The organism is Rhodopseudomonas sp. (assembly GCF_013377015.1).
Lineage (GTDB): Bacteria > Pseudomonadota > Alphaproteobacteria > Rhizobiales > Xanthobacteraceae > JARJEH01.
Map to the genome: position 1 here is coordinate 990,169 of NZ_JACABA010000001.1, position 57,671 is coordinate 1,047,839.

47 protein-coding genes are annotated in these 57,671 nt (G+C 64.9%); 25 read left to right on the forward strand and 22 right to left on the reverse strand.

Annotated elements, in window-relative coordinates:
• Window positions 1–169 precede the first annotated feature (169 nt).
• Together HXX15_RS04850 and HXX15_RS04855 are read right to left on the reverse strand one after the other, a co-directional pair.
• The gene (locus HXX15_RS04850) at window positions 170–1,540 is read right to left on the reverse strand and encodes a glutamate--cysteine ligase (protein WP_296513225.1); all 1,371 of its coding nucleotides are present in this window, start codon (window positions 1,538–1,540) and stop codon (window positions 170–172) included.
• Between the two features lie 96 nt (window positions 1,541–1,636).
• Complete coding sequence (locus HXX15_RS04855) at window positions 1,637–2,125, reverse strand: MarR family winged helix-turn-helix transcriptional regulator (RefSeq protein ID WP_296513227.1); 489 nt, start codon at window positions 2,123–2,125, stop codon at window positions 1,637–1,639.
• A 128-nt stretch (window positions 2,126–2,253) separates the two neighbouring features.
• On the opposite strand from HXX15_RS04855, the gene gstA reads away from it, so the two are divergent.
• On the forward strand, window positions 2,254–2,868 hold the full coding sequence (gene gstA / locus HXX15_RS04860; RefSeq protein ID WP_296513229.1) for a glutathione transferase GstA: 615 nt from the start codon (window positions 2,254–2,256) through the stop codon (window positions 2,866–2,868).
• 225 nt (window positions 2,869–3,093) lie between these two features.
• Here the strand turns inward: gstA and HXX15_RS04865 are convergent, their stop codons facing one another.
• The 4 genes from HXX15_RS04865 to HXX15_RS04880 form a co-directional block, all read right to left on the reverse strand.
• Window positions 3,094–5,310 carry a 3-hydroxyacyl-CoA dehydrogenase NAD-binding domain-containing protein gene (locus HXX15_RS04865; protein ID WP_296513230.1) on the reverse strand — a complete coding sequence of 739 codons (2,217 nt, stop codon included), beginning with the start codon at window positions 5,308–5,310 and terminating at the stop codon, window positions 3,094–3,096.
• A gap of 148 nt (window positions 5,311–5,458) precedes the next feature.
• Complete coding sequence (locus HXX15_RS04870) at window positions 5,459–6,667, reverse strand: acetyl-CoA C-acetyltransferase (protein WP_296513232.1); 1,209 nt, start codon at window positions 6,665–6,667, stop codon at window positions 5,459–5,461.
• A gap of 157 nt (window positions 6,668–6,824) precedes the next feature.
• On the reverse strand, window positions 6,825–8,615 hold the full coding sequence (locus tag HXX15_RS04875; protein ID WP_296513233.1) for an acyl-CoA dehydrogenase C-terminal domain-containing protein: 1,791 nt from the start codon (window positions 8,613–8,615) through the stop codon (window positions 6,825–6,827).
• Window positions 8,616–8,741: 126 nt separating this feature from the next.
• Window positions 8,742–9,167: a nuclear transport factor 2 family protein gene (locus tag HXX15_RS04880; protein ID WP_296513236.1), complete on the reverse strand. Its 426-nt coding sequence runs from the start codon at window positions 9,165–9,167 to the stop codon at window positions 8,742–8,744.
• 135 nt (window positions 9,168–9,302) lie between these two features.
• Between HXX15_RS04880 and HXX15_RS04885 the strand changes: the two genes are divergently transcribed.
• The 4 genes from HXX15_RS04885 to HXX15_RS04900 all read left to right on the forward strand — a co-directional run bounded on the left by HXX15_RS04885 (window position 9,303) and on the right by HXX15_RS04900 (window position 15,321).
• A complete protein-coding gene (locus HXX15_RS04885; RefSeq protein ID WP_296513238.1) occupies window positions 9,303–9,887 on the forward strand; it encodes a PadR family transcriptional regulator in 585 nt (194 codons plus the stop codon).
• Window positions 9,888–10,134: 247 nt separating this feature from the next.
• Window positions 10,135–13,434, forward strand: a complete 3,300-nt coding sequence (locus HXX15_RS04890; RefSeq protein WP_296513240.1) for a hypothetical protein — start codon at window positions 10,135–10,137, stop codon at window positions 13,432–13,434.
• Between the two features lie 172 nt (window positions 13,435–13,606).
• Entirely contained in the window at window positions 13,607–14,533 is a 927-nt protein-coding gene (locus HXX15_RS04895; protein WP_296513241.1) for a sulfite exporter TauE/SafE family protein, read from the forward strand.
• Complete coding sequence (locus HXX15_RS04900) at window positions 14,530–15,321, forward strand: TIGR02186 family protein (protein ID WP_296513243.1); 792 nt, start codon at window positions 14,530–14,532, stop codon at window positions 15,319–15,321. Before HXX15_RS04895 ends, HXX15_RS04900 begins: the two co-directional genes overlap by 4 nt.
• 33 nt (window positions 15,322–15,354) lie before the next feature.
• Here HXX15_RS04900 and HXX15_RS04905 read toward each other — a convergent pair whose 3' ends face one another.
• The 3 genes from HXX15_RS04905 to HXX15_RS04915 form a co-directional block, all read right to left on the reverse strand.
• Window positions 15,355–16,674, reverse strand: coding sequence for an NRAMP family divalent metal transporter (locus HXX15_RS04905; RefSeq protein WP_296513245.1), 1,320 nt, complete (start codon window positions 16,672–16,674; stop codon window positions 15,355–15,357).
• Window positions 16,675–16,749: 75 nt separating this feature from the next.
• The gene (gene pdeM, locus HXX15_RS04910) at window positions 16,750–17,448 is read right to left on the reverse strand and encodes a ligase-associated DNA damage response endonuclease PdeM (RefSeq protein ID WP_296513248.1); all 699 of its coding nucleotides are present in this window, start codon (window positions 17,446–17,448) and stop codon (window positions 16,750–16,752) included.
• Window positions 17,449–17,535: 87 nt separating this feature from the next.
• Window positions 17,536–20,235, reverse strand: coding sequence for a ligase-associated DNA damage response DEXH box helicase (locus tag HXX15_RS04915; protein WP_366558558.1), 2,700 nt, complete (start codon window positions 20,233–20,235; stop codon window positions 17,536–17,538).
• 161 nt (window positions 20,236–20,396) lie between these two features.
• Here HXX15_RS04915 and HXX15_RS04920 point away from each other — a divergent pair, with 161 nt between their 5' ends.
• Together HXX15_RS04920 and HXX15_RS04925 are read left to right on the forward strand one after the other, a co-directional pair.
• Complete coding sequence (locus HXX15_RS04920) at window positions 20,397–21,368, forward strand: IS1595 family transposase (RefSeq protein ID WP_296513250.1); 972 nt, start codon at window positions 20,397–20,399, stop codon at window positions 21,366–21,368.
• A 54-nt stretch (window positions 21,369–21,422) separates the two neighbouring features.
• Complete coding sequence (locus HXX15_RS04925) at window positions 21,423–21,773, forward strand: hypothetical protein (RefSeq protein WP_296513252.1); 351 nt, start codon at window positions 21,423–21,425, stop codon at window positions 21,771–21,773.
• On the opposite strand, the gene HXX15_RS04930 is transcribed toward HXX15_RS04925, so the two are convergent.
• The 3 genes from HXX15_RS04930 to HXX15_RS04940 form a co-directional block, all read right to left on the reverse strand.
• Window positions 21,766–21,930: a hypothetical protein gene (locus HXX15_RS04930; RefSeq protein WP_296513254.1), complete on the reverse strand. Its 165-nt coding sequence runs from the start codon at window positions 21,928–21,930 to the stop codon at window positions 21,766–21,768. The genes HXX15_RS04925 and HXX15_RS04930 overlap by 8 nt on opposite strands.
• A 1,533-nt stretch (window positions 21,931–23,463) precedes the next feature.
• The gene (locus tag HXX15_RS04935) at window positions 23,464–24,684 is read right to left on the reverse strand and encodes an ABC transporter substrate-binding protein (RefSeq protein ID WP_296513256.1); all 1,221 of its coding nucleotides are present in this window, start codon (window positions 24,682–24,684) and stop codon (window positions 23,464–23,466) included.
• A 136-nt stretch (window positions 24,685–24,820) separates the two neighbouring features.
• Complete coding sequence (locus tag HXX15_RS04940) at window positions 24,821–25,747, reverse strand: methyltransferase domain-containing protein (RefSeq protein ID WP_296513258.1); 927 nt, start codon at window positions 25,745–25,747, stop codon at window positions 24,821–24,823.
• Between the two features lie 89 nt (window positions 25,748–25,836).
• On the opposite strand from HXX15_RS04940, the gene HXX15_RS04945 reads away from it, so the two are divergent.
• The 5 genes from HXX15_RS04945 to HXX15_RS04965 all read left to right on the forward strand — a co-directional run bounded on the left by HXX15_RS04945 (window position 25,837) and on the right by HXX15_RS04965 (window position 31,194).
• Window positions 25,837–26,877, forward strand: coding sequence for a ligase-associated DNA damage response exonuclease (locus tag HXX15_RS04945; RefSeq protein ID WP_296514840.1), 1,041 nt, complete (start codon window positions 25,837–25,839; stop codon window positions 26,875–26,877).
• Window positions 26,874–28,685 carry a cisplatin damage response ATP-dependent DNA ligase gene (locus HXX15_RS04950; protein ID WP_296513259.1) on the forward strand — a complete coding sequence of 604 codons (1,812 nt, stop codon included), beginning with the start codon at window positions 26,874–26,876 and terminating at the stop codon, window positions 28,683–28,685. The genes HXX15_RS04945 and HXX15_RS04950 overlap by 4 nt, the downstream gene beginning before the upstream one ends.
• A 70-nt stretch (window positions 28,686–28,755) precedes the next feature.
• The gene (locus HXX15_RS04955; protein ID WP_296513261.1) at window positions 28,756–29,058 is read left to right on the forward strand and encodes a DUF6460 domain-containing protein; all 303 of its coding nucleotides are present in this window, start codon (window positions 28,756–28,758) and stop codon (window positions 29,056–29,058) included.
• A 78-nt stretch (window positions 29,059–29,136) separates the two neighbouring features.
• The gene (locus HXX15_RS04960; RefSeq protein WP_296514842.1) at window positions 29,137–30,405 is read left to right on the forward strand and encodes an MATE family efflux transporter; all 1,269 of its coding nucleotides are present in this window, start codon (window positions 29,137–29,139) and stop codon (window positions 30,403–30,405) included.
• A 54-nt stretch (window positions 30,406–30,459) separates the two neighbouring features.
• The gene (locus tag HXX15_RS04965; protein WP_296513264.1) at window positions 30,460–31,194 is read left to right on the forward strand and encodes an MBL fold metallo-hydrolase; all 735 of its coding nucleotides are present in this window, start codon (window positions 30,460–30,462) and stop codon (window positions 31,192–31,194) included.
• A gap of 124 nt (window positions 31,195–31,318) precedes the next feature.
• Here the strand turns inward: HXX15_RS04965 and HXX15_RS04970 are convergent, their stop codons facing one another.
• Window positions 31,319–32,413: a quinone-dependent dihydroorotate dehydrogenase gene (locus tag HXX15_RS04970; protein ID WP_296513266.1), complete on the reverse strand. Its 1,095-nt coding sequence runs from the start codon at window positions 32,411–32,413 to the stop codon at window positions 31,319–31,321.
• Entirely contained in the window at window positions 32,410–32,754 is a 345-nt protein-coding gene (locus tag HXX15_RS04975; RefSeq protein WP_296513269.1) for a DUF952 domain-containing protein, read from the reverse strand. Before HXX15_RS04975 ends, HXX15_RS04970 begins: the two co-directional genes overlap by 4 nt.
• A 257-nt stretch (window positions 32,755–33,011) precedes the next feature.
• Between HXX15_RS04975 and HXX15_RS04980 the strand changes: the two genes are divergently transcribed.
• Together HXX15_RS04980 and HXX15_RS04985 are read left to right on the forward strand one after the other, a co-directional pair.
• Window positions 33,012–33,638, forward strand: coding sequence for a helix-turn-helix transcriptional regulator (locus HXX15_RS04980; protein WP_296513271.1), 627 nt, complete (start codon window positions 33,012–33,014; stop codon window positions 33,636–33,638).
• 113 nt (window positions 33,639–33,751) lie between these two features.
• On the forward strand, window positions 33,752–34,510 hold the full coding sequence (locus HXX15_RS04985) for a carbonic anhydrase (RefSeq protein ID WP_296513273.1): 759 nt from the start codon (window positions 33,752–33,754) through the stop codon (window positions 34,508–34,510).
• Between the two features lie 88 nt (window positions 34,511–34,598).
• Here HXX15_RS04985 and HXX15_RS04990 read toward each other — a convergent pair whose 3' ends face one another.
• Window positions 34,599–35,474: a caspase family protein gene (locus HXX15_RS04990; protein WP_296513276.1), complete on the reverse strand. Its 876-nt coding sequence runs from the start codon at window positions 35,472–35,474 to the stop codon at window positions 34,599–34,601.
• 601 nt (window positions 35,475–36,075) lie between these two features.
• Here HXX15_RS04990 and HXX15_RS04995 point away from each other — a divergent pair.
• The 3 genes from HXX15_RS04995 (at window position 36,076) to HXX15_RS05005 (ending at window position 39,980) form a co-directional block, all read left to right on the forward strand.
• A complete protein-coding gene (locus HXX15_RS04995; protein WP_296513279.1) occupies window positions 36,076–37,815 on the forward strand; it encodes a hypothetical protein in 1,740 nt (579 codons plus the stop codon).
• A gap of 139 nt (window positions 37,816–37,954) precedes the next feature.
• Window positions 37,955–38,680 (forward strand): thermonuclease family protein, encoded by a 726-nt coding sequence (locus HXX15_RS05000; protein WP_296513282.1) that lies wholly within the window; start codon window positions 37,955–37,957, stop codon window positions 38,678–38,680.
• A 112-nt stretch (window positions 38,681–38,792) separates the two neighbouring features.
• A complete protein-coding gene (locus tag HXX15_RS05005) occupies window positions 38,793–39,980 on the forward strand; it encodes an aminotransferase class V-fold PLP-dependent enzyme (protein WP_296513284.1) in 1,188 nt (395 codons plus the stop codon).
• A 158-nt stretch (window positions 39,981–40,138) separates the two neighbouring features.
• Here the strand turns inward: HXX15_RS05005 and HXX15_RS05010 are convergent, their stop codons facing one another.
• From HXX15_RS05010 to HXX15_RS05025, 4 genes are read right to left on the reverse strand one after another with little or no spacing between them, the layout of a single operon-like run.
• Window positions 40,139–41,275, reverse strand: a complete 1,137-nt coding sequence (locus tag HXX15_RS05010) for an ABC transporter substrate-binding protein (RefSeq protein ID WP_296513287.1) — start codon at window positions 41,273–41,275, stop codon at window positions 40,139–40,141.
• A 46-nt stretch (window positions 41,276–41,321) separates the two neighbouring features.
• Window positions 41,322–42,047, reverse strand: a complete 726-nt coding sequence (locus tag HXX15_RS05015; protein ID WP_296513290.1) for an ABC transporter ATP-binding protein — start codon at window positions 42,045–42,047, stop codon at window positions 41,322–41,324.
• Complete coding sequence (locus tag HXX15_RS05020) at window positions 42,044–43,816, reverse strand: branched-chain amino acid ABC transporter ATP-binding protein/permease (protein WP_296513293.1); 1,773 nt, start codon at window positions 43,814–43,816, stop codon at window positions 42,044–42,046. The genes HXX15_RS05015 and HXX15_RS05020 overlap by 4 nt, the downstream gene beginning before the upstream one ends.
• Window positions 43,813–44,850, reverse strand: coding sequence for a branched-chain amino acid ABC transporter permease (locus tag HXX15_RS05025; RefSeq protein ID WP_296513295.1), 1,038 nt, complete (start codon window positions 44,848–44,850; stop codon window positions 43,813–43,815). Before HXX15_RS05025 ends, HXX15_RS05020 begins: the two co-directional genes overlap by 4 nt.
• A gap of 417 nt (window positions 44,851–45,267) precedes the next feature.
• Here HXX15_RS05025 and HXX15_RS05030 point away from each other — a divergent pair, with 417 nt between their 5' ends.
• The gene (locus HXX15_RS05030; RefSeq protein ID WP_296513298.1) at window positions 45,268–46,227 is read left to right on the forward strand and encodes an SUMF1/EgtB/PvdO family nonheme iron enzyme; all 960 of its coding nucleotides are present in this window, start codon (window positions 45,268–45,270) and stop codon (window positions 46,225–46,227) included.
• Window positions 46,228–46,405: 178 nt separating this feature from the next.
• On the opposite strand, the gene htpX is transcribed toward HXX15_RS05030, so the two are convergent.
• Window positions 46,406–47,344: a zinc metalloprotease HtpX gene (gene htpX / locus HXX15_RS05035; protein ID WP_296513300.1), complete on the reverse strand. Its 939-nt coding sequence runs from the start codon at window positions 47,342–47,344 to the stop codon at window positions 46,406–46,408.
• 183 nt (window positions 47,345–47,527) lie between these two features.
• On the opposite strand from htpX, the gene HXX15_RS05040 reads away from it, so the two are divergent.
• From HXX15_RS05040 to HXX15_RS05050, 3 genes are all read left to right on the forward strand, one after another.
• The gene (locus tag HXX15_RS05040; RefSeq protein ID WP_296513302.1) at window positions 47,528–48,763 is read left to right on the forward strand and encodes an LLM class flavin-dependent oxidoreductase; all 1,236 of its coding nucleotides are present in this window, start codon (window positions 47,528–47,530) and stop codon (window positions 48,761–48,763) included.
• A gap of 150 nt (window positions 48,764–48,913) precedes the next feature.
• Entirely contained in the window at window positions 48,914–50,155 is a 1,242-nt protein-coding gene (locus HXX15_RS05045; RefSeq protein ID WP_296513305.1) for an adenylate/guanylate cyclase domain-containing protein, read from the forward strand.
• Between the two features lie 122 nt (window positions 50,156–50,277).
• A complete protein-coding gene (locus HXX15_RS05050; RefSeq protein WP_296513307.1) occupies window positions 50,278–51,657 on the forward strand; it encodes a cytochrome P450 in 1,380 nt (459 codons plus the stop codon).
• 78 nt (window positions 51,658–51,735) lie between these two features.
• Here HXX15_RS05050 and HXX15_RS05055 read toward each other — a convergent pair whose 3' ends face one another.
• Window positions 51,736–52,578, reverse strand: coding sequence for an SDR family oxidoreductase (locus HXX15_RS05055; RefSeq protein ID WP_296513309.1), 843 nt, complete (start codon window positions 52,576–52,578; stop codon window positions 51,736–51,738).
• A 180-nt stretch (window positions 52,579–52,758) separates the two neighbouring features.
• On the opposite strand from HXX15_RS05055, the gene HXX15_RS05060 reads away from it, so the two are divergent.
• The 4 genes from HXX15_RS05060 (at window position 52,759) to HXX15_RS05075 (ending at window position 56,925) form a co-directional block, all read left to right on the forward strand.
• Window positions 52,759–54,606, forward strand: a complete 1,848-nt coding sequence (locus HXX15_RS05060) for an EAL domain-containing protein (RefSeq protein ID WP_296513312.1) — start codon at window positions 52,759–52,761, stop codon at window positions 54,604–54,606.
• A gap of 205 nt (window positions 54,607–54,811) precedes the next feature.
• On the forward strand, window positions 54,812–55,255 hold the full coding sequence (locus tag HXX15_RS05065; protein WP_296513314.1) for a hypothetical protein: 444 nt from the start codon (window positions 54,812–54,814) through the stop codon (window positions 55,253–55,255).
• Between the two features lie 57 nt (window positions 55,256–55,312).
• A complete protein-coding gene (locus HXX15_RS05070; RefSeq protein ID WP_366558570.1) occupies window positions 55,313–55,612 on the forward strand; it encodes a cytochrome c in 300 nt (99 codons plus the stop codon).
• A 47-nt stretch (window positions 55,613–55,659) separates the two neighbouring features.
• Window positions 55,660–56,925: an acyl-CoA dehydrogenase family protein gene (locus HXX15_RS05075; RefSeq protein WP_296513316.1), complete on the forward strand. Its 1,266-nt coding sequence runs from the start codon at window positions 55,660–55,662 to the stop codon at window positions 56,923–56,925.
• An 18-nt stretch (window positions 56,926–56,943) separates the two neighbouring features.
• On the opposite strand, the gene HXX15_RS05080 is transcribed toward HXX15_RS05075, so the two are convergent.
• The gene (locus tag HXX15_RS05080) at window positions 56,944–57,138 is read right to left on the reverse strand and encodes a hypothetical protein (protein WP_296513318.1); all 195 of its coding nucleotides are present in this window, start codon (window positions 57,136–57,138) and stop codon (window positions 56,944–56,946) included.
• Between the last annotated feature and the right edge of the window lie 533 nt (window positions 57,139–57,671).

The following is a 57,671-nucleotide window of genomic DNA, read 5'->3' on the forward strand; positions in this document are numbered from 1 at the left end:
GACCGAACACGCCCTGAGCAGGCCGCCTCGCCGCATCCCAATTGCTTTCGAATTTGGCTCCGAAGTCCCTGAAAAACGTCCCTTGGAACTTCCGAACCGCCGCACCGGGAGCCATCTGATGGTCCGCTACCTGTACGGCGGATGAACGGCCACCGGGTCGGCCCGGCAGCTAGAAGGCGTATTCGTCGTAGGCCGGCTCCACCGAGCCGTGCCAGTCGCCGTTGAATTTCTGCAGCATTTCCTCGGCGGGGGAGCGGCCGGCATCGAGAATCCGGTCGAGCGGCTCCAGATGCCGCGATTCATCGCGGCCGGCGTGGTCGACGCGGCCGCGCCGGCGCAGTCCGGCATGCGCCAGCACCATGCATTCCTTGGCGATCTCGAACAGGTAGCGATCGCGAATCTTGGCCTTGAAGCCGAGCCGCGGCACGTCGTCGCGCAGCGCCTGGCGCTCCTGCGCGGTCCACAGCCGCACGATCTCCCAGGCGGCGTCGAGACTGGTGTCGTCGTACAGCAATCCGACCCAGAACGCCGGCAGCGCCGGCAGCCGGCCCCACGGCACGCCGTCGGCGCCGCGCATCTCCAGATAACGCTTGAGCCGGACCTCGGGAAAGATCGTCGAGAGGTGATTGGCCCAATCCGACAGCGTCGGCCGTTCGCCCGGCATCATCTTGTTGTTGCCGGCGAAGAAATCGCGAAACGACGAGCCGGCGACGTCGATATATTGGTCGCCGCGCTTGACGAAATACATCGGCACGTCGAGCGCGTAATCGACCCAGCGCTCGAATCCCATGCCGTCCTCGAACGCCCAGGGGATCATGCCGGAGCGGGCGTTGTCGGTGTCGCGCCAGATCTCGGAGCGGAACGACAGCAAGCCGTTCGGCTTGCCTTCAGTAAAGGGCGAATTGGCGAACAATGCGGTGGCGATCGGCTGCAGCGCCACCGACACCCGCAGCTTCTTGACCATGTCGGCTTCCGACGAGAAGTCGAGATTGGTCTGCACCGTGCAGGTCCGGTACATCATGTCGAGGCCGTATTGACCGACCTTCGGCATGTAGTTGGTCATGATCTTGTAGCGACCTTTCGGCATCGTCGGAATTTGCGCGCGCGACCATGACGGCGTCATGCCGAGCCCGAGGAAGCCGATGCCGAGCGGCGTCGCCACCTCGCGCACCTGGGCCAGATGCGCCATCAGTTCGGACTGGGTCTGGTGCACGGTCTCGACCGGCGCACCCGACAGTTCGAACTGGCCGCCCGGCTCCAGCGAGATCGCGCCACCGCCGGTGACGTCGTAGAGCCCGATGATGTTGCCGGCTTCCATGATCGGCTCCCAGCCGAGCAGCAATTTCATCCCCTCCAGCAGCGCACCGATGCCGTGCGCGCCGTCATACGGCACCGGATGGTGACCCACCAGCGTGAACGGGGTCTTTTCGTGCTCGGTTCCGATCCGGAATTCCGACGGCGGTTTCACGCCGTCTTCCAGCCACGCCACGAGCTCGTCGCGCGAGTGCAGTGGCGTCATATCGATCTGGTCACGCGCCATGAGGATTCCGGAGGATAGGCGCGGTGGTCAGCTGCGCGCGGTGTCGGGGCCCGCGGCGGGCGAGATCGCCCGCGGCGGCGGAGGGTGAAAGCTGTATCATCGCGCCGGGGCGCTGTCTTTGGCGGCAAGCGACGCGGCGGCATCGCAGGAGCAGCCCAGCCGGTCGAGCAGGCTGCATAGCTTCGCCGCATCAGCGTCCGACAATTTCGATCCGACGTGTTTCTCGATCGCGGCCGAATAGGCGCTCCACATCTTCTTCTGCAATTCGCGCCCCGCCTCGGTGATCTCGACGAACTGGCCGCGCTTGTCCATCTTGCATTCGCGGCGTGCCGCCAGTCCCTCGTCGACCAGCCGGTCGATCAGCCGCGAGGTCGAATATTGCGGGATCAGCATCTGCTTTTCGAGCTCGACCGGACGCAGCTCGCCCGACGGCGCGCGCGACAATTCCAACAGCGCGTCGTACCAGGCCAACGGCGGGAAGCCGGCTTTCTTCAATTCCTGTTCGACCGCGTCCAGCACCCGGCTCTGGAGTCGCATCAGCCGAATCCAGGCCGCGGTCGCTTCGGTCGACGGTTTGCGTTTCATGGCGGAGCTCATAATTCGGGTGCACCCTACCGCACTAAATGCAGTTGCATCAATCTTGACTCTTTCATGCAAGTGCATTTAATTCCACGGTCCGGCAACACCAATAGTCCACCAGGAGGAAATTTCCCATGAAGCTGTATTATTCACCCGGCGCCTGCTCGCTGTCGCCGCATATCGCGCTGATGGAATCCGGCCTGCCCTACGAGCTGGTGAAGGTCGATATCCGCGCCAAGAAGCTCGAAAACGGCGACGATTACCTCAAAATCAACCCCAAGGGCCAAGTTCCGGCGCTCGGGCTCGACAATGGCGAGGTGATGACCGAAGGCCCGGTGATCGTGCAGATGATCGCCGACCAGGCCGCGGCGTCCAAGCTCGCCCCCGCCAATGGCAGCCAGGAGCGGTATCGCTTGCAGGAGTGGCTGAATTTCATCACCACCGAACTGCACAAGAGTTTCGGGCCGCTGTTCAGCCCGGCGCTGGCCGACGACGCCAAGGCGTTCTTCCGCGACCGCATCGCGAGCAAGTTCAAGTACATCGACGAAGCGCTGGCCGGCCATGACTACCTGATGGGCCCGCAATTCACCGTCGCCGACGGCTATCTGTTCACGATCCTGCGCTGGGCCGACGCGATGAAGATCGACATCTCGGCGCTGCCCAACCTCGTCGCCTACAAGGCCCGCGTCGCTGCGCGGCCGAAGGTGCAGGAAGCGCTCGCCAAGGAAGGCCTGCTGAAAGCGGCGTGAGCTTCTGATTTCTGACAAATGACGAAGGGCCGGATCGCCGATCCGGCCCTTTTTTATGTACGCAACACAATCCTGCGCCTGCGTTCGTCATTGCGAGGAGCACTTGCGACGAAGCAATCCAGGCCTGCGCTTGCCGCCCCTGGGTTGCTTCGCGTTCGGACGGCGCTTCGCGCCGCCCTCGGCTCGCAATGACGAATGGCGTCTCCGGTTTCGCCAGGCCGGATCCTACGCCGCCGCCAGCTTCTTCGGCGGGAACCGGCCGTAGAAGGTCTCGCCGTTCTTCGCCATATCTTCCAGCAGTTTCGGCGGGGTGAAGCGGGAGCCGTATTTGGCCTCGAGCTTGTGGCACAGCGCCACGAACTCTTTCGTCCCCATGAAGTCGATATAGCTCAGCGTGCCGCCGGTGAAGGGGGCGAAGCCGAAGCCGAGGATCGAACCGACATCGGCCTCGCGCGGATCGGTGATGACGTGATCCTCGACGGTGCGCGCGGCTTCCACCGCCTGCACCACCAGGAAGCGCTGCTTCATCTCCTCGATGTCGAGCGTATCGGGATCGAGGTGCTTGGGCTGCAGCGCGCCGATGCCGGCCCACAGGCTCTTCTGGCCCTTGCCCTTTTCCGGATAGTCGTAGAACCCCTTGGCATTCTTGCGGCCGAACCGGCCCTGCTTCTCGACCATCTCGACCATCAGCTTCTTCTGCTGCTGATCGACCGCCTGGGCGCCGAGATCGGCCTCGGTCGCCTTCATGATCTTCAGCACCAGGTCGAGCGCGACCTCGTCGGCCAGCGACAGCGGTCCGACCGGCATACCGGCCATCTTGGCGACGTTCTCGATCATCGCCGGCGGCACGCCTTCCATCAGCATTTCCAGCCCTTCGGCGGTGAAGCGCAGCACGCAGCGATTGGCGAAGAAGCCGCGGCTGTCGTTGACCACGATCGGGGTCTTGCTGATCTGGCGGACGTAGTCGAGCGCTGTGGCGAGCGCGACGTCGCCAGTGTTCTTGCCGACGATGATTTCCACCAGCATCATCTTCTCGACCGGCGAGAAGAAGTGGATGCCTATGAACTTCGACTGGTCGGTAAATTCTTCGGCCAGCGAATTGATCGGCAGCGTCGAGGTATTCGACGCCATGATGGCGCCCTGCTTCAGCAGCGGCTGCACCTTCTTGTAGATCTCGGCCTTGACCGCGCGATCCTCGAACACGGCTTCGATCACCAGATCGCAATCCTTGATGGCGTCGAAATCCGCGGTCGCGGTGATCCGCGCCATCAGCGCGTCGCGGTCGGCCTCCTTGGCGCGGCCCTTGGCGATCAACCCGTCGATCACCGATTTGCAATGCGCCTTGCCCTTGTCGGCGCTTTCCTGATCGCGGTCGATCAGCACTACCTCGATGCCGCCCTTGGCCGAGACGTAGCCGACGCTGGCGCCCATGAAGCCGGCGCCGATGATGGCGAGCTTCTTGACCTTGGTCGGCGGCACGTTCTGCGGCCGCCGCGCCCCCTTGTTCAGTTCCTGCATCGACAGGAACAGGCTGCGGATCATCGCCGCGGCTTCCTTGGTCTGCACGACGTGGGCGAAATAGCGCGATTCCACGCGCAGCGCCGCGTCCATCGGCAGCTGCAGGCCCTCATAGACGCAGCTCATGACGGCGCGCGCCGCCGGATAGTTGTCGTAGGTCTCGCGGCGGTAAATGGCGTTGCCCGCAGGAAACATCATCATGCCCTGCTTGGAGAACACCTGGCCGCCGGGCAGCTTGAAGCCCTTCTCGTCCCACGGCGCCACCGCCTTGCCGCCACCCTTGATCCAGTCCTTGGCGGCCGTGATCAGGTCGGCCGGCGGCACCACCGCATCGACCAGCTTCCAGGCCTTGGCCTTGGCCAGATTGACCTGGTCGCCCTTCAGCAGGATCGTCAGCGAGTCCTGCGGCTGCACGATGCGCGGAATCCGCTGGGTGCCGCCGCCGCCCGGGAACAGGCCGACCTTGATTTCCGGCAGGCCGAGCCTGGTCTTCGGATTGTCGGCGGCGACGCGGTAGTGGCAGGCCAGCGTCACTTCGAAACCGCCGCCGAGCGCGAGGCCGTTGATCGCGGCGACCCACGGCTTGCCCGAGGTCTCGATCCTGCGCAGGATCTGCGACAATTTGCGGCTCTCGTCGAACAGCATCTGCTGCGCGGCTTCCTCGCCCTTGTCCTTGCGGATCTGGGCGAAGGTCTTGTTCATGCCTTCCAGCATCGACAGGTCGGCCCCGGCGCAGAACGCTTCCTTGGCCGAGGTGATCACCACGCCCTTGACGGCGGCATCCGCGGTGGTCTGCGCGACGATGGCGTCGAGCTCCTCGATCGTGGTGGCGTCCAGCACATTCATCGAACGGCCGGGAAGATCCCAGGTGACGAGCGCAATGCCGTCGGCGTCGGTCTCGAGTTTGAAAATCTTGAAGGTCATCCGATTAGCTCCTTCGATGCCTGCGGCCGTTGCGGCGCGGCGGTTGTCTGTCTGTGTAGGGTGGGCAAAGGCGCACTTCGCGCCGTGCCCACCTTCGAGCGGTGAGGCGGGGAATGGTGGGCACGCTTCGCTTTGCCCACCCTACTGATTAGACCCGCTCGATGATGGTGGCGGTGCCCATGCCACCACCGATGCAAAGTGTCACTAGTGCGGTCGACTTGCCGGTGCGTTCAAGTTCGTCGAGCACGGTGCCGAGGATCATCGCACCGGTCGCACCGAGCGGATGGCCGAGCGCGATCGCGCCGCCATTGACGTTGATCTTGTCGTTGTCGATCTCGAACGCCTGCATGTAGCGCAGCACCACCGAGGCGAAGGCCTCGTTGAGCTCGAACAGGTCGATGTCGCCCTTCTTCATGCCGGAGCGCTCGAACAGTTTCTTGGTGACGTCGACCGGACCGGTCAGCATCATCGCCGGCTCCGAGCCGATATTGACGAAGGCGCGGATCTTCGCCCGCGGCTTCAGGTCATATTTCTTGCCGGCGTCCTTGCTGCCGAGCAGCACCGCGCCGGCGCCGTCGACGATGCCGGAGGAATTGCCGGCGTGGTGGACGTAGTTGATCTTCTCGATTTCCGGATGCGACTGGATCGCCACCGCGTCGAAGCCACCCATCACGCCCATCTGGACGAAGGACGGCTGCAATTGGCCGAGCGACTGCATCGTCGTGGTCGGACGCATGTGCTCGTCCTTGGCCAGGATCGTCAGACCGTTGATGTCCTTGACCGGCACCACCGACTTGTCGAAGCGGCCTTCGTCCCACGACTTCGCGGAGCGCTGCTGGCTCTGCACCGCATAGGCGTCGACGTCGTCGCGCGAGAAACCGTATTTGGTGGCGATCAGATCGGCCGAGATGCCCTGCGGCATGAAATAGGCCGGCACCGCCATCGACGGGTCCATCGGCCAGGCGCCGCCGGAGGCGCCGATCCCGATCCGGCTCATCGATTCGGCGCCGCCGCCGATCACCAGCTCGTGCTGTCCGCTCATGATCTGCGCCGCGGCGAAATTCACCGCGTCGAGGCCGGAGGCGCAGAACCGGCTGATCTGGATGCCCGGCACGGCTTCGCCGAGGCCGGCATTCAACGCCGCGAAACGGGCGATGTCGGAGCCTGCTTCGCCGACCGGATCGACGCAGCCGAGGATCACGTCGTCGACGGTGTCCTTCTTGAGGTTGTTGCGCTCCTTCAGCGCCTTCAGCGGTGCGGTGGCGAGCGCCAGCGCGGTCACTTCATGCAGCGCGCCGTCCGGCTTGCCGCGGCCGCGGGGGGTGCGAACGTGATCGTAGATAAAAGCGTCGGGCATGGGATCTCCCTTAAAATGAAAGCTGTGACGCGATGGTCTTCGCCATGTCATCGCCCGGCTTGACCGGGCGACCCAGTATTCAAGGCGCTCAGTTCAAAACTCTGGCGTTCGGTTTACTGGATCCCCGCTTTCGCGGGGATGACAGCCGTGATTGTGATCAGAACGCCTCCGCCGGCAATTCCATCGTGGTGGCGCTGCCGCTCTGGATCCGTGCCAGATGCAGCGCGGTCTCGGGAAGCATCCGTTCCATAAAAAACCGGCCGGTCACGAGTTTCGTCGTCAGATAGGGTGTTGCGCCATCGCTGGCAATCTTGTCCTGCGCGACCTTCGCCATCTTGGCCCACATATAGCCGCAGGCGACCAGGCCGAACAGCTGCATGTAATCGGTGGCACCGGCGCCGGCATTGTCGGGCGCCGCCATCGCGTTCAGCATCAGCCAGGTGGTGGCCTGCTGCAGATGGCCGAGCGCCGCCGAGACCGGCGCCACATAGGGCTTCATCGCCTCGTCGCCGCCGTGCTCCTTGGCGAAGGCGCCGACCTCGGCGAAGAACGCCATCACGGCGCGGCCGCCGTCGCGCGGCAGCTTGCGGCCGACCAGGTCGAGCGCCTGGATGCCGTTGGCGCCCTCGTAGATCATCGCGATCCGAGCGTCGCGGACGAACTGCTCCATGCCGTTGTCGGCAATGTAGCCGTGGCCGCCATAGACCTGCTGCGCCAGCACGGTGTTGGAGAAGCCGACATCGGTCAGCACGCCCTTCAGCACCGGCGTCATCAGGCCCATGTGGTCGTCGGCGGCCTGACGTTCTTTGGCATCGCTGGAGCGATGCGCGACGTCGCTCTTCAGCGCGGTCCATACCACCATCGCGCGGGCCGCTTCGTTGAAGGCGCGGATCGTCAGCAGCACGCGGCGGATATCGGGATGCACGATGATCGGATCGGCCGGCTTGTCGGTCGCCTTCGGCCCCGACAGCGCGCGGCCCTGCAGCCGCTCGCGGGCATAATTGACGGCGTTCTGATAGGCGACTTCGGATTGCGCCAGGCCCTGCACGGCGACGCCGAGCCGGGCCTCGTTCATCATCACGAACATGCCCTGCATGCCCTTGTTCTCTTCGCCGATCAGCCAGCCGGTGGCGCCGTCGTAATTCATCACGCAGGTGGCGTTGCCGTGGATGCCCATCTTGTGCTCGATCGCGCCGCAGGTCACGCCGTTGCGCTCGCCGAGCGAACCGTCGGCATTGACCTTGATCTTCGGCACCACGAACAGCGAGACGCCCTTGATCCCGGCCGGCGCGCCCTCGATTCGAGCCAGCACCAGATGGATGATGTTGTCGGAGAGGTCGTGCTCGCCGGCGGAGATGAAGATCTTGGTGCCGGTGATCTTGTAGCTACCGTCGGCCTGCTTCACCGCCTTGGTGCGCAGCAGCCCGAGATCGGTGCCGCATTGCGGCTCGGTCAGGTTCATGGTGCCGGTCCATTCGCCCGACACCATCTTGGGCAGGAAGATCGCCTTCTGCTCCGGCTTGCCGTGCACCAGCAGCGCCGCGGCCGCCCCCATGGTCAAGCCGTGATACATCGAGAACGCCATATTGGCGGAGATCTGGAATTCGGCGACGACCTGGGTCAGCGTCACCGGCAGGCCCTGCCCGCCGAATTCCGCCGGCGCCGACAGGCCGAGCCAGCCGCCCTCGGCGACCTGCTTGTAGGCTTCCTTAAAACCCTTCGGCGTCGTCACGCTGCCGTCATCGTGCCGAGTGCAGCCCTCGCGGTCGCCGACGCGGTTCAGCGGCTGCAGCACCTGCTCGCTGAGCCGGGCGGCCTCGTTCAGGATCGCATCGCGCACATCGGCGGAGGCGTCGCTGAAACCCGGCAGATTGCCGTAGCGGTCGAACTGGAACACGTCGTTGAGCAAGAATCCGACGTCTTCGAGGGGGGCCTTGTAGGTCGGCATGGTGTTCTCCCGGCTGGCTGGCAACTCCTCTACAGGGAGTTCGTGCAGCTCAGCAATCTTTCCGTTCCAACAATGGACCTTAGCCGTTTCCGGCGGTCCGCGGTAACCAGTCTGCGGTAACGAGTATCAAGTCTGCGGTGGTCGCTTGGCAACGCCGGCTTCGCTTCCCGCGCGGATCAATTGCTCGCCCATCAGCCGGTGCAACAAATTGATCGCCTTGAGCGGACGCACCATCACCTTGAAGTGCGTGATCATGCCATCGTTGTCGAAGGTGATGATGTCGACGCCGTTAATCGTGATCCCGTCGACCTGATTTTCGAACTCAAGCACCACGCCGTTCTTATTGCGCCACTCGCCACGATAGGCGAAGCCCGGACCGCCCAGCACCTGTTCGGCACCCAACAGGTATTTGAAGGTGATGTCGCGGCCGCGCTGCGGCGTGTGCACGACCGGGCTTTCGAACACCGCATCGGGGTGCAGCAGGTCCCAGAGCGCCGCCTGGTCGTGGGACTTCACATAGGCGTACCATTTCTCCAGGCCGCTCATGGACATCGGACGTCTCCTCTGGGCGTAACGTCAAGATCCGCGCGGAAAGGCGCAATTCCCGCGTGTTCATATGCATATTGACGCATATGCACTATTATGCATAAAGTCAAGACAACCGGATTGAAAAATGAGGGTGGGCGAATGGCGCTTGGCGACGCAATTCTCGCATGCCTGACTGAATGTCCGATGACGGGCTACGAGCTCGCCAAGACGTTCGACGCCTCGATCGGCTTCTTCTGGAAGGCCGACCATCAGCAGATCTATCGCGAATTGTCGCGGCTGCGCGACCGCGGCCACGTCCAGGGCCGCGAGGTGGTGCAGTCCGGCAAGCCCAACAAGCTAGTCTATACCCTGACGCCGGAGGGCCGAGCCGCGCTGCGGCACTGGGCCGCCCGGCCGAGCAGCCCCGCCTCGATGAAGGACGACCTGCTGGTCCGGCTCTACGCGCTCGACAGCATCGACATCGATCCGCTGCGCGACGACCTGATGGCACGCATGGAACATCACCGCGACCGCGCCGCACGTTACGAACGCATTCTCAACAAACGATTCCCGCAGGGAACCGCTGCACCAGCCGACACCGGCAAACTGCTGCTGCTCCGCATGGGGCTTCGCCATGAGCGGATGGTGACGGAGTGGTGCGAAGAGGCGCTCGAAGCGCTGTCCGCGGTATCCGGTCGGACCAATGTGCTTCCGATCAAGGACCAGCGCGAAGCCACCGAGTAGCCGGTCGTATTTCGACGGTGCGATAGGACGCCGCAACTGCCGTCGCGCCGGTTGCGCTCGGCCGCGAACGGGTCGCGGCTTAACTTTATGGCCGCGCAACCCGAGTCCTTAACTCGGAATTTACCCTAACACGAAAAAGTCGATGCCAGAGGCAAACCGCCCACGTCCACGTCGATTGTATCTCGACGGGATGCGCGGGGAGGCTTGCAGGCGCAGTGGGCGCAGGTGTTCGGAAGCGGACCAGAGCATGAATAGCGTATCGTGGAGCGTCGAGGGAATCGAACCGTCAGTGCGCGAAAGGGCGGAGGCTGCCGCGAAACGCGCCGGCATGTCCCTCGGCGACTGGATCAGTTCACAAGTCGGTGACGCTCCGCCGCAGTTTCGCACCCACGACGCCGCGCCGAGCCCGGCACGGGCGCCGATGGCCGACAAGGACGCGGTCGAGGTCGCGGAAATCCATCAGCGGCTGGATTCCATCACCCGTCAGATCGAACAGATTTCCCGCCCCGCGGCTCGCAGCGAGCCGGCGGTGGCGCGACAGCTCAACGACGCGATTTCGCGGCTCGACGCCCGGCTGTCCCGGATTAGCGAGCCGGCCACTCCGCAGCCGCCCGAATGGCCCGAGCCTCAGCCCGACCGGGTCGAACGCGCTGCCGCCCAGGTCTATCGCGCATCGCCGCCGCTGAAACCCGGTTCGCTGGATTTCGCGATCGCTGAGATCGCCGCGCGCCAGAGTGAACTCGACGCCCCCGCGCCCCGGATGGCGCCGCGTTATGCCCCGCCGATCGCACCGGCAATGCCGCCGATGGCGCCGCCGGTCCCGGCCGGTCCGGATTTCTCCAGCCTGGAACGCCAGCTTCTCAAGATCACCAGCCAGATCGACGCGCTGCAACGTCCCGACGCCGGCATCGAGCAGTCGATCGCGGCATTTCGCAGCGAGCTGGCCGAAATCCGCCAGACCATCACCGAGGCGATGCCGCGCCAAGCGATCGAATCGATCGAAAACGAAATCCGCTCATTGTCGCGCCGGATCGACGACAGCCGCCAGAACGGCATCGACGCCAGCGCACTCGCGGGCGTCGAACGCGCGCTCGCCGAAATCCAGGAAGCGCTGCGCTCGCTGACCCCCGCGGAACAACTGGCCGGGTTCGACGACGCGATCCGCAATCTCGGCGGCAAGATCGACCTGATCGTTCGCGCCAGCGACGATCCCGGCACGCTGCAGCAGCTCGAAGGCGCGATCGCTGCGTTACGCGCGATCGTGTCCAATGTCGCGTCCAACGAGGCACTGGCCCAGCTCAGCGACAACGTCCAAACGCTGTCGTCCAAGGTCGATCAGCTGGCCCGCTCCGAGAACAACAGCGATTCGTCTTTCGCGGCGCTGGAACAACGAATTTCGGCGCTGACCCTGGCGCTGGAAAGCCGCGAACGGCCGGCCCCCAGCGAATCCTCCGATCAGCTCGAAGGCGCGCTGCGCGCACTGTCCGACCGCCTCGACCATCTCCAGGTCGGCAATGACAGCGCCTCCGCCTTCGCGCATCTCGAACAGCGCGTCTCCTATCTGCTCGAGCGCATGGAACAGGCGACCGACCCCCGCTCCGGCAATCTCGGGCGAGTTGAAGAGGGGCTGCACGACGTCCTGCGCCATCTTGAACGCCAGCAGGCCACCTTTGCGGCTCTGGCCGATCGCGGCCCTGCGCCCGCGCCTGTGGCGCAGATGGATCCGGGGCTGGTCGATACCATCAAGCGCGAACTTTCCGACATGCGCTTCAGCCAGTCGGAAACCGACCGCCACACCCAGGATTCGCTGGAGGCAGTTCACAATACGCTCGGCCACGTGGTCGACCGCTTGGCGATGATCGAAGGCGACCTGCGCAACGCCCGTACCGCCCCGCCGGCGCCCGCGCCGGAGCCCGTCAGGCCCCCGGTTGCCGTCGCGGCGGTCGCACCCGAGCCGGTGGCGCTGCCGCCACGGCCGGAAATGCCAAATCCCGCCGCGATCCCGTTCGCCGCGGCGCCGCGCCAGTTCGCGCCGGCGCAGCCGTCGCCCGAACCGGCGACGGCCCAGGCGATGCCGCGCGCCATCCACGATATTCTCGACCCGCCGCGCTCGCGCGAGACTGGGTTCGCATCGCCACAAGGTTTCGAGCCGCAGCAGGCGCCGGGCCGCGCCGCGATCGATCCCGATCTTCCGCCCGACCACCCGCTCGAGCCGGGCACAAGGCCGGTCGGACGGATGGCATCGCCATCCGAGCGGATCGCCGCGTCGGAGAACGTGCTGAGCGAAATCGCGCCAGCGGCCGCCGAGCTGGCCAGCACCTCGAGTTTCATCGCCGCAGCACGACGCGCCGCCCAGGCCGCCGCCGCCGCGTCGCCTGCCGCCGAGAAGCCGAAACGCGGCGCGGCGAAGGATACCGACGCCGCCGCGGTCAAGGGCGGCTCCACCATCGGCTCCAAGATCCGCTCGCTGCTGGTCGGCGCCAGCGTGGTGGTGATCGTGCTCGGCACCTTCAAGATGGCGATGAACCTGCTTGACAGCGACGGGCCGCCGCCGGTCGCCAGCGTCACCGCGCCGTCGACGCCGGCAACGCCGCCGGCCGAGACCGAAGCCGCGCCCACAACACCAACGCCGCAAGCGCCCTCGATGACGTCGCCGACCCCGATCGGCCGGCAGTCGCTGTTTGCGCCCGGCCCCGCTCCCGCCACCGCCCCCGCCGCTATCGCCCCGGCGCCGGCCGTCGGCCCGGTCGCCGCGGTGGCTTCCGCCGATATCACCGGCACGATCCCGACGCCGCAACCCGTGATCACGCCGAGCGCGCCGCAGCCGCTGGCTCAGGTCGCGATTCCGGCTTCGGAAAAACTCCCCAGCGAAATCGGCGGCCCGGCGCTGCACACCGCCGCTTTGAAGGGCGATGCCTCCGCGGCCTATGAAATCGGCCTGCGTTACGCCGAAGGCAAAGGCGTGCCGGTGAATTTGGACGAGGCCGCGAAATGGTACGGTCGCGCCGCAAAGGCCGGCGTCGTGCCGGCGATCTTTCGGCTTGGCACGTTTTACGAGAAGGGTCTCGGCGTGACCAAGGATCTGGAGGTCGCGCGCCGCTATTACTTGCAGGCGGCCGAGCGCGGCAACGCCAAGGCGATGCACAATATGGCCGTGCTCGACGCCGACGGCGGCTCCAAGGGGGCGAACTACAAGAGCGCGGTGCTGTGGTTCCGCAAGGCCGCCGAGCGCGGCGTCGCCGACAGCCAGTTCAATCTCGGCATCCTTTATGCGCGCGGCATCGGCGTCGAACAGAACCTCGCGGAGTCCTACAAGTGGTTCACGCTCGCCGCCGCCCAGGGCGACGTCGATTCCGGCCGCAAGCGCGACGATATTGCCAAGCGGCTCGACCCGCAGTCGCTGTCGGCCGCCAAGCTTGCGATCCAGACCTTCACGCCGGAGCCGCAACCGAGCGATGCAGTCCAGGTCGCCAGCCCCGCCGGCGGCTGGGACGCGGCGCCGCCCACCGCTGCAAAACCCGCGACCACCAAGCGCGCCGCGCGTTAATCTTTCTCGTTCACCAAGTTGAAAGTTGCGCGACGGCCGCGGGCAAAAAATCCCGGCCGTCGCGGATTCTTTAATCCCCGCCACCGTTGATTTCGGTTATGCAAAGACGCGGTACATCCATCCGCGTCAGGGCGTGATCCAGCCTCAGCGCAGAACTCCGAAGCGAACGCGCGTGCAGCTTTATCTTCCGATCGCCGATATTCCGGTCAACGTCCTGCTGATCCTGGCGATGGGCGCCGCGGTCGGATTCATCTCCGGCATGTTCGGAATCGGCGGCGGATTCCTGATGACACCGCTGTTGATCTTCATCGGCATCGCGCCCGCCGTCGCGGTCGCCTCGGTGACCAGCCACATGGCGGCCTCATCGTTTTCCGGCGCGCTGTCCTACTGGCACCGCCGCGGCATCGATCCGGCGCTGGCCGCGGTGCTGCTCAGCGGCGGCATCGTCGGCACCGCACTCGGGGTCTGGTTCTTCACCCTGATGCGCGCGGTCGGGCAACTCGATCTGATGATCGCGCTGTCCTATGTGATGCTGCTGACGATCGTCGGCGGCCTGATGGTGTCGGAAGGCGTTCGCGCCATTCTGCGGACGCGCCGCGGCGAGGTCGCGCTGGCGCGCCGCTCCGGCAACCGCAACTGGATCGACGCGCTGCCGCTGAAGATGCGGTTCAAGCGCTCCAAGATCTACCTTTCGGTGATTCCGATCGTCGTGGTCGGCGTGCTGATCGGCTTCATCGGCGCCGTGATGGGCGTCGGCGGCGGTTTCATCCTGATTCCGATCATGATCTACCTGCTGCGGATCCCGACCGGCATGGTGGTCGGCACCTCGATGGTGCTGACGCTGGTGACCATGCTGATCGCGACCGTGCTGCACGCCGTCACCAACCATCTGGTCGATGCGGTGCTGGCCTTGATCCTGATGGTCGGCGGCGTCACCGGCGCGCAATTCGGCGCTCGCGCCGGGCAGCGGATTCGCGGCGAGCAGTTGCGGCTGCTGTTGGGATTGCTGATCCTGTCGGTCGGGATCCGATTCGCGGTCGAACTCGGCATCAAGCCCAACGAGCTGTTCACCATCCGCGAATCGGGGGGCGCCGGATGAGGTCGCCGGCGCGAGCGATCCTGATCTGGCTCGCCGTAGCGCTGGCCTCGACGCTCGCCGGTGGCGCGGCGCGCGCCGAGAAGCTGATCGTCTCGGTTTCCAACGCCCGCATCACCGTGACGCCGAATTATTCCGGCGGCGAACTGGTGCTGTTCGGGTCGGTGGAGCGCGACAACCCGGCGCCTGCCGACCCGACCGGCTACGATCTCGTTGTCACCGTGATCGGCCCCCGCGCCGACATGGTGACGCGGCGCAAGGAGCGCAAATTCGGGATCTGGGTCAACACCGATTCCCGACAGTTTCTGATGGTGCCGGGCTATCTCGCGGTGTTCGCCAACCGGCCGCTCGAGCAGATCGCGCCGCCAGAAGTGCGTCGGCTGCAACAGATCGGCACCACCCATGTGCTGCTGACCCAGCGGGTCGGACCCGACTATGCCGACGTGGTGGCCGACGACGCATTCCGCAGCGCGTTCGTGCGGCTGCGCTCCGAGCACGGGCTCTATCGCGAGGAACCCTCGGCGGTGAAATTCCTGACGCCGACGCTGTTCCGCACCGGCATTCCGCTGCCGGCCGCGGTGCCGATCGGCAGCTACGAGGTCGAGATCAAGCTGTTCGCGAACGGCGCGCTGGTGACGCAGACCACCACCTCGTTCGAGATCGTCAAGGTCGGGTTCGAGCAGTTCGTCGCCACCACCGCACGCCAGGACGGCCTGATCTACGGGCTGATGACGGCGCTGATGGCGCTGATGACCGGGTGGATGGCGTCGATCGTGTTCAAGAAGGAGTAGGCGGCAACGCCCGGAGGTAGGCCCCGGTCCGGCTCACACAAAGATCCCCACCACCATCGCGACCACGCTGAGCGCCATCGCGGCGGTCGCGAGCCAGCCGAGCCAGAGCAAGGGACCGCCGATCACGAAGCGCTGCATCACCTCTTTGCGCCTCGCCATGATCATCAGCAGCACCATCACCGGCACCGCCAGCACGCCGTTGATCACCGCGCTCCAATACAACGCCGAGATCGGATTGATCGGGGTGAAGTTCAGCGCGATGCCGATCACAGCCGACAGCGCCAGCACGGCGTAGAACGCCGCGGCTTCCTTCGGCTTGCGCGCCAGCCCGACCGGCCAGCGCCGGCCCTCGCCGACCGCGTAGGCGGCGGAGCCGGCCAGCACCGGAATCGCCAGCAGCCCGGTGCCGACGATGCCGAGCGCGAAGATCACTTCGGCGAACGCGCCGGCGATCGGCTTCAGCGCCTCCGCGGCCTGCGCGGAGGTCTGGATATCGGTCTTGCCGGCGGCGTGCAGCGTCGCCGCCGCGGTGACGATGATCGACAGCGCAATCAGATTGGAAAATGCCATGCCGACGATGGTATCGGCGCGGATTCGCTGGAATTCACCTTTGGAGTCTTGCGGGGCTTTGGTCAGTGGCTGCTTGTCCGGATCGACGCGCTGGTCCTCGGCCTCCTGCGACGCCTGCCAGAAGAACAGATACGGCGAGATCGTGGTGCCGAGAATCGCCACGATGGTGGTGAGGGTATCGCCGCTGAAGGTCAGTTTCGGCACCAAGACGCCAATCAGCGCCTCGCCCCACGACACGTTCGCGACCGCGAGTGCGCCGACATAGGCGAACAGGCACAGCGTCAGCCATTTCAGCACCGCGACGTAGCGCTTGTAGTCAAAGAAGATCTGCGCCACGATCGAGATCACGCCGAAACCGACCACATAGAACATGCCGGGCCCCCCGATCAGCAGCTTGGTGGCGTCCGCCATCGCGCCGAGATCGGCGGCGATGTTGATAGTGTTGGCGATGAACAGCAGCGCCACCACCACGCCGAGCAGCTTGCCGGAATAATGCCGGCAGACATTGCCGGCAATGCCGCGGCCGGTGACGCGGCCGACCCGGCCGGATATTTCCTGGATCGCCGCCATCAGCGGAAACGTCAGCAGCATGGTCCAGCCGATGCCGTAGCCGAGCTGCGCGCCGGCCTGGCTGTAGGTGCCGATTCCGGAGGGATCGTCGTCCGAGGCGCCGGTGATCAGGCCGGGTCCGAGCGTGTCGAGAAAGCCGCGGAAACGAGATGTCTCCGGCGGCTGGATTTTCAGGTCGGCCTTGTCCAGCTCGGCTTTGGCTTGAACGGTCATAGCAATCCCGGCAGTTTCCGCGGGGCCAACGTGTTGCAGGCGCGATGGTTCCGGGCCCGGAACCGCGGGCGCTATTCAGCAACAGCGCGATGCGGCGATGGCGTGCAGCCGATGGTCGCCGAGCACATGGGCGATAAAATCGAGCGAATGAAACAGCCGCGCGAAAGCGGAATCGCGGATGTTGAGGCCGCCCGCATAGGCGCCGAACGCCGGCATCACCACGCGCTCGCCGTCGCTGGCAAAGCAGCGTCGCTCGATGCCGCGGCCGCGGGTCAAGACCCGCGCTTTCGGATGCAGATGGCCGGCGATTTCACCGGCCGCGCCGGTCGGCTCGTGGCGAAGCACGATTGTGCCGATCGCGACTTCGCTCGCCACCACACCGCCGAGATCGGACGGCAATGCGGGGTCGTGATTGCCGGAAATCCAGATCCAGTCGCGGCGGGCCTGCAGCGCGGCGATGATGTCGCGATTGCCGTCGGACAGCCGCCCATGCGCGTCGCGATCGTGAAAACTGTCGCCCAGCGCGATCACCGTGCGCGGATCGTAGCGCGCGATCACCGCGCCGAGCCGGCCGAGCGTCGCCACCGTGTCGTAGGGCGGCAGCAGCACGCCGCGCATCGCGAAGCTGGAGCCTTTTTCCAGATGCAGATCGGAGACGATCAGCAGCCGCTCGGCTTCCCAATACAGCGCGCCGGACAGATCGGCGAGCATCTCGACGCCATTGAGCTGCAGCGACAACGATTCGATCGGACGATGGCTCGCTGTTTCCGTCATGGCCGGGCTTGTCCCGGCCATCCACGTCTCGCGCGGCCAACGCAGAAAATCGTGGATGCCCGGGACGAGCCCGGGCATGACGATGTCCTAGTTGTCCGGCAGCCGTTCGTCATGTTCACCCACCGCCTCGCGCACCAGATCCTCGGCGGCTTCGGCCAGCAATGCGTCGGAGGCCTCGCCGTACACCGCTTCGCGGCCGATTTCCAGCATCACCGGCACCGCCAGCGGCGACACCCGATCAAGTTCCTTGTGGATGATTCGGCGCTTGATTCGCGCGAGCATATCACTGAGCCGTCGGATATCGAGCAGCCCGGTGGCGGCGTCGGCGCGGGCGGCGCGCAGCAGCACGTGGTCGGGCTGGTGCCTGTTGAGCACGTCGTAGATCAGGTCGGTGGAGAACAGCACCTGCCGCCGGGTCTTTTCCTCCGAGGTCGAGCGCCGCGCGATCAGGCCGGAGATGATCGCGCAGCTGCGGAAGGTGCGCTTCATCAGCGCGGATTCCGCCAGCCAGGCTTCGAGATCGTCGCCGAGCATGTCGGGATCGAACAACGCATCGAGATCGAGCCGGCCGTGGCGGATCATCTGCGACATGTCGCCGAGCCCCCACACCGCCAGAGCGTATTCGTTGGCGACGAAGCCGAGTGGTTTCGCGCGACTGCGTTCGAGCCGGCGGGTCAGCAGCATGCCGAGGGTCTGGTGCGCGAGGCGTCCCTCGAACGGATAGCACACCAGGTAATATTTGTCGGCGCGCGGAAAGGTCTCGACCACCAGTTCGCGCACGCCCGGCACCTGCGACGCATAGGCCTGCAGCCGCAGCCAGTCGCGCACCTGCTCCGGCAGCGCCGCCCAGGCGCGCTTGTCGTCGAGCAGTTTGCGCACCCGCTCCGCCAAATAGGTCGAGAGCGGAAACTTGCCGCCCATATAGGACGGCACCCGGGCGTCCTTGTCATGGGCGCGGGAGACGTAGACCTGATCCTCCATCAGCGCCTCGTAACGCACCACCTCGCCGCCGAACACGAAGGTGTCGCCGACCACCAGGTTCTCGATGAAATATTCCTCGATCTGGCCCAGCATCCGGCCGCCGCGCGCGATCGCGCCGGTCGACCCGGAGCCGCCGCCGCGCCCGCGCACCAGCTTCACCTTCAGCATCGATTCCTCGACGATGGTGCCGACATTGAGCCGGTAGCTCTGCCGCACCCGCGGGTTGGTGACGCGCCATTTTCCTTCCTTGTCCTGCTTGATGCGGGCGAAGCGCTCATAGGTTTTCAGCGCGTAGCCGCCGGTGGCTACGAAATCGACGGTGTCGTCTAAATCGACGCGGGCAAGATCCGCATAGGGTGCGGCGCTCCGCACTTCGTCGTAAAGATCGTCGGCCCAAAACGGCGCGCCGCAGGCGCAGCCGAGCACGTGCTGCGCCAGCACGTCGAGCGCGCCGATCCGCAGCGGCGGCGTATCCTGGGCATTCTCCGCCACCGCGTCGATCGCGACCGCGCATTCCAGCACTTCGAAGCGATTGGCCGGCACCAGCACCGCGCGCGAGGCTTCGTCGAGCCGGTGATTGGCGCGGCCGATCCGCTGCATCAGACGGGACGCGCCCTTCGGCGCACCGACATTGATCACCAGATCGACGTCGCCCCAGTCGACGCCGAGATCGAGCGACGAGGTGCAGACCACGCCGCGCAGTCGGCCGGCCGCCATCGCGTCCTCGACCTTGCGGCGCTGCGCGACATCGAGCGAGCCGTGATGCAGCGCGATCGCCAGGTTGTCGTCGTTCATCCGCCACAGTTCCTGGAACAGCATCTCGGCCTGGCTGCGGGTGTTGACGAACACCAGCGTGGTTTTGTTCTGCTTGATCAGATCGTAGATCTCCGGCAGCGCGTGGCGCGCCGAATGGCCGGCCCAGGGCAGTCGCTCGCTTGTGTCGAGCATCTCGACCACCGGCTGCGCCGCGCCGCCGGCGACCACGATATCGGCGGAGGCGATGGCGCCGGCGGGCTGCGGCACCAGGAACCGCGCCAGCGATTGCGGTTCGGCCACCGTCGCCGACAGCCCGATCGCACGGACTTGCGGCGCGATGCGCCACAGCCGCGCCAGCCCCAGCGACAACAGATCGCCGCGCTTCGAGGTCACCAGTGCGTGCAATTCGTCGAGCACGATGCGCTTGAGCGATCCGAACAGGAACGGCGCGTCGTCGGACGACAGCAGCAGCGCCAACTGCTCCGGCGTGGTCAGCAAAATGTCGGGCGGATATTTGCGCTGCCGGGCACGGCGCGACACCGGGGTGTCGCCGGTGCGGGTCTCGACCCGGATCGGCAGCTGCATCTGCGCGATCGGCGTCTCCAGATTGCGCGCGATATCGACCGCCAGCGCCTTCAACGGCGAGATATAGAGCGTGTGCAAGCCCGCGCTGCGGGTGACGCTTCTTCCCTCGCCCCGCTTGCGGGGAGAGGGTGGCGCGACAAGCGCAGCTTGTTGCGCCGGGTGGGGGGGCGTCGCGTTGTGCTGAAGCGCCCCGTCACCCGGACTGCTCGCTCCGCTCACAGTCCGACCTCTCCCCGCAAGCGGGGCGAGGTGAAGAGATGCTTCGCCGAGTTCCACCAGCGTCGGCAAGAATCCGGCCAGCGTCTTGCCGGCGCCGGTCGGGGCGATCAGCAGCGCCGACCGGTTGTCGCGGGCCTTTTGCAGCAACGCCAATTGATGTTCGCGCGGTGCCCAGCCGCGCGCGGCGAACCATTGCCGGAAATGGTCAGGGAGAAGATCGACTGGGGGATCGCGGTCTGCGGGCACGATCCGAAGCTAGGCACTGGTTGTGGCTGGGTCGAGTCATCGGCCGCACAAAGCCGCCGCGACAGCCGCTTGACAATCGGTCCTTCTGATTATATTCAGCATTATAACCTTGACAAAGCATGTAATCGCACCCTATTCTCAACGGCATAGGAGCGAAAGCCATGACCGATCTTCTCAAGAACCCGATTTTCCAAGATGAAACCAAAGCCCGCGACTGGCTTGAGGCGTGCGTTTGGGCGGGTGTCCGGGTCTGTCCGCATTGCGGCAACGCCGATCAAAAGAAGATCACTCAGCTTCATGGCGAGGCGCACCGCGCTGGCCTGTACCAGTGCAACGAACCGGAATGCCGTGAGCAGTTCACTGTCACGGTCGGCACCGTATTCGAGCGCAGCAAGATTCCCCTGACAAAGTGGCTTGCGGCGCTGTTCCTGATGACTGCCAGCAAAAAGGGTATCAGCGCGCATCAGATGCACCGTATGCTTGGGATAAGCTACAAATCGGCTTGGTTCCTGATGCACCGCTTGCGTGAGGCTATGCGTACAGGTGGCCTTGAGCCGATGGGAGGCGAAGGCAAGGTTATTGAGGCGGACGAAGCGTATTTCGGCAAAGCCGACACCCTGCACGTCTCGCCGCAGCGCAAGGGCCGCGCTTATACCAAGCGCGGCAAGTTCAAGAATAACCGCCCAATCGTCTCGCTTGTCGAGCGCGGCGGGTCGGTGCGCTCTTTCCATGTTGCTGTTGCGGATCAGGTCGCCGTCACGAAAATCGTTCGCGATAATGTTGCCCGCGAAAGCCGTCTGCACACCGACGAAAGCAAACTCTATTACCGTGTCGTGTCGCACGTCGCCGCGCATGAAAGCGTCAACCATTCGGGACGCGAATACGTCCGTGGCGACGTGACCACGAACACCGTTGAAAGCTATTTCTCACTGTTCAAACGCGGGATGCGCGGGACCTACCAGCATTGCAGCGAAAAGCATCTTCACCGCTATCTCGCTGAATTTGATTTCCGCTACAATAACCGCATTGCCCTTGGCGTTGCCGATACCGAACGCGCCGAGAACTTGGCGAAAGGTATCGTTGGCAAGCGATTGACCTATCGACGGCCTCACTCAAAAGAAATTCCGTTTTAAGGCTCTGCGATTTCTACGCTGGAAGCGAAAAACAAAATCCAAACGGAAATCAACATGAGCACCCCAAAAGAATGGGTTGAGTTCGAGAATAAGGGAGAAGTTGGCGTTCGCGACGATTTAGCAATGCGTCGTTACGGTGAATTTAGGCAAGCCCATGCCGAACATTGGCTTGCTCACAAATCTGCCGAGCGGATCTCAGCCTCCAATTCCCAACAAGCAGCAGCAGCGGCACGCGCCGCAGCTGCTGCAGAACGAGCCGTAGAAGCCGCCGAGCGTGCCGCAGCCGCCGCAGAAGAACAGGCATCCCAAGCCCAAAGAGCCAATAGGATTGCCGCGACGGCACTAATCATAGCTATTTCCGGCGCCATAATGAGTCTCTTCGCACTCGCCAAGAAAATTACTTAGTCGCCTTCTTCGCTTTTCTGGCGACTTTCTTTTTCTTCTTTGCAGCACGGTGTTGTGGCGGGCTTTTCGCCACTACGCCAGCGGCGCGCTCGAAGCGATCCCATGCATCAGGCTCGAATTCCACATCTTTCGTCTTAGCTTTGGTTTTGTCCGTCACCTCACATCACCTAGTTCTTTCAGAGTCTCAGTCACTTCCCACGCAACCTGCCTCATTGTCGCATTAGCTCCTTGTAGAGCCCTGACCGCACCATTCGCGTCAGGTCCGGAAATACCAGCCCCAGCCTTCAAACTTACATATGCAGGATCAGTAAGACCGCCAACGTGTCCACCCCCATCTTGGTGACGCAAGGCGAATACTAGACGCTTACGCGTTAATTCAACGCCGGCGGTACTTCCGTAAATATCTTCCTTCGTCCACCAAGTTTCAAACTGAAGTCTACCTGGTTCTGGCTTTCTGCCCGACATTTGAAACTGCGGGATGAAATTTGTTCCAGCAGGACCCATCCGCACCCCCACAAGAGCGGGAGACGCGAAAACAGGTATGAAGTTTAGAGGAGTCTTTTCTTGACCAGTCGCGAGCATACGTAGCGAAGATCGCAAGCCTAATTGGGTGAGCAGCGACCGAATAGAGCCGCCGTCATGAAAAAGGGTGAATATAACTGTCGCTAGGCGAGCCGCCTCCCACTCATTGCCTTCATCATACCCCCTGCATGATGCGGCAAGCGCCGCCCGCTGTTCAGCGAGAAGCGTGACTAGCTCTGCCCTAGTTCTCTGTTGCGGCCTACCCACATTGCAATAAATACGTCACGAGCTAGGTCCGGCGCAATGTCTGCGCCACACACTCCGTATTCTTCCGCAATTATATATGTTCCTGCTTCTAGCATCGAAACCGTGATTTCGGGCGCGCCATCCCCTTGCGGGGCGGGGCCAGAACTAGAATTTGAAGTCTGCTTTGTCAAGGTTATAATGCTCATTATATTCCTAGTCGGTCCTGTCCAGAGGGGCGCTTCGCGAGGCGTTCAAGAAGTCGGACAGAACGCTGGGCTGGGCAACCAGTCTGGTCAATGGCTCGGCGAAGCCGGCGTCAGCCGGCGGAGTCGGGTTGGATGCGGCGTCCCGCGCCGGTGCCTCGCAAGCGCCGCCCGGGAGGCTTTGGGTCCTCGTCCGGCTCCACTACGAGAGCCTGCGACTTGTTAGTTCGCTGGACGCGGGGCGGGTGAACGGCGGGAAACCGTCGGGATCAGGCGGTGCAGCGGCATCGCGCCCGTCCCCGGAAGCACGGGTCCGAAGCCCAAAACCGCCGCGGTGGGCGCGCCGATGCGGCGACGCGACTGGCCGCGCAAGCCGGTCGCGAGACACCACCACCCCAGCGCCGCACGGCGCGCCCCCGCCCCTCGCCATCGGGGCGGACTTGCGCACAACTCGGGCTCGATCGAGCCGCGAGATCGCGGAGGCGTGCCCGAATTGGGGTGGCTGTTTGACAATTGAATCCAGCATCGCCCGGCCGCGATGCGGCGTTCGGCGCCCGCATCATATGCGGTCGTCATTGCGAGCGAAGCGAAGCAATCCAGGGCGGCAAGCCAGGACTGGATTGCTTCGTCGCAGGGCTCCTCGCAATGACGAACGTGACGGCCGGAGCTATCCGTCGCTTTCCTAATCGGACTATCCGGATGACGGTCGCTGCCTTGCGCTATTCGCTCACCGGCTTATCGGAGATATCCCAGTCCGCGCCGTTGAAGATCGAGATGTAGAGCGTCTTCATCGGCGTGTAGTCGTCCGCCGTGTAGCTGTAGGTGATGCCGTCGAGCATATAGGGCGAGTGGAAGCCGTTCAGCGACGCCGCCTGCTTCAGGACGTTGGCCCGGGTCAGATCGTCGCCGCAGCGGCGCAGGATTTCCCCCATGGTCACCGCCTGGCCGTAGCCCGCATAGGCGATGGTGTTGTCCTTGTCGACATTGGGGAGATATTTCTTGCGCAGCTCCTCGAACGCCAGCACGTCCGGGTCGTTGTCCCAGCGCGGCACGCCGACTTCCTTGGAATAGCGGATGGCCACGATGCCCTTGGCGTTGTCGAGCCCGCCGGCGTGCAGGATCGACCGGCCGGTCGAGCCGGCCGACAGCAGCTGCAGCGGCTTCCAGCCGAGTTCGGCAACCTTGCGGATCGACTGCGACGACGCCTTGCCGGTCGAGATGTTGTAGAACACGTCGGCGCCGGACTTCGACAGGTTGATCAACTGCGAATCGATGGTCGGATCGGTCAGATCGTAGGTCGCCTCAGCCACCACCTTGGCCTTGCCGCCGGCGTCTTCCAGCGCCTTCTTGAACGGCCCGAGGAAGTCGCGGCCGAAATCGTCGTTCTGGTACAGGATCGCGACCTTGGCTTCCGGCTTCACGCTGAGGACGTATTTGGCGAGAACCCGCGCCTCGGTCGGATACAGCGGCAATCCGGCCATGGTCCATTTGTTGTTCTTCGGATCGTTCCATTTCGACGCGCCGGTGTTCAGCAGCAGCTGCGGCACGCCCTTGGCATTGAGATATTTATGCACCGCGGTCTGCGGCGCGGTGCCGAGCGAGCCGTACAGCGCCAGCACCTCGTCCTGCTCGACCAGGCGGCGGGTCGCTTCCACCGCCTTCGGGGCGCTGTAGGAATCGTCCATGGTGAGGAACTTGATCTTGCGGCCGTTGATGCCGCCCTTGTCGTTCAGCATCTGGAAATAGGCCTCGCCGACGCGGCCGAGCACGCCGTAGAGCGAGCCGGGGCCGGAATGCGGCACGGTCTGGCCGATCCTGATTTCGGTGTCGCTGGCGCCGAAGTCGTATTTCTTCTCGGCGGCGAATGCGCCGGTCGCGGCGGACAGCATCGCGACGGCAATGGTCGCCCGGACGACGCGCGTCGACAGATGGTTTTTCATTTTTGCTTCTCCCTGGACCTGCATTGTTCTGAGATTCTGGAAGGGTGGCAAGAGGCTGGCAAGAGCACGGCATGATCGCGATGCGAGGTCGCCCAAATTGGCGACGCGTTTTTCCGCGTTGCGGACAAACCGGCGATCAGGCTTTCACGGCAACCGCGACCAGCCCGGGTACCGGCACACCGGTCTCGGTCCGCGACGACGCCAGTTCGAGGCGATCGAGCAGCAAACCGGCAGAGGCGACCGAGCTGCGTAGATGATCGACGCCGTGCGCGTAGCGAAGGCCCTCGACCAGCACCACGCCTTCGCCGGGATGGGTCTCGGCCGTGAACGCCAATACACCGCCCGGCGCCAGCACCCGCGCCGCTTCGCGCAGCAGTGACGCCAGATCGTGGACATAGACCATCACATCGGCCGCCAGAATGAGATCGACGCTGGCTTCGGGCCGCAGCGCGAGCCACTCGACGATTTCCGCTACCTCGACCTGGGTGTAGAGGCCGGTAGCGCGGGCGAGTTCGACCATGCGCTGCGACAGATCGATGCCGACGATTGATTCGGTTCGGGCCGCAAAGGCATGAGCGGCGAGCCCGGTGCCGCAGCCGAGATCGATCGCATCCTTGAAGAACGCGGACTTGCCCGCGGCGGCGCGGCTGGCCAGCACCGCCTGCAATAGCAAGGCCGGGGCGCAATAGCCGAGGCCCTCGACCAAAGCTTTCTCGAATTTCGGCGCGTATTGATCGAATAGCGCGCGCACATAGGTCGGCTGCATGCCGGTCAATTCCGCGGCGCCGAGCCGCATCAGCCGAAGGCCGGCGCCGTTGCGGTCGCCGGCATCGTTGCTCTGGGCGTGACCGAAGGCGACGATGGCGCCGGCGCGGTCGCCGAGCTGCTCGCGGACTTCGCCCAACGTGAACCATGCGGTGGCGAAGCCCGGCGCCAGGCTGGTGGCCTGCACGAACAGGTCCTCGGCCGCCACCAGCTCGCCGCGCAGCTGCAGGTCGCGCGCGAAATCAAACCGCCGATCGGCGATCATATCGCCCGATGACATGAACAGGCGTGATGGCATTTTGGGAACCGGTTGCCGGGGCGGGAATTCGCAAGCGCCGAAAGACTCGCAGCACTCGAATGAACCCGCCACCGCCTTATATAGGCAGGATGCGCCCGCACGACATCCTGATTCCCGCCGCCGCCGGCCTGTGCTGCAAGCCGGGTGGCTTTCATATCGATCCGGTGCGGACGGTGGAACGCGCCCTGATCACCCACGGCCATTCCGACCACGCCCGGCCCGGCCACGGCGCGGTGCTGGCCACGCAGGAAACCCTCGACCTGATGCGGCTGCGCTACGGCGACAATTTCGCGCGCAGCACACAGGCGATCGGCTATGGCGAGGAGATCCGGCTCGGCGACGTGCGGGTGAGATTCCATCCGGCCGGCCATGTGCTCGGCTCGGCGCAGGTCGCGGTGACGTGCGAAAAGACCTGCATCGTCGCCGCCGGCGACTATAAGGACGCGCCCGACCCGACCTGCACGCCGTTCGAAATCGTACCGTGTGACGTCTTCATCACGGAAGCCACCTTCGGGCTGCCGGTGTTTCGCCACGGCAATGCCAGCGCCGAGGTGAACAAACTGCTGTCCTCGGTGGCGCTGTTTCCGGAGCGGGCGCATCTGGTCGGCGCCTATTCGCTCGGCAAGGCGCAGCGCGTGATCGCGCTGATCCGGCAGGCCGGCTATGACGCACCGATCTATCTGCACGGCGCGATGGAGACCATCACCAGCTATTATCAGAGCCGCGGCGTGGAACTTGGCGAGCTGCGCCCGGTGAAGGGCGTCAGGAAGGCCGACCTCGCCGGCACCATCACGCTAGCGCCGCCGTCGGCGACCTCCGACATCTGGACGCGACGCTTCCCCGATCCGGTCACCGCGTTCGCCTCGGGCTGGATGCGGGTGCGCGCTCGCGCCCGGCAGCGCGGCGTCGAGCTGCCGCTGGTGATTTCCGATCACGCCGACTGGGACGGGCTCACCTCGACGATTGCGGCCACCGGCGCCGGCGAGATCTGGGTCACCCACGGCCAGGAAGACGCGCTGGTGCATTGGTGCACGACACAGGGCTTGGTGGCACGGCCGCTGGCGCTGGTCGGCTATGGCGACGAAGACGGCGACGAGGCGCTGTCCGCGAGCGAAAGCGCCGAGGCATGAACCGCTTCGCCGAACTGCTCGACCGCCTGGCCTATGAGCCCGGCCGCAACAACAAGCTGCGGCTGATCACGAATTACTTGCGCTCCACCAAAGATCCTGACCGCGGCTACGCGCTGGCGGCGCTGACCGCCGCGCTGTCGTTCAAGCACGCCAAGGCCGGCCTGATCCGTGAACTGATCGCCGAGCGCACCGATCCGGTGCTGTTCGCGCTGTCCTATGATTACGTCGGCGATCTGTCGGAGACGGTGGCGCTGATGTGGCCCACGCCACGAACGCACGCCAGCTCCCCTCCCCCTTGCGGGGAGGGGTCGGGGGTGGGGGGCCACAACGGAAGCCTCGCCTCGGATCACCCCCCACCCCAACCCTCCCCCGCAAGGGGGGAGGGAGCGCGCCCTGCTTGGGGCAAGGGAGCAGGCCACAACAATCCGCCGCCGACGCTGACCGACGTCGTCACCACGCTTTCCACCCTCGGCAAGGCCGAATTGCCGGCGCAGCTGGCGCGCTGGCTCGACGAATTGGACGAGACCGGGCGCTGGGCGCTGCTGAAGCTGGTCACCGGCGGATTGCGGGTCGGCGTGTCGGCGCGGCTGGCGAAGACCGCGGCGGCGGCGCTCGGCGACAAGGATGCGCACGATGTCGAGCTAATCTGGCCTGGGCTGGCGCCACCCTATCTCGAGCTGTTCGCCTGGCTGGAAGGCCGCGCGGATAAGCCGGTCAATCTCGATCCGACGCCGTTCCGCCCGGTGATGCTGGCGCATGCGATCGCGGACAACGATTTCGTCGGCCTCGATCCGACTGACTACATCGCGGAATGGAAATGGGACGGCATCCGGATTCAGGCGGTCAGCGGGCGCGATGCGGAGGACAACATCGTCGCGCGGCTCTATTCGCGCACCGGAGAAGATATCACCGGGAGCTTCCCTGACCTATTGCCGTCGCTGCGCCTGCCCGGTGCGATCGATGGCGAACTGCTGGTGCTACGCGACGGCCGGGTGCAGTCCTTCAACGTGCTGCAGCAGCGGCTCAACCGCAAGACCGTGACGCCGAAGCTGATCAAGGACTATCCGATCCATCTGCGCGCCTACGATCTGCTCGGCGACGGCGACACCGACTTGCGCATGCTGCCGTTCGCCGAACGCCGTGCGCGGCTGGAAAATTTCATCGCCAGGCTCGACGATCCGCGGATCGACCTGTCGCCGACGATCGCCTTCGCCGACTGGGACGCGCTGACCGCGGCGCGCCGCGATCCGGCCGGCGCGGGAGCGAGCCTCGACGCCGACGCGGTCGAGGGCGTGATGCTGAAGCGGCGCGACGCGCTATATCTGCCGGGGCGGCCGAAGGGCCAGTGGTGGAAATGGAAGCACGACCCGCACATCATCGACGCGGTGCTGATGTATGCCCAGCGCGGCCATGGCAAGCGCTCGTCCTATTATTCCGACTACACCTTCGGGGTCTGGACCGAAGGCGATTCCGGCGACCAGTTGGTGCCGGTCGGCAAGGCCTATTTCGGCTTCACCGACGAGGAACTGCTGCAGATCGACCGCTTCGTTCGCCGCAATACCACCGAGAAATTCGGGCCGGTCCGCCATGTCGTGCATGAACCGGATCAGGGCTTGGTGCTGGAGGTGGCGTTCGAGGGGCTGCAGCGCTCGCCGCGGCACAAATCCGGGGTGGCGATGCGGTTTCCACGGATCAGCCGGCTGCGCTGGGACAAGCCGCCGCGCGAGGCCGACCGGTTGGAGACGCTGGAACGAATGCTGACGGCGGATGCCACAATTCAGTCGACCACCTCGTCCGGCGGCCATTGACGGGATCAAACCGGTTTCCCATCTGCTTTGCAGCGACTATCATGCGCAAAATCCGCGCGAGGAACGATCGATGCCCAACGACACACGTGAATTGCCGGCGACCAATGACAGTCTGACCCGCTTCCTGGGCGGCTCGCCTTTGACGGTGGTGTTCCGGCTGTCGCTGCTGTCGATCCTGGTCGGCGTGGTGCTGGCGGCGATCGGCTTCGATCCGTGGAATATCATTGCCAGTATCCGAACCCTGTTCCAGCGGATCTGGGATCTCGGCTTCGACGCCATCAACGGACTGTGGCGCTATTTCCTGCTGGGCGCGGTGATCGTGGTGCCGATCTGGCTACTGTCGCGGTTGTTTGGAGCGCCGAACGGGCGGTAATCCGCCCGCGAGACGAAGCCGTTGTCTTCCGCTTCCGCCGTCACCAACCGGCGCGTCTTTGCGATCGCCGGCCCGGCGATGCTGGCCAATCTCACCACCCCGCTGCTCGGCATCGTCTCCACCGCTGCGATCGGTCAGCTCGGCGATCCGCATCTGCTCGGCGGCGTGGCGCTGGCCTCGGTGGCGTTCGACTGCATCTTTTGGCTGTTCGGCTTCCTGCGGATGGCGACGCTGGCCTTCACCGCGCAGGCGCTCGGCGCCGGCGACCGCATCGAAGTCCGCGCGGTGCTGGCTCGCGCTTTGCTGCTCGGGCTTGCCATCGGCCTCTTGCTGATCGCACTGCGCACGCCGCTGGCCGCGCTGACCTTCTGGGTGATGGGCGGCAGCGAAGCCGTGACCGCGGCGGCGCGGCAGTACTTCTTCATCCGGCTGTGGTCGGCGCCGCTGATGCTCGGCAACTATGTGCTGCTCGGCTGGCTGGTCGGCCAGGCCCGCACCGGGATCGCGCTGGCGATCCAGGTCGGCATCAACTGCGTCAACATGGCGCTGACGGCGGTGCTGGTGCTCGCCGCCGGCCAGGGCATCGCCGGCGCCGCGATCGCCACGGTGGCGGCCGAGACCGGCGGCTTCATCGTCGGCCTGATCGTGGCCTGGCAGTTCCTCGGTCGACGCCTGGGCGTGTCCCGCGCCGTGCTGCTGGATCGCGCCCGGCTGCTACGGCTGCTGGTGATGAACCGCGACATCATGATCCGCACCGCCGCGCTGATCGCGGCGTTCCTGATCTTCGCGTCGCAGAGCGCCCGCGCCGGCGACCTGACGCTGGCCGCCAACGCGGTGTTGAACAATTTCCTGATGATCGGCTCGTTCTTTCTCGACGGCCTCGCCAACGCCGCCGAGCAGCTGTGCGGCCAGAGTTTCGGCGCCCGCGACCGCCGCGCCTTCGCGCGCGCGGTGAGGCTGGTGCTGATCTGGAGCGCGCTGTTCGGCGCCGCGGTGACGGCGCTGTTCGCGCTGTTCGGCAACACGCTGATCGATATCATCACCGCCAGTCCCGAGATCCGGGTCGCTGCGCGCGAGGCCATGCTGCTGGCGGCACTGGCGCCGGTCTGCGGCGTCGCGGCCTATTGCTATGACGGCATCTATATCGGCGCCACCTGGGCGCGCGAGATGCGCAACCTGATGCTGGCGGCATTCGCCGCCTATCTGGCGGCCCTCTATCTGCTGGCGCCGTTCGGCAATGCCGGGCTGTGGAGCGCGCTGCTGCTGTTCCTGCTGTGCCGTGGCGCGCTGCAGGCGCTGCGCTATCCGGCGATGGTACGGGTTTCGTTTCCACGGGGAACGGCGTAGAGCAGATTTCCGGCCGCCGGTTCCCGGCGATGCGTCAGATCAACGGAGCAAGCGATGCAACTGCGGTTTGTCGGCTGCGGCGACGCGCTAGGGTCCGGCGGCAGGCTCAATACCTGCTTCCACGTCAGCGGCGAGCGGGTCAATTTCCTGATCGATTGCGGAGCCTCGTCGCTGGCCGCACTGAAGCGCTACGGGATTTCGCGCGACGACCTCGACCTGATCCTGATCACCCATTTCCACGGCGATCATTTCGGCGGGCTGCCGTTCCTGCTGCTCGACGCCCAGTTCGCCAAGCGCAAGCGACCGCTGGTGATCGCCGGCCCTTCTGGCATCGACATCCGGCTGACGCGGCTGATGGAGGCGCTGTTCGAGCACTCCTCGGCGACCAAGCCAGGATACGAGTTGTCGGTGGTGTCGCTCGAACCGGGCCAGGCGCGCGAATTCGGCGCCGTGAAGGTAACGCCGTTCCCGGTGGTCCATGGCGATTCCGGCGGGCCGTTCTTCGCCTACCGGGTCGAGGCCGAAGGCCGCACCATCGCCTATAGCGGCGACACCCAGTGGACCGATACATTGGTGAGCGCCGCGCACGACGCCGACCTGTTCATCGCCGAGGCCTATTACCACGACAAGATCGTGAAGAATCACCTCAGCCTGAAAATGCTGGAAACCCATTTGCCGGAGATCAACCCGAAGCGGCTGGTGCTGACCCATATGAGCGACGACATGCTGCGCCGGCTCGACACGCTGCCGCACATGGCGGCGAGCGACGGGCTGATCGTGGAATTGTAAGAGTTGTCATTCCGGGGCGCGAGGCCACAGGCCGAGCGAACCTGGAATCTCGCGACACGGTGATAACTGCAAGATTCCGGGTTCGCACGCAGCTATCGCTGCGCGCGCCCCGGAATGACGAACCTCAGATCGGCCAGTCTTCGGCGGTGATGGTGGGCGCATCGGCGCCGACGATTTCGGACAGCGCATCGCGGCCGGTGCGCAGCAGCGTCGAGGCGAGGTCGGTCTTGATGCTCTCCACCAGGCCGAGCCCCTTGTAGATCAGCGCCGAATAGAGCTGGATCAGGCTGGCGCCGGCGCGGATCTTGGTGAGCGCCGCCCCGCCGGAGTCGATGCCACCGACTCCGATCAGTGGAAACGCGCCCTCGGCGCGGACATAGGTCTCCGCCACCATCCGGGTCGAGAGCCGGAACAGCGGCCGGCCGCTCAATCCGCCCTGCTCCTTCGAGCGGACCCGATCGCGCAAGGTCGGCGGCCGCGCCAGCGTGGTATTGGCCACGATCATGCCGTCAACGCGCCGCGAGCGGGCGACGTGGACCACGTCGTCGAGTTCGTTCAGGGTCAGATCCGGCGCGATCTTCAGCAGCACCGGCGTATCGCCAGCGTTCTGCCGCACCCTCTCGCGGGCCTCGATCACCTTGGCCAAGAGATCGTCCAGCGCCGCTGCCTGCTGCAGATTGCGCAGGCCGGGCGTGTTCGGCGACGACACGTTGACGGTGAAGTAGCTCGCCACCGGCGCGAAAGTCTCGATCAGCTTGACGTAGTCGGCGACGCGATCGTCGCTGTCCTTGTTGGCGCCGACATTGACGCCGACGATGCCGCCGAGATGCGCGCGCGCCGCCAGCCGCCGCAGCACCGCGTCGGCGCCGTCATTGTTGAAGCCCATGCGGTTGACGATGCCCTCGTCGCGTTCCAGCCGGAACAGCCGCGGTCGCGGGTTGCCGGTTTGCGGGCGCGGCGTCACCGTGCCGATTTCGACGAAGCCGAAGCCCAGCCGCAGCAGCGCGTCCGGCGCCTCGGCATTCTTGTCGAAGCCGGCCGCGATCCCGACCGGATTGGGAAAATTCAGGCCGAAGGCGCGCACCGCCAGTTTCGGGTCGTCCGGCAGCGGCCGCACCTGCGGCAGCAGGCGCAAGCCCTGGATCGCCAGCCGGTGGGCGTCCTCCGGGTCGAACCAGCGCAGCAGCGGCAAGGAGAACGCATCGAAGGCGCGGATCATTGCGCGAGCTCCGGGACGTCGTGGCTGCCGTCGGCACGCGCGCGCAGCTCGAGGATCGCGGTGACCGCGCCGAGATCGAGGTCGCCATACAGATGCGGAAACAATTCGTCGTCGCGCGACGGCTCCCAGCGCAACGCGTCGCCGAGCGCGTCGGCATCGACCGCGATCAGGAACAGCCCGGTCTTGCCGAAATAATGTTTCCGCGCAGTGCCCGGGACCTGTGCTGCGGTGGAGAAATGGATGAAGCCGTCGCGGGCATCGTCGGCGCTGCCGCGGAACACGCCTTGCCGTTCGGCTTCGCGCCAGGCCGAAGCGTCACAAATCTTGTAAATCGTGCGCAAGGGCCCGGAATCCTGCTGCGGCTGGTTGGTTGCACGACGCCTTGCCGCGCCGGCCGACGGTCGCCCGGCACCTTCGGTTGACTGCAATCTCCGGGCCGCGGTTGACCGTATCGACGGCCCCCGCTCACTTCAAGGGCAGCGTTTTTGTTGCTGCACAGGATTGCGGAGCGCCTCGCATTAAGGTAATAATTCCTAGTCTTGTCAAGCCGCTCTCACCCCGCCCCGGCTATCCCGGAGCTCAGGATGCAGTGACGCACATGCTGACTCACGATCAGATCTGGACGGCATTGGATCGCCTCGCGGAGCGGGCCGGCCTGTCGCCTTCGGGCCTCGCCAAGCGCTCCGGCCTCGATCCCACCACCTTCAACAAATCCAAACGCATCACCAATGACGGCCGCGAGCGCTGGCCCTCCACCGAATCGGTGGCCAAGGCGCTCGCCGCCACCAACACCGCGATCGATTCTTTCGTGCAGCTAATCGACAATCGCGCCCGCACCGTGCAGTCGGTACCGCTGCTCGGCTTCGCACAGGCGGGATCTGGCGGCTATTTCGACGATGGCGGATTTCCGGTCGGCAAGGGCTGGGACGAAGTCGGCCTGCCGTCGGTCAATGACGAGCACGCCTACGCGCTGGAGATCTCCGGCGACTCCATGAAACCCGCCTACCGTGACGGTGACGTCATCGTGGTCTCGCCTGGTACCCCGATCCGGCGCGGCGATCGCGTCGTGGTCAAGACCACGGACGGCGAGGTGATGGTCAAGGAGCTGAAACGCCGGACCACCAAGATCGTCGAACTGCAGTCGCTGAATCCCAGCCACCCCGACCGAACATTGTCGCCTGCCGAGGTCGAATGGATCGCCCGAATTGTGTGGGCTAGCCAATAGCAAATAGGCTTTGCGCCAGCCCCTAATTTTGCCAGTGTAGTTGCATCGGCGCAATTGGTACGGTCGTCGACATCAAATATCAGGTCCCCCCAGAACCGAGCTGAGGAGTAGTCATGAATCGCCGTCACGCATTGAAGGCCTTGGCGGGCCTTGCGCTTTGTCCGATCTGTGTGTCCACCGGTTTTGCCGCCGACGGTGCGCATCATTGGGGCTATGAGGGCGAGGCCGGGCCGGCCAAATGGGGCGATCTTGACGCCGCCAACCAGGTTTGTTCGATCGGCGCGCAGCAATCGCCCATCGACATCAGCGCAACAATAAGATCGGACCTTTTTCCGCTCGAAATCAGCTGGGCCGACAAGGCCGAAACCATCATCAACAATGGTCACACGATTCAGCTGAATTTCGCCGAAGGCAGCTCGCTGAAGCTTGGCACCGTCAAATTCGGCCTACTGCAGCTGCACTTCCACCGTCCGAGCGAGCATATGATCGACGGCAAGAATTTCCCGATGGAAGCGCATTTCGTGCATCGCTCGGCGTCCGGCGGACTCGGCGTTGTCGGCGTCTTGATGGAGGCCGGCAAGACCAACGCAGCATTCCACCAGATCGTATCGACCATGCCGGAGAACGAAGGCCCGGCGGTCAAGGCCGACCCTGCAATCAACCCCAACGCGCTGCTGCCCGAAAAGCTGAGCTACTATCGCTATGAAGGCTCGCTGACGACGCCGCCCTGCTCGGAAATCGTCGACTGGATGGTGCTGACCAATCCGATCGAGGTGGCGAAGGAGGACATCGCCGCGTTCGCGAGGCTTTATCAGATGAATGCGCGGCCGGCACAGAAGGACAACCGCCGCTTCGTGCTGCAGTCGAACTGAGGCGACGCGCGTCGCGTAGTCTCCGCTGCGGCAACAGACCTGAATAGTCGCGGACCGAACCGGTCCGCGGATCAGATCGGCAGCGGGATTAGCCGCCGGCCTTCGGAACCGCTGAGGCGACCGGCGCGCCGAGCGCCACATCGTCGACCAGCGACGACGATACCGCCGGCACCTGACGGCCGTCGGACGCCTGCGACACGGCGCTTCGGGTCTTGGTGAATGCGGCTTCCGCACTGACCGCCGGCGACTCGATCGACTTGAGCAGTTCGGTGACCAGTAGGCTGTTCTGCCCCTCGGCGTCGTCCGCGACCTTGCCGGGGGTGGCGGAGGACAGGACCAGCGCGTTGTCCGGCGGGTTGATCGGCGCCAGTCCGTGGGAGAACGAGCGGAAGCGGCGCTCGTAGGGATTGCGTCGCGACGCATCGATGATCGCCAGTTTGACCTGGGCGCCGCGCTCTTTCATCGCACCCAGAACCGACTCGACGCTGAGCCCGTTGCGCCGCACGTCGCGTTCCTTCCAGATATTTGCGTCGACCGGAATCATATAGCTCTCGCGGCCGGACTGGATCCCGAATCCGCCGAAGAACAGCATCACAACGGAATCCGGCTTGATGCGGGCCTTCAGTCGATCCACGGCGCGCACCATGTCGTCCCGGGTGGCGTCCTCGACGACATCGACGTCAAAACCTTCCGCGCGCAACGCACCAGTCATCGACCGCGCATCATTGATCGGCTGGCTGAGCGGCTCGCCGGCATCGGGGTAGTGGCCATTTCCGATCACCAACGCCAGCCGGGATGCCTTGTGCTCGGTGCCATAAATCGCGGCGGCCTCGGTCGCCTTGGCTGCATCGAGCGCGCGCTTATTCAGCGCGGCGTGCGCTCCGAGCGCCAGCGATACCAATCCGACCAACGCTGCGGCGGTGGTGACCGAACGGCGAGAAAAGCCAAGCTGCCGCATGTTCATTTTCAGTCATTCCTTGGGACGCGAGCGTATATCGCGCCAAAGCCGGTTCGGTTTTCAGGGTTCGGGAACCCAATGCGGGGCAATTGCGCTCTATTTGCGGCATCGCACCATAAAAAAGAATTACCTTGCCGCCAGCGACTGGGCAAGCCCGGCGCCGTTATTTGCCAAAAACTGCCCTGCAGGCGGAGCCTAGACTGGCCTTTTGCTTGCGAACACAGGCGGAAATGCCATGAATGCTGGGATTCCGCTGCCGCACGGCCAGAATAGTTTGCTTGGGAAAGCCAGCGCCGACCTCCGGCACATGCATAGCTGCCCGCTGCGACAACCATAGCGAGTTCAATCAACACAACACAATCGATGCTGCTTCGGAAAAGGTCTGCTGGCGGATCGTGACGCTCTCCGTTGGGCCGCTCGTCGCCGTTGCGGCGATCTGATGTTGGCGGCGATGCTGGTCCCGGCTGCGTGCGATGGCCGTGACCTGCCGCACATTTGTATTCCTGCGCGGCTCGTGCGATTTCTCGATAGCTTGCGGGCCGGAAGACGGCGCAGCTTGGTGCTGCGTTGCTGAGGACGTGCGACCGGCCGGCACGGAAAGAGTGCCATGAATGTTCGACATATGGCCGGCGCCGCGTATCGGGCGCTGACCACCAAGAAGGAAGGTCCATCGCTGTACGATCTGTGCGACCCGGTCTTTCTGGGCCGCAAGGGCGGCGATGCGCACATCGCGAAATTCTACAAGACCGCTCTCGGCAATCCGGCGCTGCGCCCGTTGCTGCGGCGAGCCGGGCTGCCTGAATTGCGCGATGCCGTCCGCTTCCGCGCGCTGCGCGACGCGCTGACCCGCGCCCGCGACGAGCAGGCCCCGGACTGGACCGAGATCGGCAAGCCTGTCGCGGACCTGCTCGATACAATTCAGCTGCAGCATCCCCGTCCGAAGCGGATCACGACCCCGGCGCGGATGCCGAGGCCGGCCGACATCGACAGCGCGATCCGCGCCTGCGGCGACCATCTGTTACGATCCTACGACCGCAACGGCTTCGTTCCGACCTACGCCGCGTTCAATCTGATCGGCGATCCCGACCTGCGCGGCCGCGAATTCGTGGCGGCGCTGACCGGGCTCAATTCGCGCGGCTACAAGAATTCGACGCTGCTGTTCAACCTGGCGCGGGTGTTCATCGCACGCTCACCCGCCGGCGAGCTGATCAACCCGCCATGGATCGGAATCGCCGAACCGATGTGGGAGCCGATGCAGATCCGGCATCGCTCGGCCTATTATGATGCGTTCTTTGTCGAGGCGCTACTGAGCTTCATCGACACCGGGCTGGGGTCGCCCGATGACGTCGCTGCGTCACGCAAGATGATCGCCGACATGATCGATTTCTGCCTGAAGATCAGCCGCGAGGAGGTGCGCGCGCCGGACGGCAGCCCCTTCAGCGTCGTCACCGCGCTGGCGCCGCCGCCGCATCCGCGCTTCAGCCGTTTCTTCGCGCGGATCAAGCAGGATCTCGGCTTCGGCATCTACGTACCGGATTGCGACACCACCGCCTGTTCGATTTCCGCCGCGACCCAGGTCGGGTCGACCGACCCGATGCTGGATCAGCCGCTGATCGACTTCTATGCCGGCTATCAGGTCCGTGGCGGTGCCAATGAGCCGCTGGTGACGGTGCCGCTCAACGACCACATCGACTATGATGGCGCCATCGCCACCTGGATCGACAACCTTGCCGGCGAGCGGCCGTTCGGCAACGATCTAGATCCGACCCTCAATCTCGACGTGCTCGAAGTCAGCTTCCGCAATTGCGCGCGGTGGCAGATCATCGAGACTCCGAAGCGTCTGGATACCGTGCGGCGGATCGTCGGCTTTCATCGGCGACTGGTGTCGAGCGGCGCGTTTACCGATCCGAAATCGCACGTCTACTACCTGCCGGAACTGTATTGCGCCTATTTCGGCCGCTGCTATGCGGCGTTCCGCGCGCTGCCGGAGCATGCGCAACGGGCGATCGACCCCGAGGGAACCTTCGAGATCGTTCGCGGCAAGGTGCTGGACTATGTCCAGGACGAATTAGTGACCGCCGAAATGAACCCGTTCGACGCCGCCCTGGCGCTGATCGCCCTGGGCCATCTCGGCGCCGAGCAGGCGCACTTCGTCCCCGCGCTGCATTGTATCCTCAATGCGCTCGGCGAAGGCGGCCGGCATGGCCCGTTCAAGGCCTACGAGTGGAACAAGATGAAGACGCCGACCCGGATCCTGGTCGGCGGTCCCGAGGTGACCTCGGCATTCGTGCTGATGGGCCTGGCGCTGGCGCGCAAGATGATGATGCAGCGTCCCGCTGGTGCATGAATCGGCCGGACTCGCGCGAAGTTGAAGCCCGGCGCAAAGCCGGCGCTGGTGCCAAGGTCAAATTGACACCACAATCGGCAGACCTGCTGCGCAGCGCAAGCCCGCGAATGAACCGTCGGTTTGCTGAAATGGTCCATGCATGTTGAAGAACCTTGTTTTCGCGCTCGCGGTCCTGCTGCTGCCCGCCATGGCAAACGCCGCCGACGTCTCCGGCATTCCCAAGATCCACGACGGCGATCAGGTTCTGATCGGCCGCACCCGAATCCGGATGGCCGGCATCGATGCGCCGGGGCTGGATCAACTTTGCCTCGATCCGAAGGGCGAGCGCTGGACCTGCGGCGTGGCCGCGCGCGATGAATTGGCGCGCCATGTCGGAAACAAGAGCTGGAACTGTCACCTGCTGCGGATCGACCGGTTCGGCCGCTCGGTCGCCAAATGCGAAGTCGACGGCGAAGACGTCCAGCAATGGATGGTGAAGAGCGGCTGGGCGCTGGCCTATGTGCAGTTTTCACACGCCTATGACGAGGACCAGAAGGCCGCGCGCGCCGCCAAGCTGGGGATGTGGCAGGGCGCCTTCATCGCTCCGTGGGACTGGCGCGTCCGCAACAAGAAGACCGCGATTCTCGGCACCGCCAAGGTCCCGGCCAGCGCCATTGCGATCCTGCTGGCATCGGCGTCGGGCCCGGTCGCGCCCTCGCCCGAATGCACCATCAAGGGCAACGTCAACCGCTCCGGTGTCTGCATCTACCACAAGCCGACCAGCCGCTGGTATGCGAAGATCAAGATGACGATCAGCAAGGGCACCCGATGGTTCTGTTCGGTGCAGGAGGCCGAGGAGGCTGGCTGCCGCGAAACCAGACGTTAGATCCGGCCGGGACGCGGCGGACGGCGGCGAAAATCGCGCGCCGCGACTTGAATTGCAGCGCCGCAGGCTGCATCCATCGCCGACAGCAATCGCAAGCCAAGGAATCACATCAATGGTCGTTCGCGCCGGACGGGAATTTCTCGCGATTCCCGGGCCCACCACAATGCCCGACGAGGTGCTGCAGGCGATGCATCGCCCGGCGCTCGACATCTACTCCGACGCCATGGTCGAGCTGTCCGACAGCCTGCATCGCGATCTCAGCAAGCTGTTCGCGACCAAGGGCCGGTCCTATATCTACATCGCCAACGGCCATGGCGCCTGGGAGGCCGTGCTCAGCAACGTGCTGTCGCGCGGCGACAAGGTGCTGGTGCTGGAGAGTGGCCGCTTCGCGATGGGTTGGGGCAGCGCCGCCGCCGCGATGGGCGCCGAGGTCGAGATCCTGCAGGGCAGCTACCGGCGCGCGGTGCGGCCGGCCGAAGTCGAAGCCCGGCTTCGTCTCGACAAGGACCACAGCATCAAGGCGATCCTCGTGGTGCAGGTCGACACCGCGTCAGGCGTGCTCAACGACATCGCGGCAATCGGCCGGGCAATCAAGGCCGCCGGCCATCCGGCGCTGTTCATGGTCGACGCGGTGGCGTCGCTCGGCTGCATGCCATTCGAGATGGATGCCTGGGGCATCGACGTCGCAATGTCGGGCTCGCAGAAAGGCCTGATGTCGCCGCCCGGCCTCGGCTTTGTCGCGGTCGGCGATCGCGCGCGCGAGGTACACCGCAGCGCTGGCCTGCGCACGCCGTATTGGGACTGGACCCAGCGCGAAGGGCCGGAGCACTACCAGAAATATGCCGGCACCGCGCCGGTGCACCTGCTGTTCGCGCTGCGCCAGGCGCTCAACATGCTGTTCGCCGAGGGGCTCGACAATGTGTTCCTGCGCCATCGCCTGCTTGCCGCGGCGGTGCGCCGCGCGGTCGCGGTCTGGGCCGAGGGCCAGGTGCTGAGCTTCAACATCGAGGACCCGGCCGAGCGCGCCGACACCGTCACCACGGTACTGGTCGCCAACGGCACCGATCCGGTGGCGTTACAGCGTTACTGCAAGGAGAAATGCGGCGTGGTACTGGGCGTCGGCATCGGCGACCTGTCCGGCCAGGCGTTCCGGATCGCCCATATGGGCCACGTCAACGCGCCGATGATGCTGGGCACGCTCGGCGTCATCGAGATGGGACTCACTGCGCTGCGGATCCCGCACGGCGCCGGCGGCACCGCGGCAGCGATCCAATATCTCGGCGACAACGTACCGGCGTAAGCCGTTCCGACTTGCGGAACAGTACCCTCATGGTGAGGAGCGCGCCGCTATGCGGCGCGCGTCTCGAACCATGAGGCCGAGCGTCGCCCAAACCTCATCCTTCGAGACGCCGCGCAAGAGCGCGGCTCCTCAGGATGAGGTCCAGCGCAGCCGCAGCCTTACTTCACCAGACGGAACGCGCCGTTCTCGATCTTGATCAGGAACGCCGAACGCTCGTCATAGCCGTTGTGGTTGTCGGGGGTCATGTTCGACAGGCCGTCGTTGAGCGCGAGATCCTTCGACTTCTCGATCTGATCGCGGATCGCGGCACGGAATTCCGGCGTGCCGGGCTTGGCGAGTTTGAGCGCCTCGGGAATCGCATTCTCGACCAGCGTCATCGAGTCCCACAGATGGACGCCGAAGATGGTCGGCGCCGCGCCGCCATTGGCGGCCTTGTAGGCGTCGACGAAGCGCGCCTTGACCTTGCGGAACGGGCTGTCGGCCGGCATGTCCTCGGCGCCGCTGAAGGCCTCGCCGGTGAAGATCGCGCCGTCGACGTCCTTACCGCCGAGCTTGATGAATTCCTCGGTGGCGACGCCGTGGGTCTGGAAGATCGGCCCCTTGTAGCCGCGCTCGCGCAGCGCCTTCTGCGGCAGCACCGCCGGCGTGCCGGCGGCGGCGATGAACACCGCGTCGGGCTTGCTGGCGATGATCTTCAGCACCTGGCCGGTGACGCTGGCATCGCTGCGCGCATAGACCTCGTGGGTGGTCAGCGTCAGGCCGAGTTTTGGCGCCTCCGCGGCGAGCACCTTGTAGTAGCCCTCGCCATAGGCATCGGAGAAGCCGATATAGCCGATCGTCTTGGCGCCGGTCTTGGCGATGTATTTGGCGATCGCGTTGGCCATGATGTCGTCGTTCGGCACCACCTTGTAGACCCACTTGCGCTTGTCATCCATCGGCGCGACCAGGACGGCGGCGGCAGCCATCGTCATCAGCGGCGTCTTGGATTCGGCGGCGATATCGATCAGCGGCAGGCTGACCGGGGTCAGCGAGGAGCCGATCATCACGTCGACCTTTTCTTCGGAAATCAGCTTGCGGGCGTTCTGCGCCGCCTTGGTCGGGTCGGATTCGTCGTCGAGCGCGAAGTAAGTGATCTTCTGGCCGCCGATTTCCTTCGGCAATGCCGCGACGGTTTTCGATTGCGGTTGCCCCAGCGCCGCGCCCGGCCCGGACGCGCTCATGGTGATTCCCACCTTGATCTGCGCCTGCGCGCTGCCGACGCTCACCGCCGTCGCCACGGTCGCCAACACGATCATCCAACTGTTCCTGCGTAGCATGACGTCCTCCATTGCTGCTTTTGATTCAGTACTCATTTCCGCCCAGGCCGAGATAGCTTTCGACCAGTCTCGGATCCTGGGCGATGTCTGTCGGGGAGCCCTGCTTGGTAATGGCACCGAGCTCCATGACATAGGCATAGTCGGCGACCTCGAGCGCCGCCCGCGCGTTCTGCTCGACCAACAGGATCGATACCCCAGTCTGGCGCAGATCAGTGAGGATGTGGAATACGTCGCGCACGATCCGCGGCGCCAGCCCGAGGCTCGGCTCGTCCAGCATCAGCAGCGTCGGCCGCGCCATCAGCGCGCGCCCCATCGCCAGCATCTGGCGTTCGCCGCCCGACAGGGTGCCGGCCAACTGTTCGCGCCGCTCCTTCAGCCGCGGCAGTCGCGCATAGATCTGCTCGATGGTCTGGCTGCGTTCGGCGCGGGTCCGGCGAAACCCGCCGAGCAGCAGATTGTCCTCGACCGGCATGTCGGCGAACAATTCGCGCCGTTCCGGCACCAGGCAAAGCCCGGCCTTGACCCGCGACTCCAGCGCCACCGAACTGACATCGGCGCCGCGGAATTCGATCCGGCCCCGCGCCTTCAGCAGGCCCATGATGGCGTTCAGCAGCGTGGTCTTGCCGGCGCCGTTGGCGCCGATCACGGTGACCAGCGCGCCCTGCGTCACCGCGATCGAGACGTCGTGCACCACCTCGGCGCGGCCATAGGCGACGCTGAGACCGCGGACATCGAGCAGCGGCGCGGTCATGACACGCCCCCGAGATAGGCTTCCAGCACCACCGGGTCCTGGCGGATCAGGGCCGGCGCGCCCTCGGCGATCTTGGTGCCGAAATCCAGCACCACCAGCCGGTCGGCGAGACTCATGACGAAATCCATGTCGTGCTCGACCAGCAGCACACTGACGCCCTCGGCGCGGACCTCGCGCAGCAGCCGTGCCAGCGCCTTCTTCTCGCCGACCCGCAGCCCGGCGGCGGGTTCGTCGAGCAGCAGCAGCACCGGATTGAGGCACAGCGCGCGCGCCACCTCGACCAGCCGCAACTGCCCGAGCGCCAACGTACCCGCGGGCTCGAACGCCACCTCGGCAAGACCGACACGGTCGAGCTGTCGCATCGCACTGGCGAACAGCAGCGCCTCCTCGGCGCGATCGAGCCGGAAGATCGACCGCAGCACACCGGCATGCCCACGCAGATTGGCGCCGAGTGCGACATTCTCGATCACGCTCATGTCGGCGACGATCTCGACATGCTGGAAGGTGCGAGCGAGGCCGAGCGCCGCGGCGCGCTGCGGGGTCTGCGCCTGTAATGGATGGCCCTCGAATTCGATCCGGCCCGAGGTCAGCGGCAGCACCCCGGTGATCAGGTTGAAGGTGGTACTCTTGCCGGCGCCGTTCGGACCGATCAGCCCGATGATCCGGCCGCATTCGACCTCGAACGAGACGGCGTTGACGGCGACAAGCCCGCCGAACGACTTCTGCGCCTGCTCGGCCTGCAACAGCGGCGTTCCCGGCGCGGGCAATTCGCGCTCGGGCAAATGCTGTCCGGCGCGCGGTTGCGGCAATTTCGGCGCCGACGGCGGCCCGAACAGGATCGGCCACAACCCGTTCGGCGAGGTCTGCAGGATCAGCACCAGCACCGCGCCGAACGCGATGATCTCGTAGTTCCCGGTATGGCCGAGCAGCCACGGCAGCAGATCCTGCAACTGATCGCGCAGGAAGGTGATGCCGGCGGCGCCGAGGATCGCGCCGTAAACTCGTCCGGCGCCGCCCAGCACCGCCATCAGCAGATATTCGGTGCCGGCGGTGATGCCGAACGGACCCGGCGACACCGAGCGCTGGAAATGCGCATAGAGCCAGCCGGCCAGCCCCGCCAGCATTGCCGCATAGACGAACACCATCAGCTTGGCGCCGGCGGTGTTGACGCCGAACGCCTCCGCCGCGCGCGTGCTGCGCCGCAACGCCCGGATCGCGCGCCCGACCCGGCCGCCGAGCAGATTCTGCGTTGCGACTACGGCGAGGACCACCGCGATCCACACCACGACGAAATAGTCGCGCGGATGGATCAGCGCGTGGCTGCCGAGCCGCAACGGCGGAATCCCCGACATGCCGTCATGGGCGCCGAGCCAACTGATGTTGCCGAACAGGTAGAAGAACGCGATGCCCCAGGCGATGGTGCCGAGCGGCAGATAGTGGCCGCTCAATCGCACGGTGACGGCGCCGATCAGTGCCGCGGCGATCATCGTCACCACGACCGCGAGCGGCAGGGTCAGCCACGGCGACAGTCCGTACTGCACCGTCAGCACCGCGGTGGTATAGGCGCCGAAGCCGACGAACGCGGCCTGTCCGAACGAGGTCATACCGCCGACGCCGGTCAGCAGCACCAGGCCGATCGCCACCAGGCTGGAGATGCCGATATAGTTGAAAAGCGTGATCCAGTAATCCGGTATCAGCCCGGTAAACGGCAGGATCAGGATCGCGACCGCGCACGCGGCCTGAATCAGGGAGGAGCGCGGCAGCTTCATTCCGCTTCCTCGGCATGCGGCGCATAGACCGAGCGCCATGCGAGCACCGGAATGATCAAGGTGAACACCAGGACTTCCTTGAAATTGCTGGCCCAGAACGAAAACAGCGCTTCCGCGAAGCCGACGCCGAGCGCCGCCAGCACGGTCAGCGGATAACTCACCAGCCCGCCGAGGATCGCGGCGACGAACGCCTTCAGGCCGATCAGGAAGCCGCTATCGTAGGCCACCGTCATCAGCGGGCCGACCAGCACGCCGGAAACTGCGCCGAGCAGCGCCGCCAGCGCGAAAGCGATCTGGCCGGCCGCGCCGGTCGGAATCCCGACCAGCCGCGCGCCGATCCGGTTCGACGAACAGGCCCGCAGCGCCTTGCCGAGCAGCGTGCGTCCGAAGAAGATCGCGAACAGCACCAGCAGCAACCCTGTCACCGCCACCACCGCGACGCTCTGTCCGGTCACCACCAGGTCGCCCAGCGCGAAGGATTGCGACGACAGCGGCGCGGTACCTGTGCCCTCCGGTCCAAAGAACACCAGCCCCAGACCCATCAGCGAAAAATGCACGCCGAACGATGCCATCAGCAGCACCAACACGCTGGAATGGGCGATCGGCGCGAAGGCGATCCGATAGATCATCGGCCCCATCGGGGTGATCAGCGTGATCGCGAGCAGGATATTGGCGACCTGGCCCAGTTTCATCGGCGCCAGCGCGCGGGTCAGCAACAGCAGCGCGACCGGCAGCGCCAGGTCGAACAGCGCGATTCTTACAAGGCGCCGCACCGTCAGATCGCGAAAGTGGCGCACCAGTTCGGAAATAGCGGCAAGCCCGCCCAGCGCCAGCAGCAACCAAGCGGTCGGCGGTGCGTTGCCGTTCTCGAGCGCGGCGACGGTCAGCGCGGTGAACGCCACGAACTCACCCTGCGGCACCAGGATGACCCGCGTGACTCCGAACACCAGCACCAGCGCGATGGCGACGAGGGCATAGACCGCGCCATTGATAACGCCGTCCTGCAGCAGAAACAGGAAAATTGTGCCGTCCACGCATGCTCCCCGGATCGCGCGAGGCTCTTGATCGGCCCTGCTGCGCTTGCGGCGGTAAAATTAACCAACCGCTCGATTAATTCAAGGGATTCCTTTTCCGGCGCAGGCCGAACCGGATTAGTCGGCGTGCATGCGTCGGCGCGCGATCCCGGACGCGCGGCACCGCAGCATTAACCCAGCGACGGTTGCGGCGACATCCCTACGATGGGACCAACGCGGCGCGGGGCATCCCGCGCAGAGAGCCGGTGCTGGCGACAATCGATAGCGCCATCATCTGATCGGCACACGGGCCACCCGGGGCCAGGATTGCAGGCTCGGATGCCTGGATTCGGATGCGGCGCTTTCGGCCTCATGATTGAACGCAGTTCTCTTGACGCGCGACTGACAGACAGCTCCACCGGATCTCAAGGATCGAGCATGTCTCCGCTTTTCAAATGCCTGACCGCGGCGGCGACCGCAACGCTGATGCTGTCCATCGCCGGGGACGCTTCGGCGAAGTCGAAGCGCGCGCAGCCGATTCCGTCCCAGGAAACCGTTAAAGGGCCAGCCACCGTTCCGCAGCAGATCTTTGCGACCAAGGGCGTCCAGCCGCTAACGCCCGAACAGGAGCAGACCTTGAAGCCAAGGGATAGCTTCAAGGAATGCGAGACCTGCCCGGAGATGGTGGTGGTCCCAGCCGGCAGCTTCACGATGGGGACGCCGGCCGACGAGCCCTATCGCCTCAAGGGCGAAGACCCGCAGCATCGCGTCACCATCGCGCGGCCGTTCGCGGTCGGTCGCTTCACCATCAGCTTCGACGATTGGGATGCCTGTCTCGCTGACGGCGGTTGCGGCGGCGAGAAGGGCAATGAACGCGAATTCGGCCGCGGCCGGATGCCTGCGCACGGCATCAATTTCGAGGCCACGAAAGCTTATCTCGCATGGCTGTCACGCAAGGTCGGGCGCACCTACCGGCTGCCGAGCGAATCCGAGCGCGAATACTTCACCCGCGCCGGCACCACGACGCCATTCTGGTTCGGCAAGACCATCTCGGCGCAGAACGCCAATTACGACGCCACCAACAATTATCCCGGCGGCCCCTATGGCGTCGCCAGCAAGGCACCGAAGCCGGTCGATTCTTATCTGCCGAATAAATTCGGCCTCTACCAAGTCAATGGCAATGCCGAGGAATGGACCGAGGACTGCTACAACAAGCGCTACAATGAGGACACGCCCACCGACGGCTCACCTTGGCTGGAGGGCGACTGCAGCAGGCGCATGGTGCGCGGCGGTGGCTGGTTCGGCGCAGCCCTCACCCAACGCTCCGGCTATCGCAACGACATGAACGTGCTCTCCGGCGCTAGCTTCCGCGTGGTGCGAACGTTAAACGTGCCGTAGGGTGGGCTCGCCGCCAGCGCCGGCGAGCCGCGGCGATAGCAGAACAATATGAAGGTCCCGGCTCGACAGCCACATCAGGACCGGGACCTTCGCGTTCTTTTCTGGAATGCGCCGGAATGACTATCCGGATTTCGTTAAAACTTGATGGATTGTTCCGGTCGCGACGCCGGCGGCGGCCTCAGCCCCACGGGCCGCGCGCCGCACCGCTGCCGCGCGCCGGACGGCTCCACGGGCCGCGCGGCATTCCGGCCGGAGGCGACGGCGCCCGCGGCCCCAGCTCGCCCGCCAGCTGCTGCAACGCCGCGATCCGGTTTTCCGTCGACGGGTGGGTCGCGAACAGATTGTCCATGCCCTGCCCCGACAGCGGGTTGATGATGAACATGTGCGCGGTGGCGGGCGTGCGTTCGGCCTCGTAGTTCGGCACCTGATGCGCGGCGTTGTCGATCTTGGCCAGCGCCGAGGCGAGCCAGCGCGGCTGGCCGCAGATCCGCGCGCCCATCTCATCGGCGGCGTATTCGCGGGTGCGGCTGATCGCCATCTGCACCAGCGCGGCGCCGAGCGGCGCCAGGATCATCAGCGCCAGCGAGCCGATCAGGCCCGGGCCGTTATTGTTGTCGCGGTTGCCGCCGAAGAACATGCCGAACTGCGCCAGCATCGATACCGCGCCGGCGATCGTCGCGGTCACGGTCATCAGCAGCGTGTCATGATTCTTCACATGGGCGAGCTCGTGCGCGATCACGCCGGCGAGTTCCTCGCGACTGAGCGATTGCATCAGGCCGGTGGTGACCGCCACCGCGGCGTTTTCCGGATTGCGGCCGGTGGCGAACGCATTCGGCTGCGGATTGTCCATGATGAACACCCGCGGCATCGGCAGTTGCGCCCGACCGGCGAGCTCGGCAACCAGCCTGACCAGATCCGGCGCGCTACGCACATCGACCTCGTGGGCGCCGTACATCGACAGCACCATGCGGTCGGAATTCCAGTAAGTGAACAGGTTCATGGCGGCGGCGACCACCAGCGCGATGGTGGCGCCCGACGCGCCGCCGATCAGATAGCCGACGCCCATGAACAGGGCGGTCATGCCGGCCAGCAGCATCGCAGTCTTGAAGTAGCTCATTGTCCTCTCCTGCCCGCGCGAAATTGGCGCGCGGTGCACCCTTCAAGATGGGGATCGCATCGGTGGCCGCGCAAGATGTTGCTCTGCGACAGCGCGCCGCGGGCGCCCTGCCGGGCGGATTGAAACCCGCGCGCGGCTGGCCTAACAAGGTGCGCATAAACAACAACAAAATGAGGAAGCCCCATGAGCAAGCCCTCGTCGCGCCTGAAATTCGGCGCCTTTCTCGCCCCGCATCATCCGATCGGCGAGCACCCGATGCTGCAATTCCGCCGCGATCTCGACTTCGTCGAACAGCTCGACGCGCTCGGCTATGACGAGTTCTGGTGCGGCGAGCATCATTCCTCGGGCTGGGAAACCATCGCCTCGCCGGAAATGTTCCTTGCCGCGGCCGGCGAACGCACCAAACGTATCAAGCTCGGCACCGGCGTGGTGTCGCTGCCCTACCATCACCCGTTCAACGTCGCGCAGCGCATGGTGCAGCTCGACCACATGACCGGCGGCCGCGCCATCTTCGGCTCAGGCCCCGGCGCGCTGGCGTCCGACGCCTATACGCTGGGGATTGATCCGATGACCCAGCGCGATCGCCAGGACGAGGCGATCGGGGTGATCCGCCGGTTGTTCAATGGCGAGCGCGTCACCGCCAAGACCGACTGGTTCACCATGAACGACGCCGCGCTGCAGATCCTGCCGCTGCAGGAGGAGATGCCGTTCGTGGTGGCGTCGCAGATTTCGCCCTCCGGCATGACGCTGGCCGGCAAATACGGCATCGGCATCATTTCGCTGGGCTCGATGTCGACCCAGGGGTTGATGGCGCTGCCGACGCAATGGGGGTTCGCCGAGGACGCCGCGAAAAAATACGGCACCACGGTCAGCCGCGCCAATTGGCGGGTGCTGCTGAGCTGGCACATCGCAGAGAGCCGCGAACAAGCGCGGCGCGAGGCCGGCCCCGGGCTGATGCGCTGGCACAATGAATATAATGTCGGCACGCTGCAGCGGCCGGGCCTGACCCCGTTCACCTCGCCGGAAGACGCGGTGGAGAAGACCGCGGGCGGCGAAGGCGCCGCCTCCACCATCGGCACTCCCGACGATCTGGTGAAGACCATCCGCAGCCTGATCGACGTCTCCGGCGGCGTCGGCACCATCATCGGCTTCGTCCACGACTGGGCCAATCCGGAGAACACCCGACGGAGCTGGGACATGGTGGCGCGCTACGTGGTGCCGGAAATCAACGGCTATCTGGACGGGCTGCGCAAATCGCAAAAATACGTGATCGAGAACCGCGAGGTCTTTGAGCGCGCCGGGCAAGCGGTGATGGCCAAGATCATGCAGAACGACAAGGCCGCCGCGGCGCTGCCGCTCACCGGCCCTGGCCGCGTGGCGATCCCGCTGATCAATGCGCCGGATCTGCAGAAGCGGTGAACCCGCGGGCGAGCCCCTGACTTTAACGGAGGTGGCGCCTATATCGAGGTGAGCGACGATCAATCGCTTGACGGCTTGTGGGTTTCAATCCGGTTCGAATGCGTGAACAGCAGCGCTCCGCCTTCCATTCTGCGCAACTATCCTGATGGCGTGACGGTCATCAAGCGCTCGGCGCGGGGCGCAGCCTGCGCGCCCGCCGAGGCGAGCTATGCCGATATCGAGCACTGGCTGCTTCATGACGCCGGCAGCGAACCCGAATTGCTGCTGACCTACGAGGCGTTTCTCTGGCGCATGGTGGCGGCGGGATTGCCTCTCGACCGCGCCAGCCTGCACATCGGCACGCTGCATCCGCAATTGCTCGGCTTCGCCTGGAACTGGCGCCGCTCCGATTGGCTCTGCGACGAAGTCAAGGTTAGGCATTTCACCGCCGGCACCGATGCCTACAAGCTCAATCCGCTGTCGCGAATCTTCGAGAGCGGTGAACCGCTGCGGCGTCATCCGCAACGGCCGGACGCCCAGGCGGAGTTTCCGATCATGCGGGAGCTGGCCGCGAACGGCTACACCGAGTATCTGGCCCTGCCGCTCGGCGGCGACCGCTTTCGTCACGCCGTGACCTTTGCGACCATCGATCCGGACGGCTTTGCCGACGACGACGTCGAGCAGATCAAGCGCCTGCTGCGGCTGTTCATGCTGCATGTGGAGCGGCACATCGCGGTGCGGATCGCCACCAACACGCTGAACGCCTATCTGGGGCCGGTGGCGGCCGGCAAGGTGCTGAGCGGCGAGATCGGCCGCGGCGCCGGCCAATCGATCCGGGCGATGATCTGGGTGTCGGACCTGCGCGGCTTCACCGACCTGTCGGGCCGGCTGTCCGGCGCCGACATGATCGCGCTGCTCAACGCCTATTTCGAGACCTTCGCCGGCGCGGTGCTCGCCAATGGCGGTGAGGTGCTGAAATTCATGGGCGACGGGCTGCTCGCGGTGTTTCCGCTCGGCGACGGCGACGGTGCCCGGGCGGCGGCCCGCGCCGCGCTCGCCGCCGCCGAACAGGCGATCGCCGGACTCGACCAACTCAACCGCGCCGCGCCGCCGCCGCTCGACCGCATCGACGGCTGGCGGCCGTTGCGCGCCGGGATCGCGCTGCACGAGGGCGAAGTTTTTTTCGGCAATATCGGCGCCCCCGAACGGCTCGATTTCACGGTGATCGGCCCGGCCGTCAACGAGGCCAGCCGGGTGGAGGCGCTGCAGAAAATCATCGGCCGCGACATCCTGATCACCGCGGCGGCGGCGCGGCATCTCGACACACCGCTTGATCATGTCGGCGACCATGCGCTGCGCGGCGTCGCCGAGCCGATGGCGATCTACAGCCCCGGACCAACCGCCGGGCGCTGAGCCCGGTGAGCAATCCAGCCTTGCCAAAAATCCCCGAACGCGACAACCTCGCAACAAAGCCGGCGTCGGGCGGGATTTCCGCCTGAAACAAGCCGGCAAGTCAGGAACGCCAAGGAGCTCCCATGTCGATTCAGATCGCGGACTCGTCGCTCGCATCCCACATGGCGCCGCCGAAGCGCAGCGCGCTGGCCCATATTCCGGGCGACGAGGGCTGGCCGATCATCGGCCGCACCCTTGAGGTGCTGGCCGATCCCAAAGGCCAGGTCGAGAAGATGGCCGCGACCTACGGCCCGGTCTATCGCAGCCGGGTGCTGGGCGAGACCAGCATCACCCTGCTCGGCCCCGAGGCCAACGAGCTGGTGCTGTTCGACAATACCAAGCTGTTTTCCTCGACCCATGGCTGGGGCACGATTCTCGGCCTGCTGTTTCCGCGCGGGCTGATGATGCTCGACTTCGAGGAGCACCGGCTGCACCGGCGGGCGCTGTCGGTGGCGTTCAAGGCCGGGCCGATGCACTCCTATCTCGCCGAACTCGACGCCGGCATCGCCAAGCGGGTGGCGCAGTGGAAAGCCCAGCCCGGCGAGATGCTGGCCTATCCGGCGATGAAGCAGCTGACGCTCGATCTCGCCGCCACCTCCTTCCTCGGCACCGCGATCGGCGCCGAGACCGACGATATCACCCGCGCCTTCGTCGACATGGTGGCGGCCTCGGTGGCGCCGATCCGCAAGCCGTGGCCGGGCACCGCGATGGCGCGGGGCGTCCGCGGCCGCAAGCGCATCGTGGCGTATTTTTCGGAGCAGATCCCGATCCGCCGCGCCAATGGCGGCGACGATCTGTTCTCGCAACTGTGCCGCGCCACCCATGAGGACGGCGCGCTGCTGTCGACCCAGGACATCGTCGACCATATGAGCTTCCTGATGATGGCGGCGCATGACACCCTGACCTCGTCGCTGACCTCGTTCGTCGCCGCACTGGCCGCCAATCCGGAGTGGCAGCAGCGACTGCGCGACGAGATCGCCGCGCTCGGGATCGGTCCCAACGAGCCGCTGTCGTTCGAGCAGCTCGAAGCGATGCCGCTGACCGAGATGGCGTTCAAGGAAGCGATGCGGCTACGGCCGCCGGTGCCGTCGATCCCGCGCCGCGCCACGCGGGATTTCAGCTTCAAGGGGTTTGCGATCCCGGCCGGCACCATGGTGGCGATCAATCCGCTGTTCAGCCATCACATGCCGGAGGTGTGGCCCGATCCGGACAGCTTCGATCCGCTGCGCTTCACCGACGAAGCGCAGCGCGGCCGCCACCGCTTCGCCTGGGTGCCGTTCGGCGGCGGCGCCCATATGTGCATCGGGCTGCATTTCGCCTACATGCAGGCGAAATGCTTCGCACGACATCTGTTGCAAAATCTCGAAGTCAGCTTCGAACCCGGCTACAATTCCGACTGGCAGATGTGGCCAATCCCGAAGCCGAAGGACGGGTTGAAGGTAACGCTGAGGCCGTTGCGGTAGCCTTCTTCACGTCTCCCTATGGGAGAGGTTAAGCGGGCCACCTTTTATGGATGCGGTCGATATCAACGACGGCGTCTCTCATCCCTCGCCGTGATCGAATGCCTGCTTCAGCGCCGCGAGGCCCTGCTGCTGGGCGGTCCAGTTGCGCCCGCCGGTGATCCCGCCATCGACCACCAGGTCATTGCCGTTGATGAAGCTGGAATCGTCGCTGGCGAGAAACACCGCAGCGTGGGCGATGTCGTCGGGCAGGCCGGCGCGCTGGATCGGCTGCGCGGTCTTGTAGATCTCCCGCATCGTCGCCGAGGTTTTCTCGGCCGCTTCGACCGACAGGCCGAGCGCCTTGCCGAAAATCCCTGTGGCGATCGCGCCCGGCGAAATACTGTTGACCCGGATGCCGGATTCGCCGAGCTCCATCGCGACGCATTTGGTGAGGTGAATCACCGCGGCCTTGGCAGCGCCGTACACCAGCGACGAGGAGAAGCCCGCGAGCCTGCCGGCGATGCTGCCGTTGTTGATGATGCTGCCGGAGCCCTGCTTCTTCATATGGGGCGCGGCATGTTTCATGCCCAGCATCACGCTGCGGAGCAAAGTCGCCATCGCGGCGTCGAAACGGTCGACCTCGAGGCCCTCGATGCCGCCGGTCTGCGCCGGGCCGCCGGCATTGTTGAACAGGCAATCGATCCGGCCGAACGATTCGACCGCCTGGCCGATCAACGCCCGCACCTGCTGTTCATCGGTAACGTCGGTCTGCCGGAACACGCAGGCCGCTCCGAGTCTTGCGGCAAGCGCCTCACCCTCCGGCGCGCGACGCCCGGCGATCACGACCTTGGCACCTTCAGCGACAAAGATCTCGGCCGTGCGCAGACCGATGCCGCTCGTCGCGCCGGTGATCACCGCGACCTTGCCGTTCAGCCGTCCCATGCCGTCCTCCCGTTTTGCTATGGCCGGCGCGCTGTGACCGCCCGCTAAGCCTATCCGTTGATACTCTGTTAATGACAATTCGCGCGACTGCAATTCAAATCGACTTGGATGGGTTCCGCACCGGTCTTTCGCGTCGCCACTTAACCAATATTACAACAGAGCTTGCGATGCTGCGCCGCCATGTCAAGCGCAGCAAAGTCCAATCTGTCGACCACCTTGGTGGATTCGATCCCCCTCGTCGCCGACCCGCGACCGGCTCCGCCGGAAATATCCAATGACGGGCGGGGCGACCGAAGCGAGCTGCACCTCCTCAAAGAAATTCTCCGGACGCTCCCCGCCGCCGTTACTGTTCAGGACGAGCAAGGTGATTTCCTTATCGTCAATGAAGCCGCCGCCGCGCAATACGATACCCGGCCCGCCGGCGTGCTCGCAGATTGCGCGAATCCCGCGTCGCCCAGCGACGCGCTGCAGCGTCGTCGCCAGGCAGGCATCGATCTGCTGCGCGATGGTCGGCCCGCGATACGCGAGGAGCGGATCGGCGATAGCGGCGCCGGACGGGTGTTGTTGTCCGCGCACCGGCCGATCCGCGTCGAGGACAGAACCCTGCTGCTGTCCAGTTCGCTCGACATCACCGATCAGAAAGCGGTCGAAAACGAACTGTTCCGTCGGGCCTATTTCGACGAACTGACCGGCCTGCCGAACCGCAGCGTGATCGAGCGACACGCCAATGCGCTGCTGCAGAACGAGGGAGGCTCCGCCCGCTTTGCGCTGGCGTTTCTCGATATCGACAACTTCAAGCACATCAACGACTACTACGGCCACGCGGTCGGCGATGCGCTGCTGGTCGGATTCGCGAAGCGGCTCGGAATGGATTTGCGCGAATCGGACATGCTGTCGCGCATCAGTGGAGACGAATTCCTGCTGCTGCTCAACCCGATCCAGAGCCGGGACGAAGTCTCGGAGTTCATCGAATTCCTGCTGCAACGGCTGAAGGCGCCGTTCTACATCGACGGCTCGGAACTGTTCGCCTCGGCGTCGATCGGCGTCAGTATATATCCCGAGCACGGCCGCAGCTACGATGCACTCCGCCAGAACGCCGATATCGCGATGTACCAGGTCAAGGGCGCGACCAAGGGCGCCGCCGTTATCTTCGACGTCGCGATGGAGCGAGAGGCGCTGGAACGCATGGCGGTCGAGCAATCGCTGCGCCAGGCGATTCTCGACAAGCGGTTCTGCTGCGCGTTTCAGCCGAAGGTCGATATCCGGACCAGGGAAATCAAGGGCATCGAAGCGCTGGTCCGGCTCCGCAATGACGATGGCGTGATCCAGGCGCCCGGCACGTTTGTCGATCTCGCCGTCGAACTCGGCCTGATCGACGAGCTCACCCATCTGGTTCTCGCGGAGATCATGAAATCGATCGACCTGATCAACGACACCTTCGGCGCCGGTGCCAGTATCAGCATCAACGTCGCCGCCAAGCAGGCCGGCAACCCCGAATTCATGCGCTCCTTCGCCGACGCGCTCGAGGCCACCGAATGTCCGGAGCGCTTCATCGTCGAGGTGACGGAAGACGCATTCGTCGCCAAGTCGCACTTCCAGAGCGAAATTCTGCCGCTGCTGCGCAAGATCGGCGTCGGCATTTCGATAGACGATTTCGGCATCGGTTATTCGTCGCTGTCGGCGCTGGCCGACATCACCGCCGACGAGATCAAGATCGACCGCTCCTTTATTACCGACATCCACAAGCGCCCGCGCAGCCAGGGCATTCTGAAAGCCATCGAGTCGCTCAGCGAAGCGCTCGGTATGACCGTGATCGCAGAGGGGATCGAATCATTCGAGGAGCTGGCCTATTTGCAGGCTGCCACCAAGATCCGCTACGCGCAGGGTTACTACTTCTCGAAACCGATCTTCCTTGAAGAACTGAAGCCGACGCTATGCCCTGTCAGCGACGTTCGCCCGAGCGCCGCCGGTCGCCAGCCCGAAGCGGCCCGCTCGATGTCCCCGCGACGCAGCGGATCGCGGTGCTAGCAAACGCTGACTGATTCGGCGGAGGCCAGGCTGCGTTTGGCGCAACGCTGCTGGTATCTTTTTAGACCCCTGCAAGGGCTTGACTACAAAACAGAATTCGTCGACACGCGACAATTTGCGGCCGCATTGGCTTGATCTATCGCAATGTGATTGCGGTCCCGATCGGCAATTGTCGCGTCAACTTCAGGTAACCGCGGAGGGCACGATGACGGCCCATACTCATTCCTATCCGTTAGTCGACAAGTTGATCGAAATGTTCGGCGACTGGCTCAAGCACCGGCGCGAGATCACCGAGATGTGCCAGTTTGATGCCGCCGAATTCGGTCGCATCGCTCATGATCTCGGTGTCACATCGTCCGACCTCGACGAATTGGTGCGACAGGGACCGCACAAAGTCGAGGAATTACCGCAGCTGCTGAAGGTTCTCGGCATCGACGAAGATGCGCTGGCGCGCGCCCAGCCGCTGGTGATGCGCGATTTGGAACGGGTTTGCGCCTTGTGCCGGCACAAGAGCGAATGCGATCACGATATCGCCGAGGGCAGCTTGGCCGAGCATTACGAAGCCTATTGCGGCAACAAAGTCACGCTCGACGCGCTGGAACGGGAAGCACATCGCGACCACCCCGCGTCGCCAGCTCCTCGCCATTGAAGGCATAAGATGTCGCACTGGTGGGTACGGCTTGTATCGACTGCGGTTCTGATCTTGGTGGTGCTGCTGTTGGTCCGACTTCACCGGGCTAGTGGTGTTATTGTGCCCGAGACCTCGAGGGGACAGCAACTCGCGGCGGCTTGGTGCCAGGAGTGCCATGCTATCGACGCCACGGCGACGCCATCCAGTAAGATCGGCGCGCCTGAGTTTCGGAAGATCGCCAATCTGCCTTCAACGACGGAGCTGGCGTTGAAGGTGTTCTTGCGCTCAAATCACACCAACATGCCCAATGTCGTCATTCAGCCGAGCGATGCCGATGAGATCGTCCAATATATCCTCGGGCTCAGGCGCAACTGAGCGGGTTCCCGTCGCCGATCGTCGGATCGGGACGGGAAAGCCCCGGCATGGACTTTGACCACAGCGCGAAGGTCCAGCGTTTGCGGGCGCAACTGGCCGACTTCATGCGCTTTTATGTTGAGCCCGCCAATGCGGACTGGCATCGCGACGCCGGCGCCGGTCGCTATCCGCTTCCTCTGATCGAACGGCTGAAATCGCGGGCATTTTCCGAGGAGCTGTGGAATCTGTTCCTCCCCGGGCTTGGCGACAACGATCCCGGCCAGCGCCTGAGCAATATCGAATATGCGCCGCTCGCGGAAATCATGGGCCGGATTCACTGGGCCCCGGAAGTGTTCAATTGCAGCGCGCCCGACACCGGCAACATGGAATTGCTGCATCTGTCCGCGACACCCGCGCAGCGCGCGCAATGGCTGGAGCCACTTCTGATCGGCGAGATCCGCTCGTGTTTCGCGATGAGCGAGCCCGACGCCGCCTCGTCCGACGCCCGCAATATCCGAACCACGATCACGCGCGATGGCGACGACTATGTGATCAATGGCCGCAAATGGTTCATCACCGGCGCGCTGCATCCGAATTGCCGTGTCGCGATCGTCATGGGGGTCACCAGCGAGCATCTCGAGCCCAACTCGCTGCAGCGGCACTCGATGATCCTGGTACCGATGGACACACCGGGCCTCAGCATTGCCCGCAACATCCCGATTATGCACTACCATTCGCCCGAAGGGCATTGCGAGATGATATTTCGCGATGTCCGGGTGCCGGCGTCGAATCTACTCGGCGAAGAGGGCAAGGGCTTCAAGCTGGCGCAGGATCGGCTCGGACCCGGCCGTGTCCATCATTGCATGCGGACGATCGGGCAATGCGAAGTCGCGCTCGAACTGATGTGCGAGCGCGCGCTGGAGCGCAAGGCATTCGGCAAGCATCTCGCCGACTTCGCCAATATTCAGGACTGGATCGCCGAGTCGCGACTCGAAATCGATCAGGCCCGGTTGCTGGTGATGCAGGCGGCGCACCGGATGGATCGCTACGGCAATGCAGCGGCGCGGGTCGATGTCTCGGCAATCAAGCTGGTGGCGGCACGGCTGCAGACCCGGATCGTCGACCGCGCCATGCAGGTGTTCGGTGCGATGGGACTGACGCCGGATACGCCGCTATCCTATCTGTGGACCTGGGGCCGTGCGATGCGGTTTCTCGACGGTCCGGACGAGGTCCACCTGCGCGTAGTGTCGCGGGCGGAGATCGCCAAGGCGAAGACCAATGCCGGCAGAAACGCCTCTCAGTTCGTTCCGCCGTCACTGCTAATGCCGGATTGATTAGCCATTTTTATTGGCTTATTGGCCCTTGGCCTGCTTCGGAATCACGGTCACGATCCAGCGCGGCGTCTCGCTGGATTTGTCTTCCTGGACGGAGCGGACCATGCCGGTGACCATGGATCCGCCGAGTTTGAGCGTTGCACTTCGTCCGCTGAATTGAGCGATACGAGAACGCCGCGCCTCCTTCAGGTCGGTGGTTTCGAGTCGTTGCATCATACGCTTGCTCCGGTCTGCGGCAAGTATTCCCGTACGCAGTTACTCGCTGATTAAATTGAGCCCTCGTACGAATACCAAGGCGATGTCAGCCTGTAGCTGTCGCGACCGCAGTCGTGGGCGACTAAATGCCTATCGATGCTTTGCGATTTCGCTGTCGCTGTCGCGATGACGACACCCGCCTGCGAGATCGCCTTGCATTTGCCGGGTCAACGGATGCGGTGCGCAGCAAGCGATCACTATCGCAGCCTGCGACCTGCGACCGATCCGGCGTCAGGAATTGTTGCGACAACTGGCCGCGGCCGGCCTCGGAAACACCGGCGCGTCAGTCATGACCTTTGCCAGACCGTCTGTGTCAGCGATTCCCCTGACTGTCGACAGCTTGTCTTTTGATGTAACTCAAAGATCACAAAATTGGATCGTGCTCGCTTCCGCTGCGTGGAAATCGCGGAGAGCCTGCGCTTCGCGCTGCAAATCTCTAGCCGTCCGATCAACGCCACCCATCGCCAAGCGAGGGTAGCAGAACCTGAAAA

What these genes read in the sequence shown, in the direction of transcription:
- HXX15_RS04955 (WP_296513261.1), top strand. Translation starts at nt 28,756, where the DNA reads ATGCCCAACGACACACGTGAATTGCCGGCGACCAATGACAGTCTGACC.
- HXX15_RS04855 (WP_296513227.1), bottom strand. Translation starts at nt 2,125, where the DNA reads ATGAAACGCAAACCGTCGACCGAAGCGACCGCGGCCTGGATTCGGCTG.
- HXX15_RS04865 (WP_296513230.1), bottom strand. Translation starts at nt 5,310, where the DNA reads ATGACCTTCAAGATTTTCAAACTCGAGACCGACGCCGACGGCATTGCG.
- HXX15_RS04920 (WP_296513250.1), top strand. Translation starts at nt 20,397, where the DNA reads ATGACCGATCTTCTCAAGAACCCGATTTTCCAAGATGAAACCAAAGCC.
- HXX15_RS04870 (WP_296513232.1), bottom strand. Translation starts at nt 6,667, where the DNA reads ATGCCCGACGCTTTTATCTACGATCACGTTCGCACCCCCCGCGGCCGC.
- HXX15_RS05020 (WP_296513293.1), bottom strand. Translation starts at nt 43,816, where the DNA reads ATGAAGCTGCCGCGCTCCTCCCTGATTCAGGCCGCGTGCGCGGTCGCG.
- HXX15_RS04925 (WP_296513252.1), top strand. Translation starts at nt 21,423, where the DNA reads ATGAGCACCCCAAAAGAATGGGTTGAGTTCGAGAATAAGGGAGAAGTT.
- HXX15_RS05050 (WP_296513307.1), top strand. Translation starts at nt 50,278, where the DNA reads ATGTCGATTCAGATCGCGGACTCGTCGCTCGCATCCCACATGGCGCCG.
- HXX15_RS04880 (WP_296513236.1), bottom strand. Translation starts at nt 9,167, where the DNA reads ATGTCCATGAGCGGCCTGGAGAAATGGTACGCCTATGTGAAGTCCCAC.
- HXX15_RS04980 (WP_296513271.1), top strand. Translation starts at nt 33,012, where the DNA reads ATGCTGACTCACGATCAGATCTGGACGGCATTGGATCGCCTCGCGGAG.
- HXX15_RS04970 (WP_296513266.1), bottom strand. Translation starts at nt 32,413, where the DNA reads ATGATCCGCGCCTTCGATGCGTTCTCCTTGCCGCTGCTGCGCTGGTTC.
- HXX15_RS04960 (WP_296514842.1), top strand. Translation starts at nt 29,137, where the DNA reads ATGCTGGCCAATCTCACCACCCCGCTGCTCGGCATCGTCTCCACCGCT.
- HXX15_RS05080 (WP_296513318.1), bottom strand. Translation starts at nt 57,138, where the DNA reads ATGCAACGACTCGAAACCACCGACCTGAAGGAGGCGCGGCGTTCTCGT.
- htpX (WP_296513300.1), bottom strand. Translation starts at nt 47,344, where the DNA reads ATGAGCTACTTCAAGACTGCGATGCTGCTGGCCGGCATGACCGCCCTG.
- HXX15_RS04850 (WP_296513225.1), bottom strand. Translation starts at nt 1,540, where the DNA reads ATGGCGCGTGACCAGATCGATATGACGCCACTGCACTCGCGCGACGAG.
- HXX15_RS04885 (WP_296513238.1), top strand. Translation starts at nt 9,303, where the DNA reads ATGGCGCTTGGCGACGCAATTCTCGCATGCCTGACTGAATGTCCGATG.
- HXX15_RS05005 (WP_296513284.1), top strand. Translation starts at nt 38,793, where the DNA reads ATGGTCGTTCGCGCCGGACGGGAATTTCTCGCGATTCCCGGGCCCACC.
- HXX15_RS04965 (WP_296513264.1), top strand. Translation starts at nt 30,460, where the DNA reads ATGCAACTGCGGTTTGTCGGCTGCGGCGACGCGCTAGGGTCCGGCGGC.
- HXX15_RS04945 (WP_296514840.1), top strand. Translation starts at nt 25,837, where the DNA reads ATGCGCCCGCACGACATCCTGATTCCCGCCGCCGCCGGCCTGTGCTGC.
- HXX15_RS05055 (WP_296513309.1), bottom strand. Translation starts at nt 52,578, where the DNA reads ATGGGACGGCTGAACGGCAAGGTCGCGGTGATCACCGGCGCGACGAGC.
- HXX15_RS05060 (WP_296513312.1), top strand. Translation starts at nt 52,759, where the DNA reads ATGTCAAGCGCAGCAAAGTCCAATCTGTCGACCACCTTGGTGGATTCG.
- HXX15_RS05015 (WP_296513290.1), bottom strand. Translation starts at nt 42,047, where the DNA reads ATGACCGCGCCGCTGCTCGATGTCCGCGGTCTCAGCGTCGCCTATGGC.
- HXX15_RS04940 (WP_296513258.1), bottom strand. Translation starts at nt 25,747, where the DNA reads ATGCCATCACGCCTGTTCATGTCATCGGGCGATATGATCGCCGATCGG.
- HXX15_RS05000 (WP_296513282.1), top strand. Translation starts at nt 37,955, where the DNA reads ATGTTGAAGAACCTTGTTTTCGCGCTCGCGGTCCTGCTGCTGCCCGCC.
- HXX15_RS04900 (WP_296513243.1), top strand. Translation starts at nt 14,530, where the DNA reads ATGAGGTCGCCGGCGCGAGCGATCCTGATCTGGCTCGCCGTAGCGCTG.
- HXX15_RS04995 (WP_296513279.1), top strand. Translation starts at nt 36,076, where the DNA reads ATGAATGTTCGACATATGGCCGGCGCCGCGTATCGGGCGCTGACCACC.
- gstA (WP_296513229.1), top strand. Translation starts at nt 2,254, where the DNA reads ATGAAGCTGTATTATTCACCCGGCGCCTGCTCGCTGTCGCCGCATATC.
- HXX15_RS04935 (WP_296513256.1), bottom strand. Translation starts at nt 24,684, where the DNA reads ATGAAAAACCATCTGTCGACGCGCGTCGTCCGGGCGACCATTGCCGTC.
- HXX15_RS04985 (WP_296513273.1), top strand. Translation starts at nt 33,752, where the DNA reads ATGAATCGCCGTCACGCATTGAAGGCCTTGGCGGGCCTTGCGCTTTGT.
- HXX15_RS04950 (WP_296513259.1), top strand. Translation starts at nt 26,874, where the DNA reads ATGAACCGCTTCGCCGAACTGCTCGACCGCCTGGCCTATGAGCCCGGC.
- HXX15_RS04890 (WP_296513240.1), top strand. Translation starts at nt 10,135, where the DNA reads ATGAATAGCGTATCGTGGAGCGTCGAGGGAATCGAACCGTCAGTGCGC.
- HXX15_RS05010 (WP_296513287.1), bottom strand. Translation starts at nt 41,275, where the DNA reads ATGATCGTGTTGGCGACCGTGGCGACGGCGGTGAGCGTCGGCAGCGCG.
- pdeM (WP_296513248.1), bottom strand. Translation starts at nt 17,448, where the DNA reads ATGACGGAAACAGCGAGCCATCGTCCGATCGAATCGTTGTCGCTGCAG.
- HXX15_RS04990 (WP_296513276.1), bottom strand. Translation starts at nt 35,474, where the DNA reads ATGAACATGCGGCAGCTTGGCTTTTCTCGCCGTTCGGTCACCACCGCC.
- HXX15_RS05040 (WP_296513302.1), top strand. Translation starts at nt 47,528, where the DNA reads ATGAGCAAGCCCTCGTCGCGCCTGAAATTCGGCGCCTTTCTCGCCCCG.
- HXX15_RS05030 (WP_296513298.1), top strand. Translation starts at nt 45,268, where the DNA reads ATGTCTCCGCTTTTCAAATGCCTGACCGCGGCGGCGACCGCAACGCTG.
- HXX15_RS05065 (WP_296513314.1), top strand. Translation starts at nt 54,812, where the DNA reads ATGACGGCCCATACTCATTCCTATCCGTTAGTCGACAAGTTGATCGAA.
- HXX15_RS04905 (WP_296513245.1), bottom strand. Translation starts at nt 16,674, where the DNA reads ATGACCGTTCAAGCCAAAGCCGAGCTGGACAAGGCCGACCTGAAAATC.
- HXX15_RS04875 (WP_296513233.1), bottom strand. Translation starts at nt 8,615, where the DNA reads ATGCCGACCTACAAGGCCCCCCTCGAAGACGTCGGATTCTTGCTCAAC.
- HXX15_RS05075 (WP_296513316.1), top strand. Translation starts at nt 55,660, where the DNA reads ATGGACTTTGACCACAGCGCGAAGGTCCAGCGTTTGCGGGCGCAACTG.